This window comes from Tepidimonas fonticaldi, assembly GCF_007556755.1.
Lineage (GTDB): Bacteria > Pseudomonadota > Gammaproteobacteria > Burkholderiales > Burkholderiaceae_C > Tepidimonas > Tepidimonas fonticaldi.
On record NZ_VJOO01000010.1, the window covers coordinates 1 to 56439 of the forward strand.

Genomic DNA, 56439 nt, shown 5'->3' on the forward strand with positions numbered 1-56439 from the left:
CGGATCCTGGGTGTCGTGGTGGCGTTCTTGTGCAGCCTCAGATGCATCGTTTCAGCTCCAGCATGACCTCTCGGGCCAAGAGTAAACCACGGCGTGAACCAATTAACCAATCATCCGGGACACGACAGGTAGGTTTCGGCGTGATGAACACATCGTCGGACGACTCAAACTCGACCAGCTCAAGCAGTTCTTTCTTGGCTTCCTGGGTATGACCGACATCCTTATGGAGCCACAGGGTTTGCGGAACAATTCCGTCTTTGACCTCTGACAAAAAACGCTTGAGGCGAGGCATGTTGTTGCCGTCTGGGCCCCACCAGATGCGACCGTCTCGGTCAAGTTCAGCAAATTTCTCTTTGGATATGCGCCAGTACATCCCTTTACCCGGCCCAGCGATAATCCTTCCTGAAGGACAGGTAACTGGATAAGTGCCTTCGCTATAAAAATTTCGTGCTTGTAGATCCCCTGACGTCCATGGCCCACGCGGATCGTTATCGGGGTTCTTATATCTCGCTGTTGCCTCTTCGGCGCGCGGAATGAGATTGGGCCGCCACCTATCGGCGTTTGCCGCGTAGACGACGATGTAGTCGTGGTCCTCCGAAAGATGGCGTGCGCTGTTCTTGGGAGCAAAGACCTTCTGCCACAGCACAGTGGCAACAAAATTTCTGACCCCAAAAATCTCATCCATCAACAACCGCAAGCTGGCCATCTCGTTGTCGTCGATGGACACGAAAATCGCCCCGTCCTCGCGCAGAAACTGCCGCAACAGCACGAGGCGCGGGTACATCATGCACAGCCAGCGGTCGTGCCGATCCAGCGTCTCGCCTTCCTTGCCCACCACCTCACCCAGCCAGCGACGAATCTCCGGGCTGTTGACGTTGTCGTTGTACACCCAGCCTTCGTTGCCGGTGTTGTAGGGCGGGTCGATGTAGATGCACTTGACTTGCCCGGCGTAGCGCGGCAAGAGGGCCTTCAAGGCGTGCAGGTTGTCGCCCTGCACGATGAGGTTGCCGCTGTCGGCCTCGCCGTAGGAGAGTTCCGGCACCAGTTCCAGCAGGCGGAACGGCACTTCCTTGTGGTGTTTGACGACGGCATCCTTGCCGATCCAGTTCAGTGTGGGCATGTGGCCTCGGGACCTCCGCCCCGGAGTCTAGCAATCGGCAGCATCGGACCGCGGCACAATGCATCCATGGCCGAAACGTTGCTGCACATCGACGGGCTGACCAAGCGCTACGGCGGGCGCGCCGTGGTGGACGATCTGTCGTTTTCGATCGAGCCGGGCGAGTGCGTCGGGCTGCTCGGGCCCAACGGGGCGGGCAAGACGACCACGCTGGGCATGGCGCTGGGGCAGGTGGCGCCGGACGCCGGCTCGGTGCGCGTGTTCGGCCTGCCGATGCCGCAGCAGGCGCGCGCGATCAAGGCGCGGCTGGGCGTGGTGGCGCAGTTCGACACGCTGGACCCGGACTTCACCTGCGCCGAGAACCTGCTGGTCTACGGGCGCTACTTCGGCCTGCCGGACGCGCCGCTGCGCGCGCGCATCGGGCCGCTGCTGGAGTTCGCGGCGCTTTCGCACAAGGCCGACGCGCGCCCTGGGGAACTCTCCGGCGGCATGCGCCGGCGCCTGAGCCTGGCGCGCGCGCTGGTCAACGACCCGGCGCTGCTGCTGCTGGACGAGCCGACCACGGGGCTGGACCCGCAGGCGCGCCACCTGATGTGGGAGCGGCTGCAGCGCCTGCTGCAGCAGGGCAAGAGCATCCTGCTGACGACGCACTTCATGGACGAGGCCGAGCGGCTGTGCCACCGGCTGGTGATCGTCGACCACGGCCGACGCATCGCCGAAGGCGCCCCGCGCGCGCTGATCGCGCAGCATCTGGAGCCGGAGGTGATCGAGCTGTACGGCGAGCAGGGCCAGCCGGACGTGGCCGCGCTGCTGGACGACGAGGCGCGCGCGCTGGCGGGCCGCGTCGAGACGCACGGCGAGACGACCTTCCTCTACACCCGCGACGCGCGCCCGCTGCTGGCGCGACTGGCGGGGCGGCCACAGCTGCGGCTGCTGCACCGCCCGGCCAACCTGGAGGATCTGTTCCTGCGCCTGACCGGCCGGCAGATCCGCGCCGAAGGATGACCCCGATGCGTGACGCCTTCCACCCCGCCTACTGGGCCCCGCCGCGGGCCAGCACGCGCTTCGTGGCCGTGTGGCAGCGCAACCTGCTGGTGTGGCGCAAGCTGGCGATCCCGAGCCTGGTCGGCAACATCGCCGAGCCGCTGATCTGGCTGGTGGCGTTCGGCTATGGCATGGGCGCGCTGGTCGGCAGCGTCACGCTGCCCCTGCCCGGCGGCGGCGCGCAGCCGGTGCCGTACCTGGTGTTCCTGGCCAGCGGCAGCGTCTGCATGAGCACGATGAACGCCGCCACCTTCGAGGCGCTGTATTCGGCGTTTTCGCGCATGCACGTGCAGCGCACCTGGGACGGCATCCTCAACGCCCCGGTGACGCTGGACGACATCGTGCTGGCGGAGATGTTGTGGGCGGCGTTCAAGGCGCTGTTCACCGCCAGCGCGATCCTGCTGGTGATGCTGCTGGGCATCGGCCACAGCCCCAAGCTCGTGCTGGCGTGGGCGGTGCTGGCGCTGACCGGCGTGACGTTCGCGAGCCTAGCGCTGATCTTCAACGCGCTGGCCAGGGGCTACGACTTCTTCACCTACTACTTCACGCTGTTCCTGACGCCGATGATGTTTCTCTCAGGCGTCTTCTTTCCGCGCGAACAGCTGCCCGGCTGGGTGCAGGCGGTCGGCGAGGCGCTGCCGCTGACGCACGCGGTGCAGCTGGTGCGCCCGCTCTTCCTCGACCACTGGCCGGCCGACGCGGCGCGGCACGTGGCGGTGCTGGCCGGCTATGCGCTCGCGGCGTTCTGGGTGGCGCTGGCGCTGACGCGGCGGCGCTTTGCGCGTTGACGGTGAAGCCGCCACGGGCGTGCACCCAGACCCCATCTTCTCACACCGGCCCAGTCCTCCATATGATGCTCGCATGCGCGTCGTAAGCCCTGCGCCGATGGCAACTTCCAATGCAAATCCATGGCAACGAACGCCGGCCTGTCCCCTATCGCCCACGTCGCTCGCGACGCGCAAGGCAACTGGCGCGCGCCGCACGCGTTGGACGAGCACTTAAGGCGCGTTGCGCTCCTAGCCGCTGAAATGGCACAGCCCTTTGGCGCTCAGAACCGGGTGTCGAGGTCGCGCGCAGCTTTCAAGACTACGACGTCGTCGTTGTCGAGGAGCACATGCCCTCCAGCGTGACCCTGCACCGCCTTTGTTGAAGGATGCTCGACCATGACCGAAATCCACTTCATTGTCGAAGAGGCCCCGGAAGGCGGATACATCGCGCGCGCCGTGGGTGCAGACATCTTCACTGAGGCCGACGACCTCAGCCATTTGCACGCCCAGGTTCGGGACGCCGTGCGCTGCCATTTCGATGAGGATCGGCGGCCTAGCCTCATTCGTTTGCACATCACTCGCGAGGAAGTCCTGGCGGCATGAGATTGCCACGTGACCTTTCCGGTGCAGACCTGATCAAGCGCCTGAGTCGGTTCGGCTATGAGGTCACGCGCCAGACGGGCAGCCATGTCCGCCTCACCAGCCACGACCGCGGCGAGCATCACCTCACCATCCCCAACCATGACCCGCTGCGCATCGGCACTCTGGCAGCCATACTCGACAGCGTGGCGGCGCATCATGGCCTGACACGGGACGAACTCCTGCAACGCCTTTTCGATGGGTAGCGCATGAACGTTCCGGACGCCCCCATCCCCATCTCTGCTCTCCAGCACTGGGCCTACTGCCCGCGTCAATGTGGGCTGATCCACCTGGAACAGACCTTCGGGGACGACGTTCACACCGCCCGGGGCCAAGCCGTGCACCGCTTGGTCGATACACCCGGCGAGGAATGGAAGGTGGGGGTGAGGGTTGAGCGGTCTTTGCCACTCTGGTCTGACAGGCTCGGCCTCATCGGTAAAGCCGATTGGGTGGAGTTTCACCCAGATGGCGGGGTGTTCCCTGTCGAGTTCAAACACGGCCGCAAGCGCCAGAAAGTGTATGACGACCTACAGCTTGCGGCCCAGGCGATGTGCCTGGAAGAGATGCTTGGCAGGTCGGTGCCCAAAGGAGCCATCTACCATGCCAGCAGCCGACGGCGGCGTGAAGTAGCGGCCGCAGGTGCCGCTGCATCACATCGGCGCCCTGGTGTGCTTCGGCAAAGTCATGGTCTCGCCCGCCCCCATGCAGCAAGCGACTTTGACCTGGTGCGCGGCAAGCCTCGGCCTTCGGGCCGGGGAAGGATAGCGCGGACGGCTGCGCCGTCCTACAATGGCGTTGCTGCCGACAACCAAGGCAGCCTACGGTAGGGCATGCCGGAAGTAACGCCTGTGGAGATACGAGCAGCGGTTGCGCACTCGGCCCAGGAACCCACCGAAGCGACTCATCCCGGCTCGATGCCGGGGTGAGCGCCGTAGGAATCCCCCGACTTTAGGCGGGGGAGGATGTCAAATCAGAGAAGGTGGCGTGGTCAGCCTCAACGATCTAGCAGCTGTTAGGGAGCCAAACTGCATCCATCGATGGACCGGAGTTGTTGGGGCAAGTGTGGGCCGGACGGCAAGCGTCACCCACTCGTCGATCACTGTTTGGATGTGGCCCTGGTCTTCCGCGCCCTGCTCGACATCGAGAACGTGGCGCGGCTCGGTGAGCTGGACCAAAGACTCAAAGACCGGTTGGCCGTCATTGCCTTCCTTCACGACCTGGGCAAGTGCAACTGGGGCTTCCAGGCCAAGGCCGACCCGCAGGCCCGCGACACCGCCGGCCACGTGCTGGAGGCCCTGACGCTGCTCGGTGAGCTGGAACAGCAGTGGCCGGCGACGTGGCGCGAGCTGCTGGCCGACCTGTGCGGCTGGTTCGGTGGCGACGGTGAAGCGGCCATGGCGATGCTGCTCGCGGCCATCTCCCACCACGGCCGGCCGGTGTCCGGCAATGATTACCAGGCGTCGGGGGCTGCCCGCGCGGTGCGCTATTGGAAACCCGCCCACGGCTACGATCCGATGGGCGCATTGGTCGCGCTCGCGCAGGCAGCACGCCAAGCCTTCCCTGCAGCCTTCCAACCCGATGGAGCGCCGCTCGTTGCCACGCCGGCCCTGCAGCATCGCTTCGCGGGCCTGGTGATGTTGGCCGACTGGATCGGCTCGGACACGCACTACTTCCCTTACCGCGCCTCGCCCAACGAAGACCGCGCAGCGCTCGCCCGTGACGCCGCCGCCCGCGCCCTGCGGGCCATCGGCTTGGCGCCGCCTCCGTCGCGGCAGTCCAAGAGCTTTCTCGCGACGTTCGGGTTCGATCCGTCGCCGTTGCAAAAACAGTTGGCCCAAGAACTGGCGGTCGAAGAGAGCCACCGCTTGCTGCTCATCGAGTCGGACACAGGCTCCGGCAAGACTGAGGCGGCGCTGGCGTGGTTCTTCCGGCTGTATGCCGCGGGCGTGGTGGATGGCCTCTACTTCGCGCTCCCAACGCGGGTGGCGGCGCGCGAGCTGTACGAGCGTGTGCGCAAGGCCATCGACGCGGCCTTCGAGCCCCACGCCCGCCCCAGCCCCGTGCTGCTGGCCGCTCCTGGCTATGTGAAGGCCGATGGCACACCGGTGCTGCCCAACCCCGCGGGCACCTTGTGGGACGACAGCATCCGCGATGCCCGACGCGAGCAACTATGGTCCGCGGAGCGGCCCAAACGCTTCCTGGCCGCGCCCATCGGCGTGGGCACCATCGACCAGGCGCTGCTGTCGGCCTTGCAGGTCAAGCACAGCCTGCTGCGCTCGGTGTGCCTGGACCGGCACCTGCTCGTGGTGGACGAAGTGCACGCATCCGACACCTACATGCGGGAGGTGCTGCGTGCGCTGCTCGACGGGCATCTGCGTCGGGGAGGCTGGGCCTTGCTGCTGTCTGCGACGCTGGGCGAGTCGGCTGCCGCGCCCTTCTTCCAGCGCCCTGTGCTGCCGTTGGCGCAGGCGCTGCAACGCCCTTACCCCGCCCTCAGCACGCAGGCCGGCCCCCGTGCCATTCCCGCCTCGCGACCCGCCCGGCGCGTCGAGGTGACGCTCAGCCCCACGCTCACCGATGACGACCCCTTGGTGCCGGAACTGGTGGAGGCACTGCGGCACGGCGCCCGGGTGCTCGTCGTCTGCAACACCGTGGCCCGAGCCAATGCCTTGCTGCGGCACATGGAAGCACATCTTGCATCGGCCGCGCCTTCGCTGCTGCCCGCATTGTTCGCGCTGGACGGCATCCGCTGCCCGCACCATGGCCGCTTCGCGCGCGAGGACCGCGAGCGTCTCGACGCGCACGTGACGAGCGCGCTGGGCAAGCATTCCCCGCATGGGCCCTTGCTGCTCATTGGCACGCAGACGCTCGAACAGAGCCTCGATATCGACGCCGACTGGCTCGTCACCGACCTCGCGCCGATGGACGTGCTGGTGCAGCGCTTCGGCCGGCTGCATCGCCACGAGCGCAAGGCGCGGCCCGAGCCCTTCGCCACGCCGCGCGCCTGCGTGCGGGTGCCGCACGCCCCCCTCGCGGGCTTCCTGCGCAGCGACGGCACTCTGCGGGGCCCCGCGGGCCTGGGCAGCGTCTACGACGATGGGCGTGTCCTGCAGCGCACGCTCGAGGAGTTGAGCGCGCGTACCGCCATCGTGCTGCCCGAGGACAGCCGCGCCCTCATCGAGCGCACGACCCACCCCGAGGCTTGGGCAGAACTTCCGCCTGAATGGGACCCGCACTGCGCTTGGCTGGAAGGCGCCCGCCTGGCCGAGCTGCGCGCGGCCGTCGGTGCCGTGCTCAAGGAAGAGCCCTTCGGCGATCTGCATTACAGCGACAAGTCCGAGAAGGTGGTCACCCGCCTGGGCACCCCGACTTTCGACGTGCCGCTGACGGCGCCCTGCCGCTCGGCGTTCGGCATCCCCGTCGAACGCGTGCAGGTTCCGGCGCATTGGCTGCCCGACGCCCCACTGCCAGACACCGTGACTGCCGAGCCCAATGCGGAGGGATTCCGGTTCGTGCTCGGCGAGCGCGCGTTCCGCTACACCCGTTTCGGCCTGGAGAAGGACGATGCATGACCTGCTGACAGACGAACTCATCGGCGTGCGCACCCCCGAGGGCGAGCGCCATGTGAGCCTGCCGACGCTGTATGCCCTGCTGGCGCAAGGCGCCGTCGACGGCTACACGGGCTTGCGGGCGCACCAGGCCGACCCCTGGCATGTGTTCCTCGTGCAAGTGGCGGCCAGCATCCAGGCGCGCCGCCCCACCGAAGAGCTGCCCACCGATCCTGCCTACTGGCACGACGGTCTGCTGGACTTGGCCGACGGCCAGGAGACGGCCTGGAGCCTGGTAGTGGAAGACGTCACGAAGCCCGCGTTCCTGCAACACCCGTGGTCGAGTTGGGAGGCCGAGGCCAAGGACTACGGCGCGGAACAGAAGCGCGGTGTGTGGAGCTACCAGCCCAAAGCCAGCACGCCGGACGAGCTCGACGTCCTCATCACCTCCAAGAACCATGACGTCAAGATGAGCCGCGTCGATGCGCAAGAGGCGCAGGCGTGGCTCTACGCGCTGCTGCTTTATCAGACGACGAGTGGCTTCCTGGGCGCGGGCAACTACGGCATCGTGCGCATGAATGGCGGCTTCGCCAGTCGCCCCATCGTCGCGTGGACGCAAAGCCTGCACCCCTCGCGTCGGTTCATTGACGAGGTGAGCGCCCTGCGCAGCCTGCGCGAATCGACCCAGGCCGCCTACGGCTTTCGCGCGCGAGGCACCGTGCTCACCTGGCTCACTCGTTGGAACCGGGAGGGCCACCAGCACAGACTGCACGATCTCGAGCCGTGGTTCATCGAGGCAACACGGCCGGTGCGCCTGTACCGCACGCCCGACGGCGCAGTGATCGCGCTGGGCGCCACCAGCAAGGCGCGACAAATCGGGCCGAAGAACCTTGAAAGCGGCGACGTCGGTGATCCGTGGATTCCGCTCAACACCGAAGACAAGAAGAAGGGCCGCTCGGCGCTGACCCTGCCTGCCGCGGGTTTCACGCCCGACCGCCTCACCGATCTGCTCTTCGAGCAAGGATTCGAGCTCACCGCGCTGCAAAGGCCCCGCCCCGGGGATGAGCCCGGTTGGTTTGTCGCCAGCGTGCTTGTCCGCGGCCAAGGCACGACGGAAGGTTTTCATCGTGTCGAACTGCCCGTGCCGCCCAAAGCGCGCATGGCGCTGTTTTCGGCGGCCAGTCGCGACACGCTTGCGCATTTCGCGCAGTCCTTGTTGACCGATGCCAGCGGCGTCATGGCGGCCCTGCGCACGGCCTTGACCGTGTTTGCGGAAGGCGGGCCGGAAACCGCGGACTTCGACCGCGACGCCGTGAAGCGCTGGGTGGACCGCACCCGCGCCGACTTCGGCAAACGCTGGGAGGCCAGTTACTTCCCCACGCTGTGGCGGGCGGTGGACGAAAACCGCGAGGCCGTCCGGCAAGGTTGGCAGCACGCGCTGGTGCAGCAAGCGCGCGAGCTGCTCGAGGAGGCCCACACGCGTCTGCCACTCCCTTCCAACCGCCGCTACCGCGCCATCACCGAGGCGCACCGCGCTTTCGCCGGCGTGCTGCGCAAAAAGGGCCTGTCCGTGTCCACTGACAGGCCCGCCCCACCCATGGAAACCCACGAGGAGCTCACCGCATGACGCTCTCTGCCGAACCCCAAGCGGGCGAATCGTCGCTCGCCGCCACCGTCGGCCGCGTGGCCGGCGTGATCGGTCACCCTCACTACCCCACAGGTGACCGGGCCGCGCTCAAACGCTGGTCGCCGGATCAACCGATGCCGCTCGCGTTCTATCGGCTGTGGCTGCGCCACGTGGGCGACGCTCTTCCTTCCGAGGCCCAAGCTCCGACATGGATGGCGCTGGCCTGGGGCTTGGCCACCCTCGGCGCCTCGTCGCATCGCAAAGAACGCCCGCTGGGCCGGGCACTCGCAGAGTCTGGCTTTGCGGAAGCGCGCCTGGAGCGGCTGCTCGGCGCACCGGACGATCTGCGCGTCGAGCTGTTCATGAGCATGGTGCGCTTTCTCGCCGCCAAGAACGAAAGCTTCGATTGGCTCGACGCCGCCACCTTCCTGTTGACCACCGACGCACCAACGCGCGAACGCGTGTGCCGACGCATTGCCCAAGCCTTCTACCGCCATCAGCCGCGAGACAACGCCAAGGAGTGACACCGATGTTCCTGCAGATCCACACCCTGACCGCCTACCCTGCCAGCCTGCTCAACCGCGACGATGCGGGCTTGGCCAAGCGCATCCCGTTCGGAAACGCCACTCGGCTGCGGGTGTCGTCGCAGTGCTTGAAGCGCCATTGGCGGGAAGACCTCACGCGTCAGCTACCCGATCTGCCGGATGGGCTACGCACGCGTTCGTTCTTCACGCGCACGGTGCTGCCCCGCGCGGTGGCGGCGGGCGTGAGCGAGGCTCTGGCCTCCGCGCTGATCGAGCTGCTGGCCAAGGCCGTGATCGATGGTGGCGTCAAGGAGGGCGGCGATCTGAACCAGCCCGTGCTGTTCGGCCTGCGTGAGGCCGACTACTTCGTGCAGATGCTGGTGGACGCCAGCCGCGAGGCCGACCCGGCCAAAGCCCTGGCGGAGCGGCTGAAGTCCAAGGACGAGAAACAGAACCTGGCCGCCATGAGCAAGGCCGCCGCCGGGCTGACGGCTGCTCTCTTTGGCCGCATGGTCACGTCCGACCTGCTGGCCCGCGTGGATGCGCCGGTGCATGTGGCCCATGCCTTCACCGTGCACGCGTCCAATACCGAGATGGACTACTTCACCGTCGTCGACGACCTCAACCGCGACGACGAGATCGGCGCGGCGCACGCCAATCAGTCCGAACTTGGCGCGGGCGTGTACTACGGCTATGTCGCGGTCGATGTGCCGCTGCTCGTCTCCAACCTGACCGGCTGCGAGGCCAAGGAGTGGCGCCAGCAGGATTCGGCCACGCCGGCCCGCGTGCTGGGGGCGCTGGTGCGCAGCATCGTCCAGCAAAGCCCGGGGGCCAAGAAGGGCAGCACCGCGCCCTATGCCTGGGCGGACCTCCTGCTGCTGGAGGCGGGCACGGCGCAACCGCGGTCGCTGGCCAATGCCTTCCTCGAGGCCGTCCCCGCGAAGGGCGATGTGCGACAGCAGGCCGCCGAGCGGATGCTCGCGTACCTGGGCAAGCTCGACGCCATGTACGGCGCGAACTCGCAGCGCCAGCTCGCCACCACCTTGTCGCTGTCCTCGCCCTTGGCGGCGCAGCCGGTCGAGAACGCCGTGCGGGCCGCGCTCGATGCGCTGTGGGCCTGACCCATGGAATGCCTGCTGCTTCGTCTGGATGCGCCGTTGATGAGCTTCGGCGCCGTGGTGGTGGACCAGTTGAACCCGATCTGGCGCTTCCCGGCCAAATCCATGCTGGTCGGGCTGCTGGGCAACGCGCTGGGCTGGGATCACCGGGACACGGACCTTTTGCAGGGCCTGCAAGCGCGCCTGCGTTTTGCGGCGCGGTGGGATGCGGAGCCCGAGCCCTTGACGGAATACCAGACCGTGGACCTCGGCCAGGACTTCATGCTCGACACCGGCTGGACCACCCGGGGTCGCCGCGAGGACCGCAAGGGCGGCACCGCAGCCACGGGCACGCACCAGCGCTGGCGCGACCACTGGGCCAACGGCGTTGCCACCGTCGCGATGGCGCTGGACGGGGACGGCGAGCCGACGCTCGACGCGCTGGAGACCGCGCTGCGCGCCCCGGCGCGTCCGCTCTTCATCGGCCGCAAGCCGTGTTTACCGGCCGCGCCCTTGCTCATCGGCCGGCGCAAGGCGGTCGGCGTCAAGGCGGCCCTCGCGGCTGAGCCCTTAGCCGATGTGGCACCCCGCCAACGACCGTCGCGTATCCCGGCCCTGTGGCCTCGTGATGAAGGGGATGCCGCGCAGTGGGAGGAACGCTACGACCTGCGCGATTGGGAGCAGAACATCCATCGCGGCAGCGAGCGTTACGCCGTGGGCTATCTGGAGGTCGGGCGATGAGCGGCTTGCACTTGGTACGCATCCCCGTCGTGGCGCCCCGGCTGCTTCGATTTGCCGCCGAGCAAGGCATCACGCAGGAAGAAGAAGGGCTGGGCTACACGCTGCATGCCTGGTTCGCGGCCCTGTTTGGCGAGGCCGCTCCCAAGCCGTTTCGATACTTCGAGCGGCGCCACGAGGTGCTCGGGTACTCGGCACACTCCGCCGCCGAGTTGCTCGACCGGGCACAGGCCTTCGCCTCGCCTCAGGCTTGGGCGGCACTCGACCCCGCGGGCGTTTTCAGCAAACCCATGCCTGCGGCCTGGCGCGCCGGTCAACGGCTGCATCTGGAGGTGCTTACCTGCCCCGTCTCGCGCAAAGGGGATGAGGAGAAGGATCTCTACCTGCGCACCCTCGACCGTCTGGGCGCCGATGCCCCGCCGCGCGGCGAGGTGTACCGGCAATGGTTTGCCAGCCAATGGAACGGGGCGGTGCAACTCGAAGAGGTGGCGTTGCTGGGCATGGCCGCACGCACGCGACTGCTGCGCCGCGCGCGCAACGGCCACAACCGGTTGCTGGTCGTCGAACGGCCGCAGGCCCTTTTTGGCGCGAATGCCATGGTGCAGGACGGCGAACAATTCGCCGAACGGCTCAGCCGCGGCATCGGCCGCCATCGCGCCTTCGGCTTCGGCATGGTGTTGGTGGCGCCGCCGCGATGAGCAACGGCCCCGGCCTCCTGCATGGGCGGCTGGGCCTGGCCGCCTCGCGCATCCCGCATGCGGACCGCCACGGCCTGCTGTGGCTGGAGTACGGCAAGCTCTCGGTCGAGGACGGCACGCTGCGCTTCGTCGCGGCGCGCAGCGAGACGCTCGACGCGGGGGACTACGCCATCCCATATCAGGCCGTCTCGATGATTCTGCTCGGCCCCGGCACGAGCATCACCCAGGACGTGCTGCGGCTATGCGCGCGCCACGGCGTGTTGATCGCCGCCGTGGGCGAAGGCGGCGTCAAGAGCTACACCGCGCCGCCCTTGGGGCAAGGGCGCTCCGACGTGGCGCGCGCCCACGCCGAGCGCTGGGCCGACCCCAAGCGCCGGCTCGACACTGCACGGCGCCTGTATGCCTGGCGCTTCGGCCGCGTGCTGCCGCACCGCGACATCGAAACCCTGCGCGGCATCGAAGGCGCGCGGATCAAGGAGAGCTACAAGCTCGTCGCGCAGCGCTTCGGCATCGAGTGGCACGGACGCCGGTACGACCGTCAGAACCCGAACGCCGCCGATCTGCCCAACCAAGCACTCAATCACGCCGCTACCTTTGTGGAAGCGGCGGCTGACCTGGCGGTGGCCGCCGTAGGCGCCCTGCCGCCGCTCGGCTTCATCCACGAAGATTCCAGCAATGCCTTCACACTGGACATCGCCGACCTCTACCGCGTGGACCTCACCCTGCCCTTGGCGTTCGGCGCCGTGCGCGCGTACCGCGATGGCGACGCGGACCACCTGGAGCGAGAAGTGCGGCGCCGTGCGGCGAAGCTGTTCCGACAGGAAAAGCTGATCCCCCGCATGATCGACCGCATCAAGGAGCTGTTCGATGTCGATGACCGTGGTGGTGACGCGTAACGTCTCCTCCCGCGTGCGCGGCTTCCTCGCCTCCGCCATGCTGGAACTGGCCCCGGGCGTCTACAGCGCGCCGCGCATCTCGCCTGCCGTGCGAGACCGTGTTTGGGACGTGCTGAAAGACTGGTTCCCCAACGAGCGGGACGCGTCGCTCATCATGATCTGGCAGGAACGAGACGTCCCGGGCGGCCAAGCCGTGCGCACGCTCGGCAGCCCGCCCATCGACTTCGTGAACGTCGACGGCCTCGTCCTCGCCCGCCGACCGCCCCCGGTCGGAGCTCCTTAACAATTCGGTTTCTCTTTTGCAGTCAAGGTGTTAGACTGCAGAGTCTGCCCCGCGTGAGCGGGGATCGACCCGCTAGCACCAGCAGCAAGACCTACGCTAGCACGTCTGCCCCGCGTGAGCGGGGATCGACCTAAACCCTAGGGCTTCACTTCGTGTTACTGCCAGTCTGCCCCGCGTGAGCGGGGATCGACCTCTAATCACTTCTTGCGTCAATTTGCTGTCATCGTCTGCCCCGCGTGAGCGGGGATCGACCGCTGCGCGAGCTGCTGGGCGAGCGCTTCGGCGAGTCTGCCCCGCGTGAGCGGGGATCGACCTCGAAGGCCGCGCCGATGGCCCGCAGATGGAGCGTCTGCCCCGCGTGAGCGGGGATCGACCCCGCGCCCAGTCACGCAGCGCGTAGCTCTTGAAGTCTGCCCCGCGTGAGCGGGGATCGACCCAGGTCGCAAGCTGCCGCATGATGTGGAGGTGAGTCTGCCCCGCGTGAGCGGGGATCGACCTCCGTGGTTCCCGGCCGAGCTGGAGGCCGAGCGGTCTGCCCCGCGTGAGCGGGGATCGACCTTGCGCAGGCTTGGCTACGTGTTCGGCACGCACGTCTGCCCCGCGTGAGCGGGGATCGACCCTAACCAGATCGCCCAGCGCGATCATTCCAATGGTCTGCCCCGCGTGAGCGGGGATCGACCCTCGTCACCAAGCTGGTCAAACACTTCGCTGATGTCTGCCCCGCGTGAGCGGGGATCGACCTCCTCCGCAGCCAACGTCGATGCGTCGGATGTGGTCTGCCCCGCGTGAGCGGGGATCGACCACGGCACATAGGGGAAAAAGCGGTGGCTGTACGGTCTGCCCCGCGTGAGCGGGGATCGACCCCAGCTCGACAGCGAGCTGCTGCAAAAGCAGGCGTCTGCCCCGCGTGAGCGGGGATCGACCCACGCCCATGCGCTGCTGTTGCGGCAGCTTCTCGTCTGCCCCGCGTGAGCGGGGATCGACCCACGGTTACCGACCCGATCGCATGATCGCCATGGTCTGCCCCGCGTGAGCGGGGATCGACCTGCCCACGGCGGCCTGGGTGCGGAAGGCATCGCGTCTGCCCCGCGTGAGCGGGGATCGACCCCAGCGCATCGAGATCGACGGCCAGACCTTCGAGTCTGCCCCGCGTGAGCGGGGATCGACCTTGAGATGGTATTTGAGGCGGCGGCCATCGCCCGTCTGCCCCGCGTGAGCGGGGATCGACCCTTCTCGCCGGGCATCAGGGCCTGCAGCTGCTCGTCTGCCCCGCGTGAGCGGGGATCGACCCTTCGACCAGGCTTTCGACATCCTGCTCAGACAGTCTGCCCCGCGTGAGCGGGGATCGACCCGTTTGCCAGACGTCGAGCAGGAGGGGTACATCGTCTGCCCCGCGTGAGCGGGGATCGACCCCCTTCTTCCACCTCCCACACCTTGACCCATCCGTCTGCCCCGCGTGAGCGGGGATCGACCTCCGGTCAGGGCGGCAATGCTCCGGCGGTTGATGTCTGCCCCGCGTGAGCGGGGATCGACCGCACGCGGCCCATCTCGTCCTGCGTTTTTTCGAGTCTGCCCCGCGTGAGCGGGGATCGACCCCGCATGACGGCGGTGCGCGATACCATTGATGCGTCTGCCCCGCGTGAGCGGGGATCGACCTGTGGTTGGTGATTGTCAGCATGAGACGCTCCTGTCTGCCCCGCGTGAGCGGGGATCGACCTGGTCTGCCATGCGTAATACGAGGTGGCCGGCGGTCTGCCCCGCGTGAGCGGGGATCGACCTGGCGACATCCCGGGGGTGAAGTCGCCGCCGATGTCTGCCCCGCGTGAGCGGGGATCGACCCCTGGTGCTGGCCGAGCGCCTGGGCCGCAGCGAGTCTGCCCCGCGTGAGCGGGGATCGACCGCTTGGGCGATATGCTGGCGGGGCGCCATGTGAGTCTGCCCCGCGTGAGCGGGGATCGACCCCTGGTGCCGGTCACTGGCATTCTGCGCGAGATGTCTGCCCCGCGTGAGCGGGGATCGACCCCCCGCACGCACATGGTGACCAAGAGCAAGACCGTCTGCCCCGCGTGAGCGGGGATCGACCCTTGTCGTCCGGGTAGGGCTCCAGCGCTGGGCGGTCTGCCCCGCGTGAGCGGGGATCGACCCACGACCCGTGCGCCGTCGGCTGGCGAAAGCTGGTCTGCCCCGCGTGAGCGGGGATCGACCCCCAAATGCCAACCCCACGTATAAGGTGATCAAGTCTGCCCCGCGTGAGCGGGGATCGACCCCAGGGGGATCATTCGACTCGCCCGGACAGTTCGTCTGCCCCGCGTGAGCGGGGATCGACCCGACGCTCAGGCTGGCCAAGAGCCGCAGGCGCTGTCTGCCCCGCGTGAGCGGGGATCGACCCGACGCTCAGGCTGGCCAAGAGCCGCAGGCGCTGTCTGCCCCGCGTGAGCGGGGATCGACCCATGGCGTAGTCCTCCAGCACGGCGCGCACGGCGTCTGCCCCGCGTGAGCGGGGATCGACCCATCGTCGGCCCCGGCGGCATCCGCCTGCAGAGGTCTGCCCCGCGTGAGCGGGGATCGACCTGTAGACGACCGCTCCGTCTGTGTGGTGCACGAGTCTGCCCCGCGTGAGCGGGGATCGACCTCGAGGGGACGGACGCCAACGATTACGCCAGGGGTCTGCCCCGCGTGAGCGGGGATCGACCCGACCTGCAGATATCCGGTTGGCGTGTTGAGGTGTCTGCCCCGCGTGAGCGGGGATCGACCCCCGCCTCGTTTGGTTCTTGGTACCTGCCAGAAGTCTGCCCCGCGTGAGCGGGGATCGACCCGAGTGTCTGGAGCGTGAGATGCGGTACGCGCAGTCTGCCCCGCGTGAGCGGGGATCGACCCGCCGACGCAACGACCGGCCGCGCGATGCCGAGGTCTGCCCCGCGTGAGCGGGGATCGACCCGATCACGATATCCTGTGTTGCGCCGTACATCTGTCTGCCCCGCGTGAGCGGGGATCGACCTTATCTTCCCTGACCGCCTTTGCAATCCCTCGCGTCTGCCCCGCGTGAGCGGGGATCGACCCCATCCGGAGACTGACTGAGACATGGGGAGCGTGTCTGCCCCGCGTGAGCGGGGATCGACCCGCCGACGGCTACCTGGAGCGCAAGGTGACCGAGTCTGCCCCGCGTGAGCGGGGATCGACCCCCACAGGGGAAAGAGGCGATAGCAACCACGCTGTCTGCCCCGCGTGAGCGGGGATCGACCGTACACCCTGGCTATTGCCCGCGTCTTGCTGTGGTCTGCCCCGCGTGAGCGGGGATCGACCTCAGCGGGCCGCTGGCAGCCTGAAGCGCGGCAGGTCTGCCCCGCGTGAGCGGGGATCGACCCCAGGGCCACTTGACACTCGTGACGGGATCCTTGTCTGCCCCGCGTGAGCGGGGATCGACCCGAGGTGCAGGCCATCCGCTCGCATGGAGGTGTGTCTGCCCCGCGTGAGCGGGGATCGACCCATCCCGCCGACAGTGAAGCCACGCCTGCACTGGTCTGCCCCGCGTGAGCGGGGATCGACCCGACCATGGCCGACATTCCGACCACCGAGCCCCGTCTGCCCCGCGTGAGCGGGGATCGACCTCTTGGCGATATCGTCTACCCGGGCCATCCAGTGTCTGCCCCGCGTGAGCGGGGATCGACCTCGTCCATGTAGCGCACATACTCGCGAACGCCAGTCTGCCCCGCGTGAGCGGGGATCGACCCATCGTGTCGATGCGGTCCACGTCGATGAGCTGGTCTGCCCCGCGTGAGCGGGGATCGACCTCACCCTGGACCGGCTGGAGCTGATCAGCCGCGGTCTGCCCCGCGTGAGCGGGGATCGACCCTTCGCGAACCTCGATGGTCGCACCACGGCCATGTCTGCCCCGCGTGAGCGGGGATCGACCCGACAAGTTGAATATGGCCGACGAACGCGCCCAGTCTGCCCCGCGTGAGCGGGGATCGACCCATGCTGGAGACCCTTGTCACGCGCGGGCCGTGGTCTGCCCCGCGTGAGCGGGGATCGACCGCTGGTGCAGGCGGCGATGCGGGCCATGGGGCTGTCTGCCCCGCGTGAGCGGGGATCGACCCCGGCTGGATCAGCTTGCTGCGCCCACGGCGGCGTCTGCCCCGCGTGAGCGGGGATCGACCCCAGACGGCACCGTCCCAGCTTTGAACCAGAACGTCTGCCCCGCGTGAGCGGGGATCGACCCAACCCGGCGTTCCCGCCGCTGCCCCAGTGGCCGTCTGCCCCGCGTGAGCGGGGATCGACCCTGGTGATCCATAGCGCGTCACCGCTTCGCGTCGTCTGCCCCGCGTGAGCGGGGATCGACCTCGGCTCGACGAGCGGCTGCCAGTCGGCCAGCGGTCTGCCCCGCGTGAGCGGGGATCGACCCTCGGCGAAGTCGCCGATGGCATAGGCCTTGTAGTCTGCCCCGCGTGAGCGGGGATCGACCCGAGCGGCAGCAGCGTTTCGCGGCCTTCATCCGGTCTGCCCCGCGTGAGCGGGGATCGACCCGGCGAAGCCGCGCCGCAGCGAGACGCGGGCGCGTCTGCCCCGCGTGAGCGGGGATCGACCCCCCGACGGCACGCGGATCACCTCATCCGACGGGTCTGCCCCGCGTGAGCGGGGATCGACCCGCCGTCTCGGTGACGAATGCCACCGACCTGATGTCTGCCCCGCGTGAGCGGGGATCGACCCTCGTCGGGCGTGTAGACGCCGAGGATGACGTCGTCTGCCCCGCGTGTGCCCCGCGTGAGCGGGGATCGACCTCTACCGGCGCGACTTTTGGGACAAGGTGCGAGGTCTGCCCCGCGTGAGCGGGGATCGACCTGCTGCGCCAGCTTTGCATGCCGGCCACGTCGCGTCTGCCCCGCGTGAGCGGGGATCGACCCATCAGAAAGCCACCAGGATAGGACTTCATGTTGTCTGCCCCGCGTGAGCGGGGATCGACCCCGCACCGTGCTGTTCACGACCGTGATGCGCGCGTCTGCCCCGCGTGAGCGGGGATCGACCCTCCTGCGCCCAGGCGATGGGGTCGTTCATCGCGTCTGCCCCGCGTGAGCGGGGATCGACCCGGGGTCAAGCTCCACCTGCGCGCCCTCAAGCAGTCTGCCCCGCGTGAGCGGGGATCGACCGCACCGGCCTCGGCTCCGGCGTGGCCGACATGCGTCTGCCCCGCGTGAGCGGGGATCGACCGCCCTCGGGGTCGCGGCTGGCGTAGCCCATGGCGTCTGCCCCGCGTGAGCGGGGATCGACCAGGGATGAGCGGGATAGCTTCCACAATAGGCCAGTCTGCCCCGCGTGAGCGGGGATCGACCCCGATAAGCTCGACCACTTGATCGACCACGCGCGTCTGCCCCGCGTGAGCGGGGATCGACCCGGCCAGACGATGGCGCGGTAGATGCCGCCGCGGTCTGCCCCGCGTGAGCGGGGATCGACCCAGCCCGCCCAGGCCATCCGCCATGATCTCGTGGTCTGCCCCGCGTGAGCGGGGATCGACCCGGCCGCTTCAGCGCTGCCGCCACCTCAGGTGCGTCTGCCCCGCGTGAGCGGGGATCGACCCGCTGCGCTGGGTGCTGCTGACCGCCCTGTGGCGTCTGCCCCGCGTGAGCGGGGATCGACCCTCATAAGCAGGATCAAGAGGGTAAGCACTTATGTCTGCCCCGCGTGAGCGGGGATCGACCTGCCGATGACTTCCAAAATGGCCTTGGCATTGGGTCTGCCCCGCGTGAGCGGGGATCGACCCTTCGAAAGCTCGCCGAAGGCGAGATGGTGATAGTCTGCCCCGCGTGAGCGGGGATCGACCCGGCAGCCAGGCGCCCGAGGGGCCGCGCAGCATGTCTGCCCCGCGTGAGCGGGGATCGACCACAAGCCCTCGATCGGGCGATTCTGCCGGCCCACCAGCGCCAGCTTCTCGCCCAGCTGCGCATGGCTGCGGGCGGCCTCCGCCGTGCGCGCCTTCAGGCGATCCATGTTCTGGCCGAGGGACTGCAATGCGCCATGCGCCGCCCCGGCGGCTGCCGTGACCAGAATCCCGAGCGTTACCGTTGCGCCTGCCATGCTCTATACTTGTCTAGCCATGTCTTCGGAAAACCTTGCCCTCGCCGCGCTCTGCGCCGCCATGGCCGCGCCCGCGCTGGTCGTGCTGATCACCGGCGGCAGTCTTGGCGTCGCGCTGCTGGCGGCCGTCCTTTGCCTGCCCGTCAGCGGCCCGATCATGGCCGCCGTTTTCGGCGCCGCCACGGAGCTGTTCGGGCCGAAGCACTAACCGCCGCCGCGCTCGGCCCTGATCTGCTCCTGCGCCAGCTTCACCCAGCGCAGAAAATCCCCCCACCCCCAGCGCATCGATTTCCGAGTCTGCCCCGCGTGAGCGGGGATCGACCCGGCCTTGAAGCAAAAGCGTGAGCATCCGGAGCTTTCGGCTTCCGAATACGCCATCGCCCAGGACGTCATTGACCTGGCCACCCACCGAGTGCAGGACGGCGCAAGTCTGATCTACGTGCGCGCACTGTCAGCCGGGAAGTCCGGTGGCCACGTGCTGGTGGTCAAGGCCACCCGCACGGGCAAGGCGTTGTGGGTGACGAGCGTTCGACGGCTTTCCAGGCAACAGGCGGAGCGCGAAGCCGAGATCGCGCGCCTGCTGAAGAAAGGGAAATGAGGTGAGGCCGCGCCGGATCGACCTCGCGGGGCTGGCGTGGCGGGCTCCCCTGACCGCCACGAGGGCCTTGCGACCCCGGTGGGTGAAATTCCCCACCAACCTTCGGCGTCAGGCGCGCCTTCAGCTACTGCCGGGAGACTTTGCCGCCAGCCCTTGCGTGCAGTATAGCCCATGATCCGCATCGACATCGACAACCGTGAAGTCGCGCGCCTGCTGCGCAAGGCAGAAAAGAAATGAGGCGGCACCTGGACCGCCTCGTGGGGCTGGCGCGCCGGACTCCCGCGCCCGGCGACGGCACCTTTGGGCCCCAGGTCTGCCCTCACCAGATGGAGGGAGATTTTGCCGCCAGCCCTTGCGTGCAGTATAGCCCATGATCCGCATCGACATCGACGACCGCGAAGTGCGGCAGGCGCTCGAAAACCTCCAGCGCCGCGTCTCCGACCTCACCCCCGTCATGCACGACATCGGCCAGGTGCTGGTGGAGGGCATGCGCGCGCGGCTGCGCGACAGCCGCGACGTGGAGGGCCGCCCCTTCGCGCCCAACTCGCCCGTGACGCTAGCACGCAAGAAGGGCGCCCGCCCCCTGGTGGACTCCGGCATGATGGCCAGCCAGTTCGCCTACCAGGCCGGGCGCGATACGTCCGATTACCGCCTCTTGCCGCGCATCATCGACGCTGCGCGCATGGAGGATGCCGGTGTCACGGATACAGGCCGGTGATCCATCGAGCTGATCCATGAGATCGACGGCGCCGAATACCACGCCGTATTCGAAATTCTGACGAAGCGCCGCATGCTGGAGCTCAAAACGATGTACGAGAGATCAGGGCGTCCCCCCATCATACGTCCGTAACGCTTCGCGGTATGAGCGCGACGATGGGATGCAACCGCCCCTTGGAACAAGCTTAGCACAGTCATGAGGCGATGACCAAACCCCATCCGCATCGAAATCGACGACCGCGAAGTGGGCAAAGCGCTCGCCGAGCTTCAGCGCCGCGCCGGTCAGGGGCACATCGAGCGCAGCAAGCTCATCTGCGCTCATGTTGGCGGTGTTGCCAAGTGCGGCAAGTGGATGCTCAACACCGATGGCCTGCCGCATGTAGCTCTCCAGCCCGAAACCGGTTACGACTTGACCAACGGCAGCAAGCTGCGCCGCAGTGGTGCCCATGCGAGATGCCGCGTTCGATACGCCGGCAATGGCAGCGCTCAGGCGCTCGGATGAAGAACGCCATCTATCCATCACGCCGCGCATGCCATCGAGCGAGCTCGCCGCGGCGCGCAGCGGTGCGCTAAACTGGTCCTTGAGCGTCAACAGCGCCGAGATGGCAAGGGTGGCGGACATGCTGGATTCGATCCTTTCCTACGCCAATGATCACGCCTGGGCGGGCTGGGCATTGACGCTTTTTCTGTTTGCGCCGCCCATCCTCATGGCTGCCGCCAAAAAAGCGAGCGGACTGCAGTCGCTCGACATCATCATCGGCTGGTTGGCCTTGCTGCTCATACTGGCCCTGCTCATGGCATGAGTCCGCGCGCCTTGAGCGCGGCCTGGGCGCGCCGACACCACTGGCGGTACTCGTCGATGTCCATCTCGCGCACCACGGCGGGCGGCCAGTTTTACTGGCTCCCAAGGCCAGTGGGCTTTGAAAGCCGCAGCCTATCGCGCATACCCTCGGCCAGCGCCTGGCCGATGTCGCGCATGACGGGGTGAGATCACCTCGGCGGCACTGGAGGCTGGCAAACGCCTCGCGCCCTTTGCAGTCGTCGACGTCGATGCGGATCGGTGCCTCAATGAAGCGCGGTCTAACAGCGCCGTCGTCGCGGGAGGGCGCTTACGCCTCTCGGTGATGTGCTAACCTTTGCGTTGAGCGGCGACGATCCCCCTTGGTGGGGGCGCGCTAAGTAGATGGCCGGTTCGAATCCTGGCGTCGCCGCTCAAGCGCTCGCCTCGCGCCAACGCCCGCGGGCCATTCATCGGCTGTAGCTGGCCCAGCTGCCGCGATCGCACTAGGTGCACGTCGCCTCCTGCGCCACCATCCCCAAACGATCCAGCGCCTGGGCCAGATGACCCACGGTGCGCTCGATATGCAGCAGTTTCTCCAGCCCGAACAGACCGACGCGGAAGGTCCGGAAGTCGGCCGGTTCGTCGCACATCAGCGGCACCCCCGCGGCGGTTTGCAAGCCAACTGCGGCAAATTTTTTGCCATTGGCGATCTCGGGGTCGTCGGTGTAGCTCACTACCACGCCCGGTGCCTGGTAGCCGGGCGCGGCCACACTTGCCAGACCACGCGCCTCGAACAGGGCCCGCACGCGCTGGCCCAGCTCGAACTGCGCCGCGCGCATCGCCGCAAAGCCGTGTGCGCGCGTCTCCTGCATCACATCACGCAGTCGCGCCAGCGCATCGGTGGGCATGGTGGTGTGGTAGACGTGGCTGCCTTGCTCGTAGGTTTCCATCACCTGCAGCCACTTCTTCAGGTCGCAGGCAAAGCTGGTGCTGGTGGTGCCGTCGATGGCCTGACGCGCGCGCGGCGACAGCATCACCATGGCGCAGCACGGCGAGCCGCTCCAGCCCTTCTGCGGCGCCGAGATCAGCACGTCCACCCCGGTGGCGCGCATGTCCACCCACATCGCGCCGGAGGCGATGCAGTCCAGCACGAACAGCCCGCCCACCGCGTGCGCGGCCTCGGCCACCGCGCGCAGGTAGTCGTCCGGCAGCATCATGCCGGCGGCGGTCTCCACGTGCGGCGCGAACACCACCGCCGGGCGCAGGGCGTGGATCGTGCGCACCACCTCGTCCAGCGGCGCCGGCGCCCACTGCGCCTGCGGCTCCTCGGCCACGCGGCGGGCCTTCAGCACGTGCGCCTCAGCCGGGATGCGGCCCATGTCGAAGATCTGCGTCCAGCGGTAGCTGAACCAGCCGTTGCGGATCACCAGCACGCGCCGGTCGGCGGCGAACTGACGCGCCACCGCCTCCATGCCGAAGGTGCCGCTGCCCGGCACCAGCGCCACCGACTGCGCGCCGTACACCTCCTTGAGGATGCCGCCGATGTCGGTCATGACGCGCTGGAAGCGCCTGGACATGTGGTTGAGCGCGCGGTCGGTGTAGACGACCGAGAATTCGAGCAGACCGTCCGGGTCGATGTGGGGCAGCAGGCCGGGCATCAGTGTCGTCTCCTGGGTGGTGGATGCGGGAAAGCGGGCGCCCCCCGCGCCGGCGGGGCCCGGGGGCATGGGGCGGCAGGCCGGGGCGCGTGCCGGTCAGCTTAGCACGCCGTCGCGCAGCGCGTCGACCGCAGCGCGCACCACCGCCTGGATGCTGCCGGTGCGCGCGTGCACCGCGCGCAGCTGGCGCGCGTGGTTGCCGGCCGCGCCGGCCACGGCCTCCAGCTCTGTGAGCGCCGCCGCGCTGCCCAGCGCCTGCGCGTGCGGCTCCAGCCGGCGCAGCGTGGCCAGGATGTCCTCGCGGATCGACAGCGGCTCGCGCGTGCGCGGGTGCACCATCGTGCCCTCGAGCCCGAAGCGGCACGCCTGGAAGCGGTTGTAGGTGTAGACGAGGTAGTCGTCCTCTTGCGGCGGCGGCTCGCCGCCCTCCAGCAAGTGGCGGCACAGCGCCTGCAGGTAGCAGGCCAGCGCCGCGGCGCGCTCCACCGTCAGCGGCGTGTCGCAGACGCGCAGCTCGATCGTGCCGTACTCGGGCTTGGGGCGGATGTCCCAGTAGAAGTCCTTCATCGACTTCACGACCCCGGTGGACTCCATTTTGCGGAAGTACCCCTGCTCGAAGTCGTCCCAGCGCAGCACGAACGGCGCGCGGCCGCTGAGCGGAAACGCGAACACCGAGTTGAGCCGCGCCGAGTCGAACAGCGTGTCCACGCCCTGGAAGAACGGCGAGGAGGCCGACAGCGCGATGAAGTGCGGCACGTAGCGGTTGAGCGCGTGCAGCAGGAACAGCGCCTCGTCCGCCGAGCGGCAGCCGATGTGCACGTGCTGCCCGAACACCGTGAACTGCTTGGCCAGGTACCCGTACAGGCCCGAGAGCTGCTGGAAGCGCGGCTTGTCGAAGATGCGCTGCTCGAACCAGCGCTGAAACGGATGTGTGCCGCCGCCGGCCAGCTCGACGTTGAGCCGCTCGGCCGCCGCGAGCAGCGTGTCGCGGATCGCGCGCAACTGCGCCAGCAGCGCGTCGTGGCGCGTGTGCACGCCGGTGGCGATCTCGATCATGCTCTGCGTCATCTCGGGCGTGACGCTGCCCGGAAATGGCGCGCGCTTGAGCAGCGCGAGCAGGTCGTCCGCACTGCTCGACAGGTCCTGATCGTAGGTGTTGACGATCTGCAGCTCCAGCTCGACCCCCATCGAGAGCGCATCGGACTGCTTGAACGGCTCCAGCGGCATCGACCACTCCTCACTGCGGCGGGGACGCGGACGCCCCCCCACGGTCCGGCCCGCTCGGGGCCAGCACGGCTTCGCGCGCGGCGACCAGCGCCCACTGGCTCACCCAGGGGCCGAGCAGCTCCAGCCACAGCAGGGCGGCCGTCAGGTGCCACAAGGCCTCGGTCGCGGGCGGCAGCCCCAGGGCAATGCTGCGCTCCAGCAGCAACAGGGTCATGGCGGACATGGGCAGCAGCGCCACGCCGGTGAGCACACCCTTGCGCACGGTCGTGCCGCTGGGCACGGCCAGCGCGGCGTTGAACACCACCGGGATCAGCACCCGCGCCGCCAGCACCACCGCCGCGGCGGCCCACACCGCCCCCTGCGTCAGCGCGCCCCACGACATGCGCGAGCCGACATAGACGAACAAAAACACCCCCAGCAACAACCCCAGGGTGCCGAAATCGCGCTGGGCGTTGGCAACGAACACCCGGCGCTCGCGCAGCAGCACGCCAAAGCTCAACGCCGCCAGCAGCGGCGACAGACGCAGCGCGTCCGCAACGACGGTCAGCCACACCAACGCGAGCGCATAGCCCACCGTGGGCGCGGTGGACGTACCGAACGGCCCGCGCACCAGCGCCGTCACCATCACCGCCAGCGCCACCCCCAACGCGACCGACAGGCCGACGGCATACACGCTGCTCAGGGCGGCCTGCACCCAGTCGCCTTGGGCGCTCAGGTGCCAGTACCCGGACACGCCTTTGACGAACAACACGGCCATCACGGCCTGGATGGCCGCCAGATGCAGCACACGCTCGGTCACCTGCCCGGCCGCACGCAAATCGTTGGCCACCCGCAGCAGGCTGGCCGGCGACGCCGCGACCGCCACCGCGGCCACCAGCGGCCGCCACTCGGCCGCCACGCCTACGGCCCCCAGGGCCCAGGCCACCGCCGCAAAAATCGCCACCGACTGCGCCACCCCGGTCAGCAACACCCACGGGTTGTGGCGAAACCAGCCCAGATGGATGCGGCAGCCCAGCTCGAACAGCACCAACGACAGCGCAAACTGGGCCAGCAGCGCCGCGCCCCCGCCCTCCGCCACCGAGCCCGGCGTCAACCCGATGGCGCTGCCGACCAAGCCCACCGCAACGTAGACGCTCACCCGCGGCACGCCGCGCGGATGGGCACGCTCGGCCAGCCACCAGGCCAGCCACAGCAGCGCGGGCCACACGACCAGCGCCGCCAGCTTCGGATCGAAACCAGCCATGGTCATGCGACCGCGAAACGCGCGCGCAGTTCCTCCAGGCCCAGTTCATCGAGCATGCGGGCCAGGCGCTCGGCCGCGCTGCGCTTGCGCCGGCCGGTGCGGCGCGCGACGATCAGCTCGTTTTTCATCGAGTGCTCCCAGCCCACCAGCTCGGTCACGGTCACGTCGTAGCCGCTCGCTTCCAGCCGCAGACAGCGCAGCACATTGGTGACCTGGCTGCCAAACTCGCGCGTGTGCAGCGGGTGGCGCCACAGCTCGGCCAGCGGCGTGCGCGCCAACTGCAGCGCCTTGTGGCGGCGCAGCGCAGCGGCCACCTCGGCCTGGCAGCACGGCGCCACGACGATGGCACCGGTCTGGCGCTGCAAGGCAAAGTCGATGGCATCGTCGGTGGCCGTATCGCAGGCGTGCAAGGCCGTCACCACATCCACCTGGGCGGGCAGCGCGGCCATCGCCTCGCGCACCGTGGCCGCCACGAAGTGCATGCGCGCAAAGCCCAGCCGTTGCGCCAAGGCGGCGGAACGCTCGACCAACTCGGGCCGCGCCTCCACGCCCCAGACGGCACCCACCGGGCACGCCGCCAAAAAGCGGTCATAGAGCAAAAAGCCCAGATACGACTTGCCCGCCCCGTGGTCCACCAGGGTCACGTCGCCGCGCTCGGCAACGGCCGCCTGCAGCAAGGGCTCGATGAACTGCAGCAGGTGATTGACCTGCTTGAGCTTGCGCCGCGAATCCTGATTGAGCCGCCCGTCGCGCGTCAGGATGTGCAGCTCCTGCAACAGCGCAATCGACTGGCCGGGGTGCAGCTCGGCCAGCACCTCGGGGGGCGGCCCCGCGGGCGGGCGCCGGGGGGATGGGGGTCGGGTCATGGGCGGATCATACGGCCGGGGTCGCCCCCCGCGACACACAGGCGCCCGCGGCGGTGCTAGGATTGAAGCCAACCGGGGCTGCGGCCCGGCTGAGGAGACTGCCATGGGCACCATCGTCGGCTACGTGACGCCAAACCTGCCGGAAAACAAATTGCGGCGCTACCCGACCAAGGTCATCAACATCGTCGGCGGCCCGGGCTGTGACAAGTCCCTGTACTCCTCGGCCATCATCCTCAAGCTGCACCTGATGCACAAGACCGTGGAGCTGGTGCCCGAGGTGGCCAAGACCCTGGTCTGGCAGGGCGACCACGAAGCGCTGCGCAACCAGTACGGCATCGCGCTGCACCAGTTCCGCCTGCTGGAGGTGCTCGACGGTCAGGTGCAGTACCTGGTGACCGAAGGCGGGCTGCCGCAATTGCTCTACTACAACGCGCGCCACCCGGATAACGTCTGCGACGTGGACAAGACACGCCGCCAGATCCTGGAGTGGTACCGGCAGTTCGACAACGTCAACGTCTTTGCCCAGCGCGACCCGGACAAGCCCTACATCCGTGCCGGACGCCTGCAGGACGAAAACCGCGCGCGCGAGATGGACAGCGAGATGCGGACCCTGCTGTCGGCGGAGGGCATCAAGTACACGCTGCTGCCGCCGGATCACCGCAAGATCATCGAGTTTGCCGGCACGCTGGAGTGAGGTGCCTCAGTTGCGGGCGTGGGCCAGCTCCACGGCCTGCACGCCGCTGAGGGCGCGCAGCCGGCGTGTGACGTCGGGCAGGGACACGTCGGTACCCACGCGATGGGCGACCATCACGAAGTGCCAGCGGCTCTCGCCGCGGCCGGTATGGATCTGCAGCGACCCGTCTGCCAGACGGAACCCCCACTCGGCCAGCGCCTCGCGCAGGTCGTCGCCCCCGGGCTCTTGCCCATCGACGAAGGTCACCGTGACCGCCAGCGCGGACAGCGCCGGCAGACGCGCCTCGATGCGCCCGCCCCACATCATCAAGCCGGCGGTCAGCCCCGCGAGCAGGATCGCCGCCGCATACAGCCCCACGCCGACCAGCACGCCGATGGCCGAGGTCGCCCAGATGGAAGCGGCGGTGGTCAGGCCGCTGATCGTGAAGCCGTCGCGCATGATGACCCCGGCGCCGAGAAAGCCGATGCCGGTCACGATGCCCTGGATGACCCGCGTGGGATCGGCCGCCGCGACGGCGCCCGCATCCGCCTGCCCCCACCAGAAGCCCGGATAACCGACGAAGGCGGTCAACGCCGCCGACGCCATGCAAACGATGCCGTAGGTGCGCATGCCGGCCGCGCGGCTGTGGTAGGACCGCTCATAGCCCACCAGCAACCCCAGCACCAGCGCCCCCAGCAGGCTGGCAAACACCAGCAGATTGGCCTCCAGCACCGGCGGGGACCAGTAACGGTCCCACAGCGACAACCCCGACCCCATGCGCACCCTTTCGTGTCCCGCCAGCGCGGCGCCTCTGGGCGATCTTACGCCGGATGGGGATCGGGGATATTTATATTGAACACTATTTAATTGTGTGCTACATTTTGCACATGACTGCACCGCCCCTCGACCCCGACGCCGCTCTGCGGCTGGACCACCAGCTCTGCTTCGCGCTGTACTCGGCCTCGCTGGCCATGACGCGGCTGTACCAGCCGCTGCTCAACGCCCTGGGCCTGACGTATCCGCAGTACCTGGTGCTGCTCGCGCTGTGGGAGCAGGACGACGTGACGGTCTCGGTGCTGGGCGATCGGCTGGGGCTGGACTCCGGCACGCTGACGCCGCTGCTCAAGCGCCTGGAGGCGGCGGGCCGGCTGCAGCGCGTGCGCGACGCGGCGGACGAACGGCGCGTGCGCGTGCGGCTGACCGCCGACGGTCGCGCCCTGAAGGCCCGCGCGCAGCACATCCCGGGCTGCGTGCTCGCGGCCTCCGGCTGCAGCATCGGCGACGTGGGCACCCTGACGCGCCAGATCCGACACCTGCGCGAACGGCTGTTGGCCGGCGCCTGACCCCGTTTTTCCACCGGCCGCCGCGGCGGCTTCCCTCCCCCCGAAAGGACTCGACATGCCCTCCCTGGACAAAGTGCTCTACACCGCCCGCGTGCACACCACCGGGGGCCGCGACGGCGCCTCGCGCTCCGACGACGGCCGCCTGGACGTGCGCCACAGCCTGCCCGGCACGCCCGGAACCGGCACCAACCCCGAGCAACTGTTCGCCGCCGGCTACTCGGCGTGTTTCATCGGGGCCCTCAAGGGCGTGGCAGGGCGGCAAAAGATCGCCCTGCCCGCCGACGTGGCCGTCGACGCCGAGGTGGACCTCGGCCCGATGGGCGAGGCCTATGGCATCGCCGTGCGGCTGACGGTGCACCTGCCCGGCCTGGACCGCGCCCAGGCGCAGGCACTGGTGGACGCCGCGCACCGCGTCTGCCCGTATTCGAACGCGACGCGCGGCAACATCGACGTCACGCTGACGCTGGCCTGATCGCTCAGACCAGCAGCGCGTTGACGCGGCGCACGTAGCCGGCCGGGTCCTCCGGCAGGCCGCCTTCGGCCAGCACGGCCTGGTCGAACAGGATGTGGGCGTAGTCGTCGAAGCGCTCGCCGGCATCCGCCAGTTTGCGCACCAACGCGTGCCCGGCGTTGACCTCCAGGATGGGCTTGACGTCGGGCGCCTGCTGCCCCGCAGCCTTGAGCAGGCGCGCGAGCTGCAGCGAGTACTCGCCGTCGTCCACCACCAGGCAAGCGGGCGAATCGACCAGCCGGCTCGTCACGCGCACGTCCTTGGCGCGGTCCTTGAGGATCTCGCGCAGGCGCTCCAGCACCGGTTTGAAGGTTTCGGCCGCCTCCTCGGCGGCCTTCTTCTCGGCCTCGTCCTGCAGCTCACCCAGGTCCACCGCGCCCTTGGCCACACTGCGCAGCGGCGTGCCGTCGAATTCGTGCAGAAAGGACAGCGCCCACTCGTCCACGCGGTCGGTCATGAGCAGCACCTCGATGCCCTTCTTGCGGAAGACTTCGAGCTGTGGGCTGTTCTTGGCCGCGGCCAGCGTATCGGCGGTGATGTAGTAGATCGCCTCCTGGCCCTCTTTCATGCGCGCCTTGTAATCGGCCAGGCTGACGCTGACCGCGTCGCTGTGGGTGGAGGCAAAGCGCAACAGCTTGGCGATGCGCTCGCGGTTGGCAAAGTCCTCGCCCAGCCCTTCCTTGAGCACGGCGCCGAATTCGGCATAGAAGCGGCTGTACTTGCCGGCCTGCCGCTCGGCCTCGGCCTTCTCGTCGGCGCTGAGCTGCTCCCACGCCTCGCCGGTGGGCAGCACGTCCTTCTTGGCCAAATCCTCCAGCATGGACAGCACGCGGCGCGTGTTGCCGTCGCGGATGGCCTTGACGTCGCGGCTTTCCTGCAGCAGCTCGCGGCTGACATTCAGCGGCAGGTCGGCCGAGTCGATCACGCCCTTGACCCAGCGCAGGTACGCCGGCATCAGCGATTCGGCGTCGTCCATGATGAAGACGCGCTTGACGTACAGCTTCACCCCGCCGCGCTTGTCGCGGTTCCACAGATCGAACGGCGCCTTGGCCGGGATGTAGAGCAGTTGGGTGTACTCGGTGCTGCCCTCGACGCGGTGGTGGCTCCACGCCAGGGGCGCTTCGCTGTCGTAGCTCAGGTTCTTGTAGAACTCGATGTACTGCTCGTCGCTGATGTCCTTCTTGGGACGCGTCCACAGGGCGCTGGCGCTGTTGACCGCCTCCCACTCGTCTTGGAGCACGTACTCGCCCTTGTCCTTGTCCCAGACCTCCTTCTGCATCAGGATGGGCAGGCTGATGTGGTCGGAATATTTGCCGATGATGGACTTGAGCTTCCAGCGGTTGAGGTATTCGCTGGCGTCGTCGCGCAGGTGCAGAATGACGCTGGTGCCCCGCGCGGCGCGGGTGATCGTCTCGGTGTCGAAGGCGCCGCTGCCGTCGCTGCTCCAGCGCACGCCCTGCTCGGGCGGCAGACCGGCGCGGCGGCTTTCCACCGTGATGCGGTCGGCCACGATGAAGCCCGAGTAAAAGCCGACACCGAACTGGCCGATCAGTTGCGCGTCCTGCTTCTGGTCGCCCGAGAGCCGCTGCAAAAAGTCGCGCGTGCCGCTCTTGGCAATAGTGCCCAGGTGCTCGATGGCCTCGGCCTCGCTCATGCCGATGCCGTTGTCGGTGATGGTGATGGTCTTGGCCGCCTTGTCGAAGGCGACGCGGATCTCCAGGTTGGGCTGGTCCTCGTAGAGCGAGGCGTCGGCCAGCGCCTCGAAGCGCAGCTTGTCGCAGGCGTCGGAGGCGTTGGAGATCAGCTCGCGCAAAAAGATGTCGGGGTTGGAGTACAGCGAATGCGTGACCAGGTGCAACAGCCGGGCCACTTCGGCCTGGAAGGCATGGGTGTGCTTGCTCATGGGGCTCGGTTCGAATGCAGGAAAGGGAAGAGGACGGGGCGGCGCACGCCGGAGGGCACGCCCCGCTGCCGCCCCAGAGATGGGGGCGCGCGCCGGCCTTTCAAGGCCGGCTCAGAACCGCTCGTGCTCACCCAGATAGCGCCACTGGCCCGGTGGCAGCGCCCCCAGCGCCACACGGCCGATGCGCACGCGCTTGAGGCCCACCACGTGCAGGCCGACCAGCTCGCACATGCGGCGGATCTGGCGCTTGCGCCCCTCGGTCAGCACGAAGCGCAGCTGCTCGGGGTTGAGCCAGTCCACCTGGGCCGGGCGCAGCGGCACACCGTCCAGCGCCAGCCCGTGGCGCAGGCGCGCCAGCCGCTCCGCCGGAAACACGGCCTGCACGTTCTGTGCCACCACGCCCAGGCCTTTCGGTCCGTTGGGAGCCCACTGCACGCGCACCAGGTACTCCTTGTCCACAGGAGATTGCTCGCCGATGAGGGCCTTGGCCACCCGGCCGTCTTGTGTGAGCACGAGCAGGCCGGTGGAATCGATGTCCAGCCGGCCGGCCGGCGCCAGTCCGCGCGCGTGCGCCGGCTCGAAACGGCGCGGCGAGCGGTCTTCGCGCCAGCGTGTCTGCGGCCGGATCAGCGTCGCCGCGCTCGGGTGGCCGTCTTCGGGCTGGCCACTCACATAGCCCACCGGCTTGTGCAGCAGGATGGTCACTTGCTGGCGCTGCTGCGCCCGCGCCGGCGCCGCCACCTCGACGCGATCGGCCTCGGTGACGGTCTGCCCCAGCGCGGCCGGCCGGCCGTTGACGCGCACCCAGCCGCGCGCGATCCAGTCGTCGGCCTCGCGGCGGGAACACAGGCCCAGCTGCGCCAGCCGCTTGTTCAAACGGATGGTCATGCCGGGACTGTACCGGACGCCGCCGGCGCCCCCGGCGACCCGGACGCCCGCGCGCGGCACCAGGCGTCCCAGTCCGCGACCGGCATGGGCCGGGCGATGTGGTAGCCCTGCGCCTCGTCGCAGCCCAGGGCGTGCAGGGTGGTCAGAATGGCGGCGTTCTCCACCCCTTCGGCGACGACGCTCAGCCCCAGGTTGTGCGCCAGGTCGATGGTCGACCGCACGATGGTGGCATCGTCCGCGTCGCGCTCCATGCCGGCAACGAAGGAGCGATCGATCTTGAGCTCCTGCACCGGCAGGCGCTTCAGATAGGCCAGAGACGAGTACCCGGTGCCGAAGTCGTCGATGGCCAGCCGGAAGCCGAGGTCGGCCAGCCGGTTGAGCGTCGCCTCGGCCCGCTGGGGGTCGTCCATGATCGCGCTCTCGGTGATCTCCAACCCGATGGCGGCCGGGTCGATGCCGTGGCCGCGCCGCCAAGCATCGAGCCAACCCGCCAGGTCGGGGTCCATCAGATCGCGCGTGGACAGGTTGACGGCCACGCGCAGCCGCGGACAGGCGGCCTGCAGGACAGGCCACTGGCGGGCGGTCTCCTCCAGCATCCAGCGCGTGAGCACCCGCACGAAGCCGGTCTGCTCCGCAAACGGAATGAACTGCATCGGCGGCACCAGGCCGCGCTGCGGGTGCCGCCAGCGCACCAGCGCCTCGGCCGCCACCACCGCCCCGCTGGCGACCTCGATCTTGGGCTGCAGGTACAGGCGCAGCTCGTGCCGGTCGATGGCCTGGCGCAGGTCGCCCAGCAGGGACAGGGTCTGCGCGCTGGCCACGTCGAGCGCGGCGTCGTAGCGCAGCAGGCCCACCGCGCGCGCCTTGGCGGCGCGCATCGCGATCTCGGCATGGCCGAGCAGCGTATCGGCGTCCGCCCCGTCGCCCGGCCACACCGCCACCCCCATGCCCACGCTGAGGTCGACCGTCTGCTCGTCCAACACCAGCGGCGCCTGGAAAGCCGCGGCCAGCCGTTCGGCCAGGGCCAGGGCCTGCGCAGCATCGGCGTCGGGCACCAGCACGCAGAACTCGTCGCCGCCCAGCCGGGCCAGCATCCCGCCCGGGGGATCGACCGTCTCGCGCAGGCGCGCCGCCGCCGCCCGCAACACCGCGTCGCCGAAGGCATACCCAAGCACGTGGTTGATGTGCTTGAAGCGGTCCAGGTTGAGCGTCAGCACGGCGAGCGGACGGGCGGCATCGCGACCGTCGAGCGCCTGCTGCAACGCCAGCCGGAAGCGGGCCCGGTTGGGCAGCTCCGTCAGCCGGTCCTCGAAGGCCATGCGGCGGATCTCCGCCTGCTGGCGGGCCAGACTGCCGCGCATGGCCTCGAAGCCCCGCGCCAGCCGGCCGACCTCGTCGTTGCGGTCGGTACCCGCGAGCGCGACATCGGCCTCGCCCTGCTCGAGCGCGCGGGCGGCGCGGGTGAGCGCGCGCAGCGGCTGCGTCACGCGGCGCATGGCCCCCCAGTTGACGAGGGCAAACAGCAGCACCCCGAGGGCGGTGATGCCGCCGAGCAGCCACTGCAGGCGCACGAAGGGGGCCATCACCTCGTCCACCGAGCGCAGGAGCACCGTGCCCACGGAGCCGTTGAGCGATTCGAGCCGGAAGGCGCGCGCCAGGTAGCGCTCGCCGTCGAGCGCGAGGGCGCTCTGCCCGGGCGGCAACGCGGCGAGCGCCGCCTGCCGATGCGCCGGCTGCGCGGCCCCAGCGCCCACGATCACCGCCGGCGGCTGCCCCGGCACCTCACCAACCACCGCCACATGGACGGCAAACAGGCGATACAGATCGTCGGCCAGCGCCTGGTCGATCGGAAAACTCATCAGCACCCAGCCGATCACGAGCGGGGCGCGCACCGGCACCAGGACGAACTGGTAGGGCGTGCGGCCGAGAAAGGCCAGCGCGCTCGTGCGCGCCGGGTCCGCCAACCCCTGGGCCACGGCCTGCAGGGTCGCGGTCGCCTGCGCCGGCGCCAGCGACCAGGCCGGAAACGGCGAGTGCGCGACCAGGGTGCCGCGTGCGTCGAAGAAGGCGGACAGCACCGAGCCGATGCGCTCGCCGTGGTTCTCGAGGGCGGACTGCGCCGTCTCGCGGTCGCCGGAGGCAACCGCGGTGCGAAAGCCGTAGTCGCTGGCCAGCAGCTGCGCGCCCTGCTGCAGCCGGGCGGCGTTCTGTTCGAGCAGGCGCCGCCAGACGCGCTCACCGGTCGCCAGTTCCTTGGCGATCTCGGCCTGCGCCTGGGTCTCGATCCCGGCCCGCACGAAGACGAACACCACCGCCTGCACCAGCAGCAGCAGCGCCACGCTGATGCCCACGATGCGGGGGGCCAGGCGGACGTCCCGCCAGCCCGCACGCCAGTTGGGCCACGCGCTCAACGCGCCACCTCCGTGAGCACGGCCTCGACCACCGCGGGCGCCCCCTCACGCAGGGTCACCGCCCGGCGCACCCCCGCGGCCCCGACCGGCAGGTCGCGGTGCCAGACGACCAGGGCGTAGCCGCCCGGCGGCACCCCGTGCAGCCGGGCCTCGCCGCGCGCGTCGGCGCGGGCGTGATGGGGCGTGTCGGCCACGACCACCCAGGCCACCATGTGGTCGTGGATGTTGCATCCGAGCAGCGCCACCCCGGCACGGTCGAAGACGACCGGGTTCGCCGGGGTGCCGGCGTAGAGCTTGATCTCGAACGGCTTGACCGGCGAGAGCGAGTAGACATGGTGACGGACCGTGTCGTGGTTGGGGAACGCCACGGCGGTGCCGCGCGTGACCACCAGCACCTCGGGCACGAACGCCTTGTCGCGCTGGACCATCTCCACGCCAGTCATGGGACGGACGGCGGCGGACGCCTGCGGCGACTCCAGCATGACGACCGCGCCCGGCAGGGGCTGCCCGCGGGCGTCCCGCACCGCGACACGAAGCTCCGCCGCCGACACCGCCATCGCAGCGGCGAGGCCGGCGAGGCCGGCGAAGACGCCCCTCATGGCTCGATCGCCAGCCCACGCAGCGGCTGGCCATCGCCGACGCGATCGATGACCGTGGCCCGTCCCGTGGCGAGGTCGATGCGCACCAACCGGGTATACGGAACGTCGGCCGTGCGCACCGCCGCGAGCGCCTCGTTGCCGACGTCCGAGATGTCGAAGGACGCATCGAGCAGCGGCCCGAGCCCGAGCGGTCCGATCGTCACCAGCCGCCCCAGATTGGGCGAGACGGCCGGCACCGCATCCTCGTGCGAGCCCTGGCGCACCAGCGTGCCGGCGGCCGCATCCAGCGCGTAGTTGGTCGTCTTGCGCTCGTCGCGGGTGTTGTACGTGTAGCCGGCCGCGACGATGCGCGGAGGCTGACCGGCGCGGGCATCCCCGTCCTCGTAGCGGAGATCGGGATCGCGCTGCACCCCGTCGGCCTGCGGATCGAAGTCGACCAGCACGCCCGTGTCCGGATGCAGCCGGGCATTGAGCCCGTCCGCCCCCACCAGCCGGATGCGATCGGCGGCGGGGTTGAAGTCCACGCCGAACGGCCCCGGACCGAGCGCCAGCGGCTGCGGCGGGCCGACCGGACGCACCTCGCCGCTGGCCGTGTCGATCACCACCACGCGCGCGGCCGTCGTCACGCCGTAGAGCGTCCCCCGTGCCACCCGGTAGTCGATCCCGATGAGCGCTTCATCCCCCGGCAGGCCACGCAGCGTCACCTGCCGCCGCACGTCGGCAGGGCGGTCGGCCGCGACCTGCAACAGCGTGCCCTGCTCGGTCAGCGCCCACAGCAGCAGTGGCGCGGCGCGGGGCCGGGGCCCGGGTGTGGCCGCGGTGGCCGCCGCGGCCAGCAGACAGCCGACCGCGCCCAGAACCCGACGCCACCGGGACCGGGTATCGCTGCAGTGCATCGCGTGCATGTGCGCCTCTCCATCAGTTCGTTCGCCGCCGGACAGGCATCTTACAGCGAATGCGCGCACCCGGCACCGCCGCCTCACGGCCCGGCGCGACCGGCACTGCGCAGCGTGTCCAGATCCAGCACGCGCAGCCCCCCGTACTCCACCCGAATCGCGCCCGCCTGCTGCCAGCGCGCCAGCGCCTGGTTGACGCGCTGGCGCGACAGCCCCACGAGGTAGGCCAGCTCCTGCTGGGTGATGCGCAGGACCTGCCCCACCCCGGGGAACAAGCCCGGGTGGAACAGGTTGGCCAGGCTGCGGGCGACGCGCACGTCCGGGTCGGTGATGCGGTCGATCTCGCGCGCGGCGATGAACTGGCCCAGACGCTCGTTGAGCTGGTTCATCACGAACCGGTTGAAGCCGATGGAGTGGTCCAGCAGCCAGTGGAAGGTCTCGACCGGCAGGCCGACGACCAGGCTGCGGCGCAGGGCCTGAACGTTGTAGCGGTAGATCTCGCGCTTGAGCGCCGTCCCCTCGCCGAACCACCCCCCGGGCGCCAGGCCGGTAAAGGTCATGATCGGGCCTTGGCTGTCGTCGTTGCTCATTTTGAGCAGCCCGTCGATCAGCCCGAACCAGTAGGTGACCGGCCGGCCGACGCGGCAGATGTAGTCCCCGGGCTCGGCCTCGCTGACGATCAGGGCGCTTTCCGCCCGCTCGCGCGCCGGCCCTTCCAGCCGCGCGATCCAGGGGATGCTCTCCAGTTCGGCAGCGGTCAGGGCGCGCGCCCGCTGTCGCAGTCGGTTGGCATGGCTCACGGTGGTCCCTCGAACTCCCGCTGTGGTGTCGCCATTCTTCGCCCACGCTCTCCCGCGCCCGAAAGCACCTAGGGAAAGTCCCAGTCAGGGCAACCCCTAGATTGTCAACGGACAGACAGAACAGCGTCAAACGCACCCGTACATTTGCGGCAACACAGCGGCACCGCCTCGTGTTGACACGACCGCCGCGGCAGAGGAGCCTGTATGCAAACGACATTTCCCCGCCTGCTGATCCAGCACGCGAGCGCGCGCCCGGACGCGCCCGCCATGCGCGAAAAGGAATACGGCATCTGGCAGACGACGACCTGGCGCCAGATGCTGGAGCGCGTCCGCCACATCGCCTGCGGACTGCACCAGCTGGGCCTGCGCCGCGGCGAGCATCTGGTGGTCATCGGCGCCAACCGCCCCAGCCTGTACGCCACCATGCTCGCCACGCAGTCGCTCGGCGCCATCCCGGTGCCGCTGTACCAGGACGCGGTGGCGGCCGAATGCGTCTTCCCGATCAACAACGCCGAGGTGCGCTTCGCGGTCGTGGAGGACCAGGAGCAGGTCGACAAGATGCTGGAGATCCGGCCACAGTGCCCGCAACTCGAGCACATTCTGTTCGACGATCCGCGCGGGCTGCGCAACTACGACGAGCCCGGACTCGCCGGCCTCGAGGAGGTGCAGGCGGCCGGCGCGGTGTTCTGCCAGCAGCACCCCGACTTCTTCCAGGAAGAGATCGACAAAGCCCAGCCCGATGACGTGGCGGCGATGTTCTTCACCTCCGGCACCACCGGCAACCCCAAGGGGGTGGTGCACACGCATTTCACGCTGCTCAACCGCGCCGAAGTGGGCGCCAGGTTCGACAAGCTCACCGAGCGCGAGGAGGTGCTGGCCTACCTGCCGCCGGCCTGGATCGGCCAGAACATCTTCAGCTACGCGCAGTGGCTGGCCTGCGGCTACGTGGTGAACTGCCCCGAGTCGTCCAGCACGGTGATGATCGACCTGAAGGAGATCGGGCCGACCTACTACTTCGCGCCGCCGCGCGTCTTCGAGGGCCTGCTGACCAGCGTCATGATCCGCATGGAGGACGCCGGCGCCCTCAAGCGCAAGCTGTTCCACACCTTCATGGACGTGGCCCGCCGCGTCGGCCCGCAGCTGATGGACGGCAAGCCCGTCGGTCTGGGCGACCGGCTGCTGTATGCGTTGGGCGACATCCTGATCTACGGCCCGCTGCGCAACACGCTGGGCTTTTCGCGCGTGCGGGTGGCCTACACCGCCGGCGAGGCCATCGGCCCGGACCTGTTCACCTTCTATCGCTCGATCGGCATCAACCTCAAGCAGCTCTACGGCTCGACCGAGACGGCCGTGTTCGTCTGCCTGCAGCCCGACCACGAGGTCAAGGCCGACACCGTCGGCGTGCCGTGCGAGGGGGTAGAAATCAAGCTGTCCGAGCAGGGCGAGATCCTGGTGCGCTCGCCCGGGCTGCTCAAGGAGTACTACAAAAACCCCAAGGCCACCGCCGAGGTGCTGGACGCCGACGGCTGGTACCACACCAGCGACGCCGGCTTCCTGGACAGCTCCGGGCACCTGAAGATCATCGACCGCGTCAAAGACGTGGGGCGCCTCAAGGGCGGGCCCAACGACGGCGCCATGTTCGCGCCGAAGTACGTCGAAAACAAGCTCAAGTTTTTCTCGTACATCAAGGAGGCGGTGGCGTTCGGCGACGGGCGCGACAAGGTGTGCGCGATGATCAACATCGACTTCGAGGCGGTGGGCAACTGGGCCGAAAAGCGTGGCCTGCCCTACGCCGGCTACACCGACTTGGCCGGCAAGCCCGAGGTCTACGCCCTGATTCAGGAATGCGTCGAGAAGGTCAACGCCGACCTGAGCCGAGACGCCATGCTGGCCGGCTGCCAGATCCACCGCTTCCTGATCCTGCACAAGGAGCTCGACGCTGACGACGGGGAACTCACGCGCACCAACAAGGTCCGCCGCGGCTTCATCGCCGAGAAGTACGCGGTGCTGGTCGACGCACTCTACGGCGGCAAGACCGAGCAGTACATCGAGACCCAGGTCAAGTTCGAGGACGGCCGTACCGGCCAGATCAGCGCGACCCTGCGGATCGTGGACGCCAAGACCTTCGCCCCCCTGAAGGCCGCGGCCTAAAGCACGCGCCCGACGGCACTTCGACCTTTCAGGATGCCCCATGGCCCACAAGCAAATCGGTGACGTCATCCTCGACGTCCAGAACATCAGCCTGCGATTCGGCGGCGTCAAGGCGCTGACCGACATCTCGTTCAACGTCCGGGAGCACGAGATCCGCGCCATCATCGGCCCCAACGGCGCGGGCAAGAGCTCCATGCTCAACTGCATCAACGGCGTCTATACGCCGCAGGAAGGCTCGATCACCTTCCGCGGCCAGACGTTCAAGCACATGAACAGCCGCCAGGTGGCCGAGATGGGCATCGCGCGCACCTTCCAGAACCTGGCTCTCTTCAAGGGCATGAGCGTGCTGGACAACATCATGACCGGGCGCAACCTGCGCATGAAGAGCAACCTCTTCCTGCAGGCGCTGCGCATCGGCCCGGCCGAGCGCGAGGAAGTCGCGCACCGCGAGGTGGTGGAGCGCATCATCGACTTCCTGGAAATCCAGGCCTACCGCAAAACGCCCGTGGGCCAGTTGCCCTACGGCCTGCAAAAGCGCGTGGACCTGGGCCGGGCGCTCGCGATGGAGCCGCAGGTGCTGCTGCTGGACGAGCCGATGGCCGGCATGAACGTCGAGGAGAAGCAGGACATGTGCCGCTTCATCCTCGACGTCAACGACGAGTTCGGCACCACCATCGTGCTGATCGAGCACGACATGGGCGTGGTGATGGACATCTCCGACCGCGTCGTCGTGCTGGACTACGGCAAGAAGATCGGCGACGGCACGCCCGACGAGGTGCGCAACAACGAAGACGTCATCCGCGCCTACCTGGGCACGAGCCACTGAGGAGCCACGGACATGGGATTTTTTCTGGAAACCCTCTTCGGCGGCCTGATGGCCGGCATGCTGTATTCGCTGGTGGCGCTCGGCTTCGTGCTGATCTTCAAGGCCTCTGGCGTGTTCAACTTCGCGCAGGGCGCGATGGTGCTGTTTGCCGCGCTGGCGATGGCGCGCTTTTCGGAGTGGCTGCCGCGCTGGCTGGGCTTCGAGAGCCTGCTGCTGGCCAACCTGCTGGCGTTTGCCGTGGCGGCGCTGCTGATGTTTGCCGTGGCGTGGCTGGTCGAGGCGCTGGTGCTGCGGCACTTGGTGAACCAGGAAGGCGCGACGCTGCTGATGGCGACGCTGGGCATCACCTACTTCCTCGACGGCGCCGGGCAGACCATCTTCGGCAGTGACATCTACCAGATCAACATCGGCATGCCCAAGGACCCGATCTTCATCCTGGAGGGCATGTTCGAAGGCGGCATCCTGCTCAACCAGGAGGACCTGATCGCCGCCGGTATCGCGGCCCTGCTGGTGGCGGCGCTGTCGCTGTTCTTCCAGAAGACCGCCACCGGCCGCGCCCTGCGCGCGGTGGCCGACGACCACCAGGCCGCGCAGTCCATCGGCATCCCGCTCAACCGCATCTGGGTGATCGTGTGGTGCGTGGCCGGGGTCGTGGCGCTCGTCGCCGGGATGATCTGGGGCTCCAAGCTCGGGGTGCAGTTCTCCCTCACCACCATCGCCCTGCGTGCGCTGCCGGTCATCATCCTCGGCGGCCTGACCTCGGTGCCGGGCGCCATCGTCGGCGGCCTCATCATCGGCGTGGGCGAAAAGCTCTCCGAGGTCTATCTGGGGCCCCTGGTCGGCGGCGGCATCGAAATCTGGTTCGCCTACGTCCTGGCGCTGGTGTTCCTGCTGTTCCGTCCCCAGGGCCTGTTTGGCGAAAAGATCATCGACCGCGTGTGAGGTAAGGGATCATGTTCTACAGAGAAAACGGCCAGTTCAAAACCAGCTACCACGCGGATCAGCAGATTTTCCCGATCGCACGAGACCGCTGGGCCATCCTCGCCCTCGTCGCCTTCGCCTTCATCGGTGTGCCACTGCTGGCGGACGAGTACCTGTTTCGCGCCATCCTGATTCCGTTTCTGATCCTGTCGCTGGCGGCCATCGGGGTCAACATCCTGGTCGGCTACTGCGGCCAGATCTCGCTCGGCTCGGGCGCGTTCATGGCGGTGGGCGCCTACATGGCCTACAACGCCTTCGTGCGCTTCGAGGGCATGCCGCTCATCGCCGCGCTGCTCATCGGCGGTCTGTGCGCCACGGTCGTGGGCATGTTCTTCGGCATCCCCAGCCTGCGCGTCAAGGGGCTGTACCTGGCCGTGGCGACGCTGGCGGCACAGTTCTTCTGCGACTGGGCCTTCCTGCGCATCGGCTGGTTCACCAACAACAACCCGTCGGGCTCGGTGTCGGTGTCCAACCTCAGTGTGCTCGGCTGGCGCATCGACACGCCGGTGGAGAAGTACCTGTTCTGCCTGGGCTTCGTCGTGGTCTTCGGCGTGCTGGCCAAAAACCTCGTGCGCTCCACCATCGGGCGCGAGTGGATGGCGATCCGCGACATGGACGTGGCCGCTGCGGTCATCGGCATCCGCCCGGTGTACGCCAAGCTGTCGGCGTTCGCGGTCAGCTCCTTCATCGTCGGCGTGGCCGGCGCGCTGTGGGGCTTCATCCACCTGGGTTCGTGGGAGCCGGCGGCCTTCTCGATCGACCGCTCGTTCCAGCTGCTGTTCATGGTCATCATCGGCGGCCTGGGCTCGATCATGGGCAGCTTCTTCGGGGCGGCCTTCATCGTCGTGCTGCCCATCTTCCTGAACCAGTTCCTGCCCTGGCTGGGCGGGTTGTTCGGGATTGACGTCTCGACCGCGGCGGTGTCCCATGCCGAATACATGATCTTCGGGGCGCTGATCGTGTGGTTTCTGATCGTCGAACCCCACGGTCTGGCCAAGTTGTGGAGCGTCGGCAAGCAAAAGCTGCGCATCTGGCCGTTCCCGCACTGATCATCGTTCCCCACCCGTGCTTCAACCAACCTAGGAGACAGACCATGAAGCTACGTCCCGTGATCCTCGCTGCCGCCGCAGCGACTGCCGCCCTGTCCAGCGCGCTGGTGGGCACCGCCGCGCATGCGCAGGCCAAGGAGCAGTTCTTCCCCGTCCTGGTGTACCGCACCGGCGCCTTTGCGCCCAACGGCGTGCCCTGGGCCAACGGCTTCGTGGACTACCTCAAGCTCACCAATGCCCGCGGCGGCATCAACGGGGTCAAGATCTCGTTCGAAGAGTGCGAGACCGGCTACGCAACCGACCGCGGGGTCGAGTGCTACGAGCGCCTCAAGGGCAAGAACGGCGGCGCCGCGATGTTCCAGCCGCTGTCCACCGGCATCACCTTCGCGCTGACCGAAAAAGCCCCCGTGGACAAGATTCCGCTCATCACTGTCGGCTATGGCCGCAGCGAGTCGCAAGATGGCGGCGTCTTCAAGTGGAACTTCCCGCTCGCGGGCACCTACTGGGTGGCCGGTGACGTGATCATCCAGCACATCGCCAAGAAAGAAGGCGGCTTCGATAAACTCAAGGGCAAGAAAATCGCCCTGGTCTATCACGACAGCCCGTTTGGCAAAGAGGCGATTCCCATCCTGCAGGAGCGCGCCTCGATGCACGGCTACCAGCTGACGATGCTGCCAGTGGCCAGTCCGGGCGTGGAACAGAAGTCCACCTGGCTGCAGATCCGTCAACAGCGCCCCGACTACGTGATCAACTGGGGCTGGGGGGTGATGAACTCCACCCTGCTCAAGGAAGCGCAGGCCGTCGGCTACCCGCGCGACAAGATCTACGGGGTCTGGTGGGCCGGGGCCGAGCCGGATGTCAAGGACATCGGCCAAGGCGCCAAGGGCTACAACGCCATCACCATGCAGCACGGCGCCGAACCCAACGCCCCCTTCATCAAGGAAATCCTCGAGAAGGTGCACGGCAAGGGCCAGGGCACGGGCCCCAAGGATGAGGTCGGCTCGGTTCTGTATGTGCGCGGGGCGATGAGCGCGATGCTCGCCGTCGAAGGCGTGCGCGCCGCGCAGGAGCGCTTCGGCAAGGGCAAGGTCATGACCGGCGAGCAGGTGCGCTGGGGCCTGGAAAACCTGAACCTGACGCAGGCCAAGCTCGATGCACTGGGCTTCAAGGGCGTGATGCGGCCGATTTCGACGAGCTGCCAGGACCACATGGGCGCGGCCTGGGCCCGCATCCACACCTGGAACGGCAGCAAGTGGGAGTTCACGAGCGACTGGTACCAGGCCGACGAGCAGATCCTCAAGCCGATGGTGCGCGCCGCGGCCGACAAGTACGCCGCCGAGAAGAAGATCCAGCGCCGCACGCCGCAGGACTGCCAGTCCTGATGGTCCGGGCAGGGGTCGGTCGGTCCATGCCGACCACCCCGCGGTGGGGGCAGGCGTTCCGCAGCCCCCGCCACCACCCGCCAGCGTCGGTCCGCGGCGCTGACGTGTGGTGCCTGCGCACCCAGCCACGTTACCGAGGTCACCCCATGACGACACCCACTCCCGTCCTCACCGTCAACGGCATCGAGGTCATCTACAACCACGTCATCCTCGTGCTCAAGGGCGTCTCGCTGCAGCTCGCCGAGGGCCAGATCGCCGCCATCCTGGGCGGCAACGGCGCCGGCAAGACCACCACCTTGCGCGCCATCTCCAACCTGCTCAAGGGCGAGCGCGGCGAAGTCACCAAGGGCTCGATCGAGCTGCGCGGCGAGCGCATCGAGAACCTCACGCCCGCCGACCTCGTCAAGCGCGGCGTGGTACAGGTGATGGAGGGGCGGCACTGCTTCGCCCACCTGACGATCGAGGAAAACCTGCTGACCGGCGCCTACACGCGCAAGGACAAGGGCGAGATCGCCGCCAACCTGGAGAAGGTCTACACCTACTTCCCGCGCCTGAAGACGCGCCGCACCAGCCAGGCCGCCTACACCTCCGGCGGCGAGCAGCAGATGTGCGCGATCGGCCGCGCCCTGATGGCCAACCCCAGCGTCGTGCTGCTGGACGAGCCGTCGATGGGCCTGGCGCCGCAGATCGTGGAGGAGGTGTTCGAGATCGTCAAGGACCTGAACCAGAAGGAGAAGGTCAGCTTCCTGATCGCCGAGCAGAACACCAACATGGCGCTGCGCTACGCCAACTACGGCTACATCATGGAGTCGGGCCGCATCGTCATGGACGGCGCCGCCGAGGACCTGCGCAACAACGAGGACGTCAAGGAGTTCTACCTCGGCATGGGCGGCGGCGAGCGCAAGAGCTTCCGCGACGTCAAGAGCTACAAGCGCCGCAAGCGCTGGCTGGCCTGACCCCCTGCCCCCGTCGAGTTCGCCCATCGCTGCGCCGTTTGCCCGCCATGCCCGCCTATCACGATTCCCTTGAAACCCGTGCCCCCGCCGAACGCGAGGCCGCCCTCTTCGCCGCCCTGCCCGACCTGATCGCCCATGCGCGCGCGCACGGCGCCGCCTGGGCCGAACGCCTGGCCGACGTCGATCCGGCGCGCGTCGCCTCGCGCGCCGAACTGGCGCGCCTGCCCGTGCTGCGCAAACACGACCTGATGGAGCGCCAGCACGCCAGCCGCGCAGCCGGCGGCGACCCCTTCGCAGGGCTGTCCACGATCGGCTGGCGCGGGCTGCTGCAGGCACGTGGGGCACGGCGCGTCTTCCAATCCCCCGGCCCCATTTACGAGCCCGAAGGCCAGGGCACCGACTACTGGCGCAGCGCACGGGCGCTCACCGCAGCCGGCTTCGAGGCCGGCGACCTGATCCACAACGCCTTCAGCTACCACCTGACGCCCGGCGCGTGGATCATGGAAGCCGGGGCACAGGCGATCGGCTGCACGGTCTTCCCCGGCGGGGTGGGCAACACCGAGCAGCAGCTCGCCGCGATCATGGATCTGAGGCCGGTGGGCTACTGCGGCACGCCGAGCTTTCTGCGCATCCTCGTGGAAAAAGCCGAAGCCGCGGGCGTGCGCCTGCCCATCCGCAAGGCCCTGGTGTCCGGCGAGGCCTTCCCGCCCAGCCTGCGCGACTGGCTGGCCGAGCGCGGCATCGCGGCGTATCAGGCCTACGCGACGGCCGATGTCGGCCTGATCGCCTACGAAACCCCGGCCCGCGAGGGGCTGGTGCTGGACGAAGGGGTGATTCTGGAAATCGTGCGCCCCGGAACCGACGACCCCGTGCCCGACGGCGAGGTCGGCGAGGTGGTGGTCACGGCGCTCAACCCCGACTATCCGCTGATCCGCTTTGGCACCGGCGACCTGTCGGCAGTGCTGCCCGGCCCGTGCCCGACGGGGCGCACCAACACCCGCATCCGCGGCTGGCTCGGGCGCGCGGACCAGACCACCAAGATCAAGGGCATGTTCGTCCACCCCTCGCAGGTGGCCGAGGTGCTGCGCCGCCACCCCGAGGTGCGGCGCGCGCGGCTGGTGGTCAGCGGCCGCATGGCCGAGGACCGCATGGCCCTGCGCGTGGAAACCGACACCCCGTCGGAGGCGCTGCAACGTGCGCTGCAGGAGTCGCTGCGCGACGTGACCAAGCTGCGCGGCGACGTCGAGCTGCTGACCGTCGGTGCGCTGCCCAACGACGGCAAGGTCATCGAGGACGCCCGCACCTACGACTGACCCACCTTGGACCGACCGCTGGGCGGTCGCCGTTGCTGCGACGCAACATCCCGCCGCGTCCATGGCGGGACAGGCGCACAATGGCGGCCTCGCAACCACCCCGGCGACCCTTGGCGCATCCCTCCTCTTCCGCGACCGACGGCTCCAAGCTGGCAGCGCTGACGCTCGGCGCGCTCGGCGTCGTGTACGGCGACATCGGCACCAGTCCGCTGTACGCGCTCAAGGAAGTCTTCACCCACGGCAACCTCGCGGTCACGCCCGAAAACATCTTCGGCATCCTGTCGCTGGTGTTTTGGACGCTGACGATCATCGTCTCGCTCAAGTATGTGACGCTGATTCTGCGGGCCGACAACAACGGCGAGGGGGGGCTGGTGGCCATGCTCGCGCTGGCCTCGATGGCGGTCGAGGACCGACCCCGCCTGCGCCGGCGGCTGCTCGCCATCGGCATCTTCGGCACCGCCATCTTTTTTGGCGACGGCATCATCACGCCCGCCATTTCGGTGCTCTCGGCCGTGGAGGGGCTGGAAGTCGCCGCCCCGGGGCTGGAGCCCTTCGTCGTGCCGGTCACCCTGGTGGTGCTGACCGCGCTGTTCGCGGTGCAAAAACGCGGCACCGCCAGCGTCGGCAAGCTGTTCGGCCCCATCACGGCGGTGTGGTTTCTGGTGCTGGCGCTGCTGGGCGGCGTGCATGTGTGGCGCAATCCGGCGGTGCTGGAAGCCGTCCTGCCACACCACGCGCTGCGGTTCATCGTCGACAACCCGGGGCTGGCCTTCGTCTCGCTGGGGGCGATCGTGCTGTGCGTCACCGGCGCCGAGGCGCTCTACGCCGATCTGGGCCATTTCGGCAAACGGCCCATCCGCCTGGCCTGGTTCGGACTGGTGATGCCATCGCTGCTGCTCAACTATTTCGGGCAGGGCGCCATGCTGCTGCAGCACCCGGAAAACGTCAGCAACCCGTTCTACGAGATGGCCCCCACCTGGGCCCTGGTCCCGCTGATCGGCTTGGCCACCTGCGCCACGGTCATCGCCTCGCAGGCGCTGATTTCGGCGGCCTATTCGGTCACCAAACAGGTCGTGCAGTTGGGCTATCTGCCGCGCCAGCGCATCCTGCACACCTCCGTGCGCGACACCGGCCAGATCTACGTCCCCTTCGTCAACTGGGCGCTGTACGGCGGCATCGTGGCCGCGGTGCTGCTGTTCGGCTCCAGCAGCGCGCTGGCGTCGGCCTACGGCATCGCGGTCACGATCGACATGCTGATCACCACGGTGATGACCTTCTTCGTCATCCGCTATGCGTGGCGCTATCCGTGGCTGCTGTGCGTGGCGGCCACCGGGGCCTTTCTGGTCGTGGACGTGTTGTTTTTCTCCGCCAACGCGGTCAAGGTGATCAACGGCGGCTGGTTCCCGCTGGCCATCGGCATCGTCATGTTCACGCTGATGACCACGTGGCAGCGCGGGCGCCAGTTGCTCGCGGAGCGGCTGCGCGAAGAAGCCATCGATCTCAAGCCGTTTTTGGATTCGGTCTTTCTCAGCCCGCCGGCACGCGTGCCGGGCACGGCGGTCTTCCTCAACGCCGAGACCGGCGTGACGCCCAACGCGCTGCTGCACAACCTCAAGCACAACAAGGTGTTGCACGAGACGAACCTCTTTGTCTCCGTGCGCCACCACGAGGTGCCCTGGATCGGCTTCGACAAGCGGGTGGAGGTGGAGCCGCTGGGCCACGACTGCTGGCGCGTGGTGCTGCACTTTGGCTTCAAGAACGACCCGGACGTGCCCGAAGCCCTGCAACTGCTGCGCAGCCACGGGGTGCAGCTGGACGACATGGAGACGTCGTACTTCCTCTCGCGCGAGATCGTGCTGCCCCGCCGAGGCGCGGGCATGATGACCTGGCGCGAAAAGCTGTTTGCCAGCATGCACCGCAACGCGGCGTCGGTGGCGGATTTTCTGAACCTGCCGGCCAACCGCGTGGTCGAGCTGGGCGCCAAAATCGAAATCTGACCCCGGGGGGTGTGGTTTCCCGAATGGCGCAACCCGCGCCACCCGGGCTAGTATCCGGCGCGTTCATTCCACCGACCGGAGCCCCCACCGATGAAAGCGCTACTCGCCCTGACGCTGTCGACCGTTGCCTTTGCGGCGGCCGCCCAAGAGTTCCCGTCCAAGCCCATCACCTTCGTGGTGCCCTTCGCCGCCGGCGGGCCGACCGATACCGTCGCCCGCCAGTTGGCCGAGACGATGCGCAAGCACCTCAACAATGCGACGATCGTCGTCGAGAATGCCGCCGGCGCGGGCGGCACGATCGGGGCCAACAAGGTGGCGCGCGCCGCGCCCGACGGGCACACGCTGCTGGTCTGGCACATCGGCATGGCCGCCGCCCCCGCGCTGTACCGCAAGATGCCGTACAAGCCGCTGGAGGACTTCGAATACCTGGGCATCATCAACGATGTGCCCATGACGCTGGTGGGCAAGCCGCAACTGCCGTCCAACACCTACCGCGATTTCGAAAACTACATCCGCGCCAACCAGGGCAAGCTCAACCTGGGTCATGCCGGGCTGGGGTCGGCCTCGCACCTGTGCGGGCTGATGTGGCAGTACGCCGTCAAGCTCGACAAGTCGATGACCACCATCGCGTACCGCGGCACGGCCCCAGCCATGAACGACCTGATCGGCGGCACCATCGACGTGATGTGCGACCAGACCACCAACACCACGCAGCAGATCGAGGGTGGGCGCATCAAAGCCTTTGCGGTGACGACGGCCAAACCGCTGTCCGACCACCCCATCCTGCGGCACTACCCGTCGCTGCAGGAGATGGGGCTGAAAGACTTCAACCTGACCATCTGGCACGGCATGTACGCGCCCAAGGGCACGCCGGCCCCGGTGCTCAACCGCCTCAACGAGGCGCTGCGGGCCTCGCTGCGCGACCCCGACTTCGTCCAGAAGCAAAAGGCGCTGGGCGCCATCGTCGCCGCGCCGAACGACAAGCGCGTCACGCCCGAAGGCCACAAGGCCTTCGTCGCCAGCGAGATGGCCAAGATCAAGGCGGTGGTCGACGCCGCCGGCCAGTACGCCGACTGACCGCGCGGGGCTCAAACGCCCCAGACCACTTCGCAGCCCTCGCGCTGGCAGTGCTGCAGCATCTCGATGAAGGGCGCGACCCGGGCGCGCAGCGGCACGCGCTCCTCGGGGGGGACGGGGGGCTCTTCACCTTGCGCCTCGGCCTCCTGCCGCTTGCGCTCGGCCTCCGCCTCTTCGGCCGCGACCGCCGCGCGCAGGGCTTCGATGGCCGCAGGGATCTGCTCCGGCAGAATGATGCCCGGCCCCTCCGGGTCCTTGCCCAGGATCTCCAGCACGCGACGACCGTTGGGCTGGAGCATCACCACATCGCCGGTGGCTTTGGACTTGAATCGGTACAGCATCGCACTCTCCTGACGGGGTTGTGGGCGCGCAGGCTGCGCCCCCTCATTGTGATCCGTTCGGTGCGGCACGCCAACGCCGGCCCCGTCCGCCATCGACCCCGTCTTGCCCCGGGCCTCGGGATCGCGGCCTAGGGTTTCCCCGCTGCGCGCCGAACCCTGCCCACCCCACAATGGGGGCAAATCCTTCAAACCTCAATTATTTGGGGGTGCGGCATGAACATTCTGTGCATCGGCGGCGGCCCGGCCGGCCTGTACTTCGGGCTGCTGATGAAGCGACAGCGCCCCGATGCGCGCGTCGTCGTCGTCGAGCGCAACCGCCCCTACGACACCTTTGGCTGGGGGGTGGTGTTTTCCGACGCCACGCTGGACCACCTGCGCACCGCGGACGCCCCCACGGCGGCGGAAATCGGCACCGCCTTCAACCACTGGGACGACATCGAGGTATTTTTCAAGGGCCGCTCGGTGCGCTCCAGCGGCCACGGCTTTTGCGGCATCGGGCGCAAGCACCTGCTCAACATTCTGCAGGCGCGCTGCCAGGCGCTGGGGGTGGAGCTGGTGTTCGAGACCGACGTCACCGACGACCAGGCGCTCGCGGTGCAGATGGGCGCCGACCTCGTGATCGCCAGTGACGGCATCAACAGCCGCATCCGCCAGCGCTACGCCGACACCCACCAGCCCGATATCCACACCCGGCATTGCCGCTTCGTGTGGCTGGGCACGCGCAAGACCTTCGACGCCTTCACCTTTGCGTTCGAGCAGACCGAGCACGGCTGGTTTCAGGCGCACGCCTACCAGTTCGATGCGCAGACCTCGACCTTCATCGTGGAGACGCCCGAGCCCGTCTGGAAAGCGCATGGCCTGGACGCGATGAGCCAGGAGGAGGGCATTGCCTTTTGCGAGCGGCTGTTCGCCCGCCACCTGGACGGCCATGCGCTGATGAGCAACGCCGCGCACCTGCGCGGCTCGGCGATCTGGATCCGCTTTCCGCGCGTCATCTGCGGGCGCTGGGTGCACTGGCAGGACCTGCCCGATGGCCGCCGCGTGCCCATCGTGCTCATGGGCGATGCCGCGCACACCGCGCATTTTTCGATTGGCAGCGGGACCAAGCTGGCGCTGGAGGATGCCATCGACCTGACCGAGTCCTTCGCGGCCGGCGGATCGCTGCAGACCGTGCTGCAACGCTACGAGGACCACCGCCGCGTCGAGGTGCTCAAAATCCAGAACGCGGCGCGCAACTCCACCGAGTGGTTCGAGCACGTCGAGCGCTACACCGCGATGGAGATCGAGCAGTTTGCCTATTCGCTGCTCACGCGCAGCCAACGCATCAGCCACGAGAACCTGCGCCTGCGCGACCGCACCTGGCTGGAGGGCTACGAACGCTGGCTGGCCGCGCGCGCGGGGCTGGCGGTGCCGGCCGACCGCCCACCCCCGCCCCCCATGCTGCTGCCGTACCGGGTGCGTGGCCTCACGCTCAAAAACCGCATCGTCGTCTCGCCCATGGCGCAGTACAGCGCCGAGGACGGGGTGGTCGGCGACTACCACCTGGTCCACTTGGGGGCACGGGCGCTGGGCGGCGCCGGACTGGTCATGGTGGAGATGACCAGCCCGACGCCCGACGGGCGCATCACCCCCGGCTGCCCAGGCCTGTGGAACGACACGCAGACCGCCGCTTTCGCCCGCGTGGTGGACTTCGCGCACCGCCACGGGCACTGCGCCATCGGCCTGCAGCTCGGGCACAGCGGCCCCAAGGGCTCCACCCAGCGCGGCTGGGAGGCCATCGACGAGCCCCTGCCCAGCGCCGACGGCCGCCCCGACGCCCCCCCCAACTGGCCGCTGCTGGCTGCCAGCGCCATCCCCTACGGGCCGCAAAACCAGGTGCCGCGCGCCATGACCCGCGCGGACATGGACCGCATCCGCGACGCTTTCGTCGAGGCCACGCGGCGCGCGGCCGCAGCCGGCTTCGACTGGCTGGAGCTGCACTGCGCCCACGGCTATTTGCTGTCCAGCTTTCTGTGCCCGCTGACCAACCGGCGCGACGATGCCTACGGCGGCTCGCTGGAAAACCGCTGCCGCTATCCCCTCGAAGTGTTTGCCGCCATGCGCGCGGTCTGGCCCGCCGATCGCCCGATGAGCGTGCGCCTGTCCGCCCACGACTGGGCCCCGGGCGGCAACACCCCGGACGATGCGGTCGCCATGGCGCGCCTGTTCCAGGCCGCCGGGTGCGACCTCATCGACGTGTCCTCCGGCCAAACCACGCGGGACGCCCGCCCCGTCTACGGCCGCATGTACCAGACGCCGTTCGCCGACCGCATCCGCAACGAGGTGGGCATCGCCACCATGGCCGTGGGCGCCATTACCGAGGCCGACCACGCCAACAGCATCGTCGCCGCCGGCCGTGCCGATCTGGTGGCCATTGCCCGCCCGCACCTGGCCGATCCGGCCTGGACGCTGCACGAGGCGGCCCGGCTGGGTAGCCCCTGGATCGACTGGCCGCTGCCGTACCTGAGCGGCCGCGACCAACTCTATCGCGAGCTGGCGCGCCAGCGCAGCGCCTGACCCCCATGGAGCGGCACCCCGCCCCCGCCGACCTGGAAGCCCGGCTGCACAGCGAGCACCCGCAGGCGCTGCGCCTGTGGCTGCGGATGCTGACCTGCACCCAGCTCGTCGAGCAGCGCGTGCGGCGGCGGCTGCGCACCGAATTCCAGACCACTTTGCCGCGCTTCGACCTCATGGCCCAGCTGGAACGGCACCCCGAAGGGCTGCAGATGAAGGAGCTCTCGCGCCGGCTGATGGTCACGGGCGGCAACGTCACCGGCGTGACCGACCAGCTCGTGCGCGAGGGGCTGGTCGAGCGCCTGAGCGTCCCCGACGACCGCCGCGCCTACCGGGTGCGGCTGACCCCCGCCGGGCGCGCGGCGTTCGCGCGCATGGCCCACGCGCACGAGCAATGGATCGTCGAGGCCTTCGCCCGCCTCAGCCCCCGCGACGCCGAGCAGCTCTACCGGCTGCTGGCCAAGGTCAAGCACGGACAGACCCCACCATGAAGCCCCCCATCCCCGACCACAACCCCATGCGGCCGCAATTCCGGGCGGCCGCCGACACCCACCCGCGTCACTTCGCCTGCACGGTGGACGGCGGCATCGCGACCGTGACGCTCAACCGCCCGGAGCGCAAAAACCCCCTCACCTTCGACTCCTACGGCGAGCTGCGCGACTGGTTCCGCGCCCTGCCCTTCGCGACGGACGTACGCGCCGTCGTGCTGCGCGGCGCCGGCGACGACTTCTGCTCGGGCGGTGACGTGCACGAAATCATCGGACCGCTGACCCGCATGACCATGCCGGAGCTGCTGGCCTTCACCCGCATGACGGGGGACGTCGTCAAGGCGATGCGCGCCTGCCCGCAGCCCATCGTCGCGGCCATCGACGGCGTGTGCGCGGGCGCGGGCGCCATGCTCGCTCTGGCCAGCGACCTGCGGCTCGGCACCGAGCGCGCGCGCACCGCCTTCCTGTTCACCCGGGTCGGCCTGGCTGGCGCGGACATGGGGGCCTGCGCGCTGCTGCCCCGGGTGATTGGACAGGGCCGCGCCGCCGAGCTGCTCTTCACCGGCCGCACCATGACCGCCGCCGAGGGGCTGGCCTGGGGTTTTTTCAACGCCCTGCACGCGCCCGAGGCGCTGGCCGAGGCGGCGCACACACTGGCCGCGTCGCTGGCCAGCGGACCGTCGTTTGCCCACGGCATGACCAAGACCATGCTGAACCAGGAGTGGGCCATGACCGTCGAGCAGGCCATCGAGGCCGAGGCCCAGGCGCAGGCCATCTGCATGCAGACGCAGGACTTCCGCCGCGCCTACGAGGCCTTCGTCGCCAAGCAGCGCCCTGTCTTCGAGGGCGACTGACATGGTGGCCTTCGACACCCCCCATCCGCACGCCGACCTGCCGGCGGCACCGTCCCTGGGCCACCTGGCGCTGCCCTTCTTCGACGAGGCGCACCGCACCCTGGGGCCCGCCCTGGCGGCCTGGGCCGTGGAACAGGTGGTGGACGAACGGGACGACCGCGCCGCCTGCCGCGACTGGGTGCGGCGCCTGGGCGCGGGCGGCTGGTTGCGCTATTGCGTGCCGGCCGCCGACGGCGGCGCACTGCCGCGGCTGGACTCGCGCGCCCTGGTGATCGCGCGCGAAACCTTGGCCTACCGCTCCCCGCTGGCCGACTTTGCCTTCGCCATGCAGGGGCTGGGTTCCGGCGCCATCACCCTGGCGGGGACGGCTGCGCAGCGCGCGGCCCACCTGCCAGCGGTCGCGCGCGGCGAGCAAATCGCCGCCTTTGCCCTGAGCGAGCCCGAGGCCGGCTCCGACGTCGCGGCCCTGCAAACCCGCGCCACCCCGGTGGCCGGCGGCTGGCGACTCGACGGCACCAAGACCTGGATCAGCAACGGCGACCTGGCGGACTTCTACGTCACCTTCGCCAAAACCGATCCGGACACCGGCGCCCGCGGCATCAGCGCCTTCATCGTGCCCGCACCCCGGGCGGGCCTGGACACGCGAGAACACATCCCCCTCCTGGCCCCCCACCCGCTGGCCACCCTGCGCTTCGACGGCTGCGCGCTGCCAGCGGATGCCCTGCTGGGGGAGGTCAACGGCGGCTTCAAACTGGCCATGCGCACGCTAGACATTTTCCGTCCCTCGGTGGCCGCGGCGGCCCTGGGCATGGCGCGGCGCGCCCTCGCCGAGGCGGTGGCCCATGCCAAGCGCCGGCGCATGTTCGGCCAGACGCTGGCCGACTTCCAACTCACCCAGGCCCGCCTGGGGGAAATGCAGGCCCTGATCGATGCCGGTGCGCTGCTGTCCTACCGCGCCGCTTGGTTGCGCGATCAGGCGCCACCGGATGCCCCCCTGCCCCGCGAGGCCAGCGCCGCCGCGGCCATGGCGAAGATGGTCGCCACCGAAAATGCCCAGCGCGTCATCGACATGGCGGTGCAGATGCACGGCGGGCTGGGCGTGCGCAGCGGCCAGACCGTGGAGCACCTCTACCGCGACATCCGTGCGCTGCGCATCTACGAAGGCGCGACCGAGGTGCAGTTGCTCATTCTCGGCAAGGCGGTCCTCGCCGCCGCCGGTTGACCCCCAGGAGGTTCGCCATGACCCTCGCCCCCGGCAAAAGCGCCCAGATCGACCGCTATGTGCACGACCGGCTGCCGCCGCCCGAGCGCTGGCCGCAGCTCATCTACGATCTGCCGGAACTGCAGTTCCCGCCCCAGGTCAACCTGGTGGCACGGCTGCTGGACGACGCCGTGCATCAGCGGGGCTGGGGCGCGCGGGTGTTGTTCCGCGACGACCGTCGCACCCTGACTTACGCACAGGCCCTCGACGAGGTCAACCGGCTGGCCCATGTGCTGATCCACCGGCACGGCCTGGTGCCCGGCAACCGGGTGCTGCTGCGTGGGCGCAACGGGGTGGCCCTGGCGCTGGCGTGGCTGGCCGTGGTCAAGGCCGGCCTGATCGCCGTTGCCACCATGCCCCTGCTGCGCGCCAAGGAGCTGGGCGACATCCTGGCCAAAGCGCGCCCCAGCCTGGCGCTGTGCGAACACGCCTTGCAGGACGAGTTGGACACGGCGGCCCGCGCGGCCGGCGGCCTGCCCATCATTCCCTTCGCCGTGCCCGATGGGGATCCGGCCCGGGAGGCCGCGCTGGAAACCTGGGCCGCGCGCGAGTCCAGCGACTTTCCCGCCTGCCCCACGGCGGCCACCGACATCGCACTGCTGGCCTTCACCTCGGGCACCACCGGCAAACCCAAGGCGGCCGTGCACACCCACCTGGACGTACTGGCGGCCTGCGAGTGCTGGCCGCGCCATGTGCTGCAACAACGCCCCGACGACATCGTGGCGGGCACCCCGCCGCTGGCCTTCACCTTTGGCCTGGGCGGGTTGCTGATCTTCCCGATGTGGGCCGGGGCCTCGGTGTACTACCCGGCGGGTCCGCTGTCGCCCGAAGGCATGGTGCAGACCCTGGCCCGGCAAGGCGTGACGATCTGCTATACCTCGCCCTCGTTCTACCGACAGATGGCCCCGTTCGCCCAGGCCCAGGGGGGCATCCCCGGGCTGCGCCTGAGCGTCAGCGCCGGCGAAGGCCTGCCCGATACCACCCGGCAGCTCTGGAAGAACGTCACCGGGCTGGAGATGATCGACGGCATCGGCTCGACCGAGATGTTCCACATCTTCATCTCCGCCGCGGGGGACGAGGTGCGTCGCGGCGCCGTCGGCCGCGTCGTGCCCGGCTACCGCGCCCGCGTGGTCGATGACGATGGGCATGAAGTCCCGCGCGGCAGCGTCGGCAAGCTCGCCGTGGTCGGCCCCACCGGGTGCCGCTACCTGGACGACGAACGGCAGACCGCCTATGTGCGCGGGGGCTGGAACTACCCTGGTGACGCCTTCGTGCAGGATGCGGACGGCTACTTCATCTACCAGGCCCGCGCGGACGACATGATCATTTCGTCCGGCTACAACATCGCCGGCCCGGAGGTGGAAGACGCCCTGCTGCTGCACCCGGCCGTGGCCGAATGCGGCGTCGTTGGGCAGCCCGACGAGGAGCGGGGCATGATCGTCAAGGCCTTCTGCGTCCTCAAACCCGGCCACACCCCGTCCCTGGAGCTGGTGCGCGCCTTGCAGGAGCATGTGAAGCAGACGCTGGCCCCGTACAAATACCCGCGCGAGATCGCTTTCGTCGACCGGCTGCCGCGCACCGAGACGGGCAAGCTGCAGCGCTACGTGCTGCGCCAGCAGGCATCGACCACCCCCTAGCCCCCCGAGCGCCCCATGCCCACCCTGACCCTCTTGCAGCCCCCCGACTGGACCCCTCCCAAGGGATACGCCAATGGCATCGCCGTCAGCGCCGAACCGGGCGCGCGCTGGCTGTTCGTCGGCGGCCAGATCGGCTGGAATGCCCGGCAAATCTTCGACAGCGACGACTTCATCGACCAATGCCGGCAGGCCCTGCGCAACGTCTGTGCGGTGCTGGCTTGCGCCGGTGCCGGCCCCGAGCACATCGTGCGCATGACCTGGTATCTGACCGACCGCGAGGAATATGTGCGCCGCCTGCCCGAACTCGGCGCGGTGTACCGCCAGGTGATCGGTCGCCACTACCCCGCCATGAGCGCTGTCGAGGTCAGCGCCCTGGTCGAGCCGCGCGCACGGGTCGAAATCGAAGTCACGGCCATTGCACCACCCGCCTCCGCCGCCGCTTCCACCCCGGACTGACCGGCCTTCGCCATCGGCCATCCGGGGACGCCGCCACGGGTTGTGCGCCGGGGGTCAACCCACGGACGTCAAGCGTGCTCTTGCGCGCGCAGCACCGTATCCACCAGCCGACCAGCGATCTGCCCCACCGCCAAGCTGGCCGGGCAACCCGGTGTGTGCAGCAGCAGCAGCTGGCGGCGCATCACCGCCTCCTTGACGGCTTTGTCCACGGGGATGTCCCCCATGTGGACGAGCCGAATCGCCTTTGGCTTGGCATCCCCGGTGGCCGCCCCTCCGCCAACGAACCGGTTCAACACGGCTTGCAATTGCGCCGTGATGGCCCGACCGTCGCCCGGGCGCACGGCCTGGTTGACGATCAGCCGCACCAACTGGCGCTGCTGCTGGGTGGCCAACACTTTGATGGTCGCATAGGCGTCGGTCAGCGAGGTCGGCTCGGGTGTGGCGACCAGCAAAATCTCGCTCGCCAGCGACAAGGCAAACAAGACGACATCCGATATCCCCGCCCCGGTGTCGAGCAGCACCACGTCGAATCGGGGCACGACCTGCCCCATCAAACGCAGGAAGTCCTCCCGCACTTCCGGCGTCAGGCGCGAGTACTCCACCATCCCCGAGCCTGCCAGCAGGACCGAAAACCCACCCGGGGCCTTGATGATCGCGTCATCCAGCTCGCACTTGCCGGTGAACACATCGTGCAGCGTCAACTTGGGGTACAGGTTGAGCACCACGTCCAGGTTCGCCAGCCCCAAATCGGCATCGAGCACCAACACGCGCAGCCCGCGCCGGGTCAACGCCGCGGCCAGATTGGCCGAGAGGAAGGTCTTGCCCACCCCGCCCTTGCCGCTGGTGATCGCGATCACCCGACCCTTGCTCGGCCGCAGCAGCACGCCCCCGCTGTCCGCGGCGGGTGCAGGGGGTGGGGCAGTGGTCAGGGGTGTGTTCATGTCACGGTTGGTCAT

The 56439-nt window shown here is 68.8% G+C and carries 50 protein-coding genes and 1 CRISPR repeat array; of the genes, 35 read left to right on the forward strand and 15 right to left on the reverse strand.

Translation table 11 applies throughout. The features are described 5' to 3' along the window. Nucleotides 1-37: 37 nt before the first annotated feature. Nucleotides 38-1120, reverse strand: coding sequence for a site-specific DNA-methyltransferase (locus tag Tfont_RS14700; protein WP_143968850.1), 1083 nt, complete (start codon nt 1118-1120; stop codon nt 38-40). Between the two features lie 66 nt (nt 1121-1186). Between Tfont_RS14700 and Tfont_RS06595 the strand changes: the two genes are divergently transcribed. The 16 genes from Tfont_RS06595 to Tfont_RS06670 all read left to right on the forward strand — a co-directional run bounded on the left by Tfont_RS06595 (nt 1187) and on the right by Tfont_RS06670 (nt 20363). Beyond that, nucleotides 1187-2122: an ATP-binding cassette domain-containing protein gene (locus Tfont_RS06595; protein WP_143968851.1), complete on the forward strand. Its 936-nt coding sequence runs from the start codon at nt 1187-1189 to the stop codon at nt 2120-2122. Between the two features lie 5 nt (nt 2123-2127). Further along, a complete protein-coding gene (locus Tfont_RS06600) occupies nt 2128-2949 on the forward strand; it encodes an ABC transporter permease (protein ID WP_143968852.1) in 822 nt (273 codons plus the stop codon). A 375-nt stretch (nt 2950-3324) separates the two neighbouring features. Continuing rightward, entirely contained in the window at nt 3325-3531 is a 207-nt protein-coding gene (locus Tfont_RS06605) for a 2-oxoisovalerate dehydrogenase (protein WP_143968853.1), read from the forward strand. Next, nucleotides 3528-3773: a type II toxin-antitoxin system HicA family toxin gene (locus Tfont_RS06610; RefSeq protein ID WP_143968854.1), complete on the forward strand. Its 246-nt coding sequence runs from the start codon at nt 3528-3530 to the stop codon at nt 3771-3773. The genes Tfont_RS06605 and Tfont_RS06610 overlap by 4 nt, the downstream gene beginning before the upstream one ends. A gap of 3 nt (nt 3774-3776) precedes the next feature. Further along, nucleotides 3777-4394, forward strand: a complete 618-nt coding sequence (gene cas4, locus Tfont_RS06615) for a CRISPR-associated protein Cas4 (protein WP_221934274.1) — start codon at nt 3777-3779, stop codon at nt 4392-4394. 210 nt (nt 4395-4604) lie between these two features. Then, complete coding sequence (gene cas3 / locus Tfont_RS06620) at nt 4605-7139, forward strand: CRISPR-associated helicase Cas3' (RefSeq protein WP_143968855.1); 2535 nt, start codon at nt 4605-4607, stop codon at nt 7137-7139. Then, entirely contained in the window at nt 7132-8742 is a 1611-nt protein-coding gene (casA, locus tag Tfont_RS06625) for a type I-E CRISPR-associated protein Cse1/CasA (RefSeq protein WP_143968856.1), read from the forward strand. Before cas3 ends, casA begins: the two co-directional genes overlap by 8 nt. Beyond that, entirely contained in the window at nt 8739-9266 is a 528-nt protein-coding gene (gene casB, locus Tfont_RS06630; RefSeq protein ID WP_143968857.1) for a type I-E CRISPR-associated protein Cse2/CasB, read from the forward strand. The genes casA and casB overlap by 4 nt, the downstream gene beginning before the upstream one ends. A 5-nt stretch (nt 9267-9271) precedes the next feature. Next, on the forward strand, nt 9272-10387 hold the full coding sequence (gene cas7e, locus Tfont_RS06635; protein ID WP_143968858.1) for a type I-E CRISPR-associated protein Cas7/Cse4/CasC: 1116 nt from the start codon (nt 9272-9274) through the stop codon (nt 10385-10387). Nucleotides 10388-10390: 3 nt separating this feature from the next. Continuing rightward, nucleotides 10391-11104, forward strand: coding sequence for a type I-E CRISPR-associated protein Cas5/CasD (cas5e, locus tag Tfont_RS06640; RefSeq protein ID WP_143968859.1), 714 nt, complete (start codon nt 10391-10393; stop codon nt 11102-11104). After that, complete coding sequence (locus tag Tfont_RS06645) at nt 11101-11799, forward strand: type I-E CRISPR-associated protein Cas6/Cse3/CasE (RefSeq protein ID WP_143968860.1); 699 nt, start codon at nt 11101-11103, stop codon at nt 11797-11799. The genes cas5e and Tfont_RS06645 overlap by 4 nt, the downstream gene beginning before the upstream one ends. Then, on the forward strand, nt 11796-12695 hold the full coding sequence (gene cas1e, locus Tfont_RS06650; protein WP_143968861.1) for a type I-E CRISPR-associated endonuclease Cas1e: 900 nt from the start codon (nt 11796-11798) through the stop codon (nt 12693-12695). Before Tfont_RS06645 ends, cas1e begins: the two co-directional genes overlap by 4 nt. Then, nucleotides 12667-12978, forward strand: a complete 312-nt coding sequence (gene cas2e / locus Tfont_RS06655; protein ID WP_143968862.1) for a type I-E CRISPR-associated endoribonuclease Cas2e — start codon at nt 12667-12669, stop codon at nt 12976-12978. Before cas1e ends, cas2e begins: the two co-directional genes overlap by 29 nt. Before the next feature lie 42 nt (nt 12979-13020). After that, nucleotides 13021-18854: a CRISPR direct-repeat array (repeat unit 28 nt; unit sequence GTCTGCCCCGCGTGAGCGGGGATCGACC). A gap of 212 nt (nt 18855-19066) precedes the next feature. Next, complete coding sequence (locus Tfont_RS06660) at nt 19067-19255, forward strand: hypothetical protein (protein WP_143968863.1); 189 nt, start codon at nt 19067-19069, stop codon at nt 19253-19255. A gap of 120 nt (nt 19256-19375) precedes the next feature. Further along, on the forward strand, nt 19376-19645 hold the full coding sequence (locus Tfont_RS06665; RefSeq protein WP_143968864.1) for a hypothetical protein: 270 nt from the start codon (nt 19376-19378) through the stop codon (nt 19643-19645). Between the two features lie 370 nt (nt 19646-20015). Continuing rightward, nucleotides 20016-20363: a phage virion morphogenesis protein gene (locus Tfont_RS06670; RefSeq protein WP_143968865.1), complete on the forward strand. Its 348-nt coding sequence runs from the start codon at nt 20016-20018 to the stop codon at nt 20361-20363. Between the two features lie 102 nt (nt 20364-20465). Here the strand turns inward: Tfont_RS06670 and Tfont_RS06675 are convergent, their stop codons facing one another. Then, a complete protein-coding gene (locus Tfont_RS06675) occupies nt 20466-20984 on the reverse strand; it encodes a hypothetical protein (protein WP_143968866.1) in 519 nt (172 codons plus the stop codon). On the opposite strand from Tfont_RS06675, the gene Tfont_RS06680 reads away from it, so the two are divergent. Next, nucleotides 20983-21165 carry a hypothetical protein gene (locus Tfont_RS06680; RefSeq protein WP_143968867.1) on the forward strand — a complete coding sequence of 61 codons (183 nt, stop codon included), beginning with the start codon at nt 20983-20985 and terminating at the stop codon, nt 21163-21165. The genes Tfont_RS06675 and Tfont_RS06680 overlap by 2 nt on opposite strands. Nucleotides 21166-21646: 481 nt before the next feature. On the opposite strand, the gene Tfont_RS06685 is transcribed toward Tfont_RS06680, so the two are convergent. The 4 genes from Tfont_RS06685 to Tfont_RS06700 form a co-directional block, all read right to left on the reverse strand. After that, complete coding sequence (locus Tfont_RS06685; RefSeq protein ID WP_143968868.1) at nt 21647-22801, reverse strand: aminotransferase class V-fold PLP-dependent enzyme; 1155 nt, start codon at nt 22799-22801, stop codon at nt 21647-21649. 96 nt (nt 22802-22897) lie between these two features. Next, nucleotides 22898-24028: a YbdK family carboxylate-amine ligase gene (locus Tfont_RS06690; RefSeq protein ID WP_143968869.1), complete on the reverse strand. Its 1131-nt coding sequence runs from the start codon at nt 24026-24028 to the stop codon at nt 22898-22900. A 10-nt stretch (nt 24029-24038) separates the two neighbouring features. Continuing rightward, a complete protein-coding gene (locus tag Tfont_RS06695; RefSeq protein WP_185974487.1) occupies nt 24039-25271 on the reverse strand; it encodes a cation:proton antiporter domain-containing protein in 1233 nt (410 codons plus the stop codon). Between the two features lie 2 nt (nt 25272-25273). Beyond that, nucleotides 25274-26137 (reverse strand): class I SAM-dependent methyltransferase, encoded by an 864-nt coding sequence (locus Tfont_RS06700; protein ID WP_143968871.1) that lies wholly within the window; start codon nt 26135-26137, stop codon nt 25274-25276. A gap of 103 nt (nt 26138-26240) precedes the next feature. Here Tfont_RS06700 and Tfont_RS06705 point away from each other — a divergent pair, with 103 nt between their 5' ends. Further along, nucleotides 26241-26831, forward strand: a complete 591-nt coding sequence (locus Tfont_RS06705) for a DEAD/DEAH box helicase family protein (protein ID WP_143968872.1) — start codon at nt 26241-26243, stop codon at nt 26829-26831. 6 nt (nt 26832-26837) lie between these two features. On the opposite strand, the gene Tfont_RS06710 is transcribed toward Tfont_RS06705, so the two are convergent. Further along, the gene (locus tag Tfont_RS06710; protein ID WP_143968873.1) at nt 26838-27587 is read right to left on the reverse strand and encodes an MgtC/SapB family protein; all 750 of its coding nucleotides are present in this window, start codon (nt 27585-27587) and stop codon (nt 26838-26840) included. A gap of 110 nt (nt 27588-27697) precedes the next feature. Here Tfont_RS06710 and Tfont_RS06715 point away from each other — a divergent pair, with 110 nt between their 5' ends. After that, a complete protein-coding gene (locus tag Tfont_RS06715; protein WP_143968874.1) occupies nt 27698-28153 on the forward strand; it encodes a MarR family winged helix-turn-helix transcriptional regulator in 456 nt (151 codons plus the stop codon). 55 nt (nt 28154-28208) lie between these two features. Next, complete coding sequence (locus Tfont_RS06720; protein WP_143968875.1) at nt 28209-28625, forward strand: organic hydroperoxide resistance protein; 417 nt, start codon at nt 28209-28211, stop codon at nt 28623-28625. Between the two features lie 4 nt (nt 28626-28629). Here the strand turns inward: Tfont_RS06720 and htpG are convergent, their stop codons facing one another. The 6 genes from htpG to Tfont_RS06750 form a co-directional block, all read right to left on the reverse strand. Then, nucleotides 28630-30567: a molecular chaperone HtpG gene (htpG, locus tag Tfont_RS06725; protein WP_143968876.1), complete on the reverse strand. Its 1938-nt coding sequence runs from the start codon at nt 30565-30567 to the stop codon at nt 28630-28632. A gap of 111 nt (nt 30568-30678) precedes the next feature. Further along, a complete protein-coding gene (locus Tfont_RS06730) occupies nt 30679-31455 on the reverse strand; it encodes a pseudouridine synthase (protein ID WP_143968877.1) in 777 nt (258 codons plus the stop codon). Further along, nucleotides 31452-33866, reverse strand: coding sequence for a putative bifunctional diguanylate cyclase/phosphodiesterase (locus tag Tfont_RS06735; protein ID WP_260682296.1), 2415 nt, complete (start codon nt 33864-33866; stop codon nt 31452-31454). Before Tfont_RS06735 ends, Tfont_RS06730 begins: the two co-directional genes overlap by 4 nt. Then, the gene (locus Tfont_RS06740; protein ID WP_221934275.1) at nt 33863-34465 is read right to left on the reverse strand and encodes a methylamine utilization protein; all 603 of its coding nucleotides are present in this window, start codon (nt 34463-34465) and stop codon (nt 33863-33865) included. The genes Tfont_RS06735 and Tfont_RS06740 overlap by 4 nt, the downstream gene beginning before the upstream one ends. Next, on the reverse strand, nt 34462-35370 hold the full coding sequence (locus Tfont_RS06745) for a DUF4394 domain-containing protein (protein ID WP_260682297.1): 909 nt from the start codon (nt 35368-35370) through the stop codon (nt 34462-34464). The genes Tfont_RS06740 and Tfont_RS06745 overlap by 4 nt, the downstream gene beginning before the upstream one ends. Before the next feature lie 74 nt (nt 35371-35444). After that, entirely contained in the window at nt 35445-36161 is a 717-nt protein-coding gene (locus Tfont_RS06750) for a Crp/Fnr family transcriptional regulator (protein WP_143968878.1), read from the reverse strand. 204 nt (nt 36162-36365) lie between these two features. On the opposite strand from Tfont_RS06750, the gene Tfont_RS06755 reads away from it, so the two are divergent. From Tfont_RS06755 to Tfont_RS06795, 9 genes are all read left to right on the forward strand, one after another. After that, complete coding sequence (locus Tfont_RS06755; protein WP_143968879.1) at nt 36366-38312, forward strand: AMP-dependent synthetase/ligase; 1947 nt, start codon at nt 36366-36368, stop codon at nt 38310-38312. Nucleotides 38313-38352: 40 nt separating this feature from the next. Next, entirely contained in the window at nt 38353-39138 is a 786-nt protein-coding gene (locus Tfont_RS06760) for an ABC transporter ATP-binding protein (protein WP_068606285.1), read from the forward strand. Between the two features lie 12 nt (nt 39139-39150). Continuing rightward, complete coding sequence (locus tag Tfont_RS06765) at nt 39151-40080, forward strand: branched-chain amino acid ABC transporter permease (RefSeq protein WP_143968880.1); 930 nt, start codon at nt 39151-39153, stop codon at nt 40078-40080. An 11-nt stretch (nt 40081-40091) separates the two neighbouring features. Continuing rightward, nucleotides 40092-41168 (forward strand): branched-chain amino acid ABC transporter permease, encoded by a 1077-nt coding sequence (locus tag Tfont_RS06770; protein WP_143968881.1) that lies wholly within the window; start codon nt 40092-40094, stop codon nt 41166-41168. Nucleotides 41169-41212: 44 nt separating this feature from the next. Continuing rightward, nucleotides 41213-42550 (forward strand): ABC transporter substrate-binding protein, encoded by a 1338-nt coding sequence (locus Tfont_RS06775; protein ID WP_143968882.1) that lies wholly within the window; start codon nt 41213-41215, stop codon nt 42548-42550. A gap of 146 nt (nt 42551-42696) precedes the next feature. Next, nucleotides 42697-43506: an ABC transporter ATP-binding protein gene (locus tag Tfont_RS06780; protein ID WP_068606293.1), complete on the forward strand. Its 810-nt coding sequence runs from the start codon at nt 42697-42699 to the stop codon at nt 43504-43506. Nucleotides 43507-43553: 47 nt separating this feature from the next. Further along, nucleotides 43554-44819, forward strand: a complete 1266-nt coding sequence (locus tag Tfont_RS06785) for a phenylacetate--CoA ligase family protein (protein ID WP_143968883.1) — start codon at nt 43554-43556, stop codon at nt 44817-44819. 80 nt (nt 44820-44899) lie between these two features. Next, nucleotides 44900-46816, forward strand: a complete 1917-nt coding sequence (locus Tfont_RS06790) for a potassium transporter Kup (RefSeq protein ID WP_143968884.1) — start codon at nt 44900-44902, stop codon at nt 46814-46816. Between the two features lie 90 nt (nt 46817-46906). After that, a complete protein-coding gene (locus Tfont_RS06795) occupies nt 46907-47893 on the forward strand; it encodes a tripartite tricarboxylate transporter substrate-binding protein (RefSeq protein WP_143968885.1) in 987 nt (328 codons plus the stop codon). An 11-nt stretch (nt 47894-47904) separates the two neighbouring features. Here Tfont_RS06795 and Tfont_RS06800 read toward each other — a convergent pair whose 3' ends face one another. Next, the gene (locus Tfont_RS06800; RefSeq protein ID WP_143968886.1) at nt 47905-48234 is read right to left on the reverse strand and encodes a DUF1840 domain-containing protein; all 330 of its coding nucleotides are present in this window, start codon (nt 48232-48234) and stop codon (nt 47905-47907) included. A gap of 213 nt (nt 48235-48447) precedes the next feature. Between Tfont_RS06800 and Tfont_RS06805 the strand changes: the two genes are divergently transcribed. Genes Tfont_RS06805 through Tfont_RS06830 form a run of 6 tightly spaced genes read left to right on the forward strand, consistent with a single transcriptional unit; the run spans nt 48448 to nt 55483 of the window. After that, complete coding sequence (locus tag Tfont_RS06805) at nt 48448-50790, forward strand: bifunctional salicylyl-CoA 5-hydroxylase/oxidoreductase (RefSeq protein WP_143968887.1); 2343 nt, start codon at nt 48448-48450, stop codon at nt 50788-50790. Nucleotides 50791-50795: 5 nt separating this feature from the next. Continuing rightward, nucleotides 50796-51278, forward strand: a complete 483-nt coding sequence (locus tag Tfont_RS06810) for a MarR family winged helix-turn-helix transcriptional regulator (protein WP_143968888.1) — start codon at nt 50796-50798, stop codon at nt 51276-51278. Continuing rightward, nucleotides 51275-52129, forward strand: coding sequence for an enoyl-CoA hydratase family protein (locus tag Tfont_RS06815; RefSeq protein ID WP_143968889.1), 855 nt, complete (start codon nt 51275-51277; stop codon nt 52127-52129). Before Tfont_RS06810 ends, Tfont_RS06815 begins: the two co-directional genes overlap by 4 nt. Nucleotide 52130: 1 nt before the next feature. Further along, nucleotides 52131-53351 (forward strand): acyl-CoA dehydrogenase family protein, encoded by a 1221-nt coding sequence (locus Tfont_RS06820; protein WP_068606306.1) that lies wholly within the window; start codon nt 52131-52133, stop codon nt 53349-53351. Nucleotides 53352-53368: 17 nt separating this feature from the next. Next, a complete protein-coding gene (locus tag Tfont_RS06825; protein ID WP_068606307.1) occupies nt 53369-55027 on the forward strand; it encodes an AMP-binding protein in 1659 nt (552 codons plus the stop codon). Between the two features lie 24 nt (nt 55028-55051). After that, nucleotides 55052-55483: a RidA family protein gene (locus Tfont_RS06830; RefSeq protein WP_185974489.1), complete on the forward strand. Its 432-nt coding sequence runs from the start codon at nt 55052-55054 to the stop codon at nt 55481-55483. Nucleotides 55484-55551: 68 nt separating this feature from the next. Here Tfont_RS06830 and Tfont_RS06835 read toward each other — a convergent pair whose 3' ends face one another. Continuing rightward, on the reverse strand, nt 55552-56424 hold the full coding sequence (locus Tfont_RS06835) for a MinD/ParA family protein (RefSeq protein ID WP_390612371.1): 873 nt from the start codon (nt 56422-56424) through the stop codon (nt 55552-55554). Between the last annotated feature and the right edge of the window lie 15 nt (nt 56425-56439).

Excerpts from the sequence above, each read along its gene's own strand:
- Tfont_RS06670 (WP_143968865.1), top strand. The coding sequence starts at position 20,016 with ATGATCCGCATCGACATCGACGACCGCGAAGTGCGGCAGGCGCTCGAA.
- cas4 (WP_221934274.1), top strand. The coding sequence starts at position 3,777 with ATGAACGTTCCGGACGCCCCCATCCCCATCTCTGCTCTCCAGCACTGG.
- Tfont_RS14700 (WP_143968850.1), bottom strand. The coding sequence starts at position 1,120 with ATGCCCACACTGAACTGGATCGGCAAGGATGCCGTCGTCAAACACCAC.
- Tfont_RS06745 (WP_260682297.1), bottom strand. The coding sequence starts at position 35,370 with ATGCACGCGATGCACTGCAGCGATACCCGGTCCCGGTGGCGTCGGGTT.
- Tfont_RS06660 (WP_143968863.1), top strand. The coding sequence starts at position 19,067 with ATGTCTTCGGAAAACCTTGCCCTCGCCGCGCTCTGCGCCGCCATGGCC.
- Tfont_RS06785 (WP_143968883.1), top strand. The coding sequence starts at position 43,554 with ATGCCCGCCTATCACGATTCCCTTGAAACCCGTGCCCCCGCCGAACGC.
- Tfont_RS06805 (WP_143968887.1), top strand. The coding sequence starts at position 48,448 with ATGAACATTCTGTGCATCGGCGGCGGCCCGGCCGGCCTGTACTTCGGG.
- Tfont_RS06740 (WP_221934275.1), bottom strand. The coding sequence starts at position 34,465 with ATGAGGGGCGTCTTCGCCGGCCTCGCCGGCCTCGCCGCTGCGATGGCG.
- Tfont_RS06790 (WP_143968884.1), top strand. The coding sequence starts at position 44,900 with ATGGCGGCCTCGCAACCACCCCGGCGACCCTTGGCGCATCCCTCCTCT.
- Tfont_RS06695 (WP_185974487.1), bottom strand. The coding sequence starts at position 25,271 with ATGGCTGGTTTCGATCCGAAGCTGGCGGCGCTGGTCGTGTGGCCCGCG.
- Tfont_RS06715 (WP_143968874.1), top strand. The coding sequence starts at position 27,698 with ATGACTGCACCGCCCCTCGACCCCGACGCCGCTCTGCGGCTGGACCAC.
- Tfont_RS06610 (WP_143968854.1), top strand. The coding sequence starts at position 3,528 with ATGAGATTGCCACGTGACCTTTCCGGTGCAGACCTGATCAAGCGCCTG.
- Tfont_RS06710 (WP_143968873.1), bottom strand. The coding sequence starts at position 27,587 with ATGGGGTCGGGGTTGTCGCTGTGGGACCGTTACTGGTCCCCGCCGGTG.
- Tfont_RS06795 (WP_143968885.1), top strand. The coding sequence starts at position 46,907 with ATGAAAGCGCTACTCGCCCTGACGCTGTCGACCGTTGCCTTTGCGGCG.
- Tfont_RS06815 (WP_143968889.1), top strand. The coding sequence starts at position 51,275 with ATGAAGCCCCCCATCCCCGACCACAACCCCATGCGGCCGCAATTCCGG.
- htpG (WP_143968876.1), bottom strand. The coding sequence starts at position 30,567 with ATGAGCAAGCACACCCATGCCTTCCAGGCCGAAGTGGCCCGGCTGTTG.
- Tfont_RS06780 (WP_068606293.1), top strand. The coding sequence starts at position 42,697 with ATGACGACACCCACTCCCGTCCTCACCGTCAACGGCATCGAGGTCATC.
- Tfont_RS06720 (WP_143968875.1), top strand. The coding sequence starts at position 28,209 with ATGCCCTCCCTGGACAAAGTGCTCTACACCGCCCGCGTGCACACCACC.
- Tfont_RS06810 (WP_143968888.1), top strand. The coding sequence starts at position 50,796 with ATGGAGCGGCACCCCGCCCCCGCCGACCTGGAAGCCCGGCTGCACAGC.
- Tfont_RS06730 (WP_143968877.1), bottom strand. The coding sequence starts at position 31,455 with ATGACCATCCGTTTGAACAAGCGGCTGGCGCAGCTGGGCCTGTGTTCC.
- cas7e (WP_143968858.1), top strand. The coding sequence starts at position 9,272 with ATGTTCCTGCAGATCCACACCCTGACCGCCTACCCTGCCAGCCTGCTC.
- Tfont_RS06755 (WP_143968879.1), top strand. The coding sequence starts at position 36,366 with ATGCAAACGACATTTCCCCGCCTGCTGATCCAGCACGCGAGCGCGCGC.
- cas2e (WP_143968862.1), top strand. The coding sequence starts at position 12,667 with ATGTCGATGACCGTGGTGGTGACGCGTAACGTCTCCTCCCGCGTGCGC.
- Tfont_RS06775 (WP_143968882.1), top strand. The coding sequence starts at position 41,213 with ATGAAGCTACGTCCCGTGATCCTCGCTGCCGCCGCAGCGACTGCCGCC.
- cas1e (WP_143968861.1), top strand. The coding sequence starts at position 11,796 with ATGAGCAACGGCCCCGGCCTCCTGCATGGGCGGCTGGGCCTGGCCGCC.
- Tfont_RS06835 (WP_390612371.1), bottom strand. The coding sequence starts at position 56,424 with ATGAACACACCCCTGACCACTGCCCCACCCCCTGCACCCGCCGCGGAC.
- Tfont_RS06800 (WP_143968886.1), bottom strand. The coding sequence starts at position 48,234 with ATGCTGTACCGATTCAAGTCCAAAGCCACCGGCGATGTGGTGATGCTC.
- Tfont_RS06700 (WP_143968871.1), bottom strand. The coding sequence starts at position 26,137 with ATGACCCGACCCCCATCCCCCCGGCGCCCGCCCGCGGGGCCGCCCCCC.
- Tfont_RS06680 (WP_143968867.1), top strand. The coding sequence starts at position 20,983 with ATGCTGGATTCGATCCTTTCCTACGCCAATGATCACGCCTGGGCGGGC.
- Tfont_RS06770 (WP_143968881.1), top strand. The coding sequence starts at position 40,092 with ATGTTCTACAGAGAAAACGGCCAGTTCAAAACCAGCTACCACGCGGAT.
- casB (WP_143968857.1), top strand. The coding sequence starts at position 8,739 with ATGACGCTCTCTGCCGAACCCCAAGCGGGCGAATCGTCGCTCGCCGCC.
- cas3 (WP_143968855.1), top strand. The coding sequence starts at position 4,605 with ATGGACCGGAGTTGTTGGGGCAAGTGTGGGCCGGACGGCAAGCGTCAC.
- cas5e (WP_143968859.1), top strand. The coding sequence starts at position 10,391 with ATGGAATGCCTGCTGCTTCGTCTGGATGCGCCGTTGATGAGCTTCGGC.
- Tfont_RS06820 (WP_068606306.1), top strand. The coding sequence starts at position 52,131 with ATGGTGGCCTTCGACACCCCCCATCCGCACGCCGACCTGCCGGCGGCA.
- Tfont_RS06705 (WP_143968872.1), top strand. The coding sequence starts at position 26,241 with ATGGGCACCATCGTCGGCTACGTGACGCCAAACCTGCCGGAAAACAAA.
- casA (WP_143968856.1), top strand. The coding sequence starts at position 7,132 with ATGCATGACCTGCTGACAGACGAACTCATCGGCGTGCGCACCCCCGAG.
- Tfont_RS06645 (WP_143968860.1), top strand. The coding sequence starts at position 11,101 with ATGAGCGGCTTGCACTTGGTACGCATCCCCGTCGTGGCGCCCCGGCTG.
- Tfont_RS06825 (WP_068606307.1), top strand. The coding sequence starts at position 53,369 with ATGACCCTCGCCCCCGGCAAAAGCGCCCAGATCGACCGCTATGTGCAC.
- Tfont_RS06765 (WP_143968880.1), top strand. The coding sequence starts at position 39,151 with ATGGGATTTTTTCTGGAAACCCTCTTCGGCGGCCTGATGGCCGGCATG.
- Tfont_RS06605 (WP_143968853.1), top strand. The coding sequence starts at position 3,325 with ATGACCGAAATCCACTTCATTGTCGAAGAGGCCCCGGAAGGCGGATAC.
- Tfont_RS06690 (WP_143968869.1), bottom strand. The coding sequence starts at position 24,028 with ATGCCGCTGGAGCCGTTCAAGCAGTCCGATGCGCTCTCGATGGGGGTC.
- Tfont_RS06760 (WP_068606285.1), top strand. The coding sequence starts at position 38,353 with ATGGCCCACAAGCAAATCGGTGACGTCATCCTCGACGTCCAGAACATC.
- Tfont_RS06685 (WP_143968868.1), bottom strand. The coding sequence starts at position 22,801 with ATGCCCGGCCTGCTGCCCCACATCGACCCGGACGGTCTGCTCGAATTC.
- Tfont_RS06675 (WP_143968866.1), bottom strand. The coding sequence starts at position 20,984 with ATGTCCGCCACCCTTGCCATCTCGGCGCTGTTGACGCTCAAGGACCAG.
- Tfont_RS06600 (WP_143968852.1), top strand. The coding sequence starts at position 2,128 with ATGCGTGACGCCTTCCACCCCGCCTACTGGGCCCCGCCGCGGGCCAGC.
- Tfont_RS06595 (WP_143968851.1), top strand. The coding sequence starts at position 1,187 with ATGGCCGAAACGTTGCTGCACATCGACGGGCTGACCAAGCGCTACGGC.